Below are 57,272 nucleotides of genomic sequence, written 5' to 3'. Positions count from 1 at the left end.
CCGCAGCCCCGGCCCCGGCCCTCACCGAGGACGGCTCGAAGGGGCTCGCGGGCGCGGCGTCCGCGGGCTCCGCGGGCTCCATCGAAGACACGGATCAGGCCCCGGCCTCCCGCACGGGCAGCGCGCCGTCCGAGGCGCAGCTCACGCCGCCTCCGGACGCCGACAAGGCCCCGCTGCCGGGCGGCTACGTGGAGGTGCTCAACCCGGCCTTCCCCGGCATCGTGCCGCCCGCGCCGGTGGTGCACCGGGGGCGCCGCTACGGGCTGGAGGACCTGACCCCGTACTTCAGCGACGGGAAGGGGAAGGACGCGAAGGACGCGTTCGACAAGGGCCAGTACACCAAGGCGCGCACGCTGCTGGAAGGCGCCGGTGAGAGCCTGCCCGTGCGCTACCTGCGCGCGCTGTCGGCGGTGCGCGCCGGGGACGACAAGGCGGCGGCGACGGAGATGGCGGCGCTGGCCAACGACTACCCGGCGCTCAGGGACCGGTGCCTCACGCACGCGGGCGTGGCGCTGGAGTCCCAGGGGCGGCTGGAGGACGCGGCGGCCAGCTTCAAGCAGGTGCCGGAGGACTCGCGGATGTACGTGGACGCGCGCCTGGGGCTCGCGCGCGTGCTGCGCAAGAAGAAGGACTACGACGGCGCCATGGCGGCGCTGACGCCGCTCACCCTGCGCGCCATGACGGGCTGGGGCCGCAACGTGGGGGCGGAGGCGCTCATCGCCACGGCGGACCTCGCGGTGGAGAAGAAGGACCGCACCGCTGAACGCGCCGCGCTGTGGCGCCTGTGGGCCAGCCAGCCCCTGTCGCCCATCATCAAGCAGGTGGAGAAGCGCCTGAAGGGGCAGGCCACGCCGCTGGACGCGAAGGTGGGCCGGGCCGAGGCGCTCATCGAAGCGCACCGCAACAAGCAGGGCCTGGCCATCCTGGAGCCGCTGCTGCCGCAGATGAAGCTGCCAGACGCGCTCGCGTGCCGCGCGCACTTCGCCTACGGCAAGGGCCAGCGCAAGGAGCGCCAGCACACGCGCGCCATCCAGGTGCTCACCCCCGTGGTGGAGCAGTGCAAGGACCGCGACCTGCTGGCGCGCGCGCTGTACGTGCTGGGCTCGTCGCGCTCCATCGTGGACCAGGCGCGCGGCACGGAGACGTACGAGCGGCTGGCGCGCGAGTTCCCGGACCACTCGTTCGCGGACGACGCGCTCTTCTACGCGGCGGACCTGTACGTGAAGACGTCCCGCCCCAAGGACGCGATGGCGCGGCTGGACGAGCTGGCGCGGCTGTACCCGCGCGGCGACTTCCTGGGCGAGGCGCTCTTCAAGGCCTTCTGGGTGGCGCGAACGTCGCAGGCGGAGGACGGCGGGTTCTCCTTCCTGGACCGCATCGAGCAGCAGTTCGCCACCGCGGACGAGTCCTACGACGTGGAGCGCGCGCGGTACTGGCGGGCCCGCACGCTGGAGGAGCGCGGCAACATCCAGGGCGCCGTGGAGCTGATGGAGAAGCTCGCGGTGGAGCACCCGGCCACGTACTACGGGCTGATGGCGCGCTCGAAGCTGGGCGAGCTGGATCCGCAGCGGCTGGAGCGCGCCACGCAGCAGATCTTCGACGTGCCGGAGGCCGCCAGCCCCTGGCCGATGTTCGCGGGCCCCATGGGCGACGACTCCCACTTCCGCGCGGGCGTGGAGCTGTTGCGGCTGGGCTTCCCGGACTCGGTGTCCTCGGAGCTGATGCTGGTCAACCGCACCAATCAGCCACCGGAGTCGATGCGCCTCCTCGTCATGGTGCTGTCGCAGTCCGGCGACGCGCGCTCGGCGCACGCCATCGCGCGGCTCGCGCTGCGCAAGGACCTGAGCGGGCGCATCACGGCGCAGACGCGGCCGGTGTGGGAGGTGGCCTATCCCAACGCCTTCCGCGACCTCATCGAGAAGCACACCGTGCCCGCGGGCGTGGAGCCGGACCTGCTCCAGGCGCTCATGCGCGAGGAGAGCGCCCTGGACCCCAAGGCCCTGTCCTGGGCCGGCGCGCTGGGCCTCACGCAGCTGATGCCGTCCACGGCGAAGGGCGTGGCGCGCGAGCTGAAGGTGAAGAACTTCAAGGTGGACGCGCTGCTCCAGCCGGAGCTCAACATCCGCTTCGGCGCGCACTACCTGGGCGGCCTGATCAAACAGTTCAAGGGCCACACGCCCTATGCGGTGGGCAGCTACAACGCCGGCTCCGGCGCGGTGAACCGCTGGCGCGCGTCCAACCCGGCGCTGCCGCTGGACGCGTGGGTGGAGGAGATCCCCATCGCGGAGACGCGCGGCTACATCAAGCGCGTGCTGCGCTCCTACAACACCTACCAGCTCCTCTACGGCCGCGTGCCCAAGGTGCCGGTGATGCCCAGCGCATCGCGTTAGTGTGTAATCCTGGCTGAAACCTGAATTCACGTATTCTTCGTGGAGAGGGACGGGCGGGCCGTGGTTTCCTCGGCCGCCCATGAACCCATCCCCGAAGAGAGTTGGACCCCTGGTCGTCCTGGCGTTGCTCCTGGCGGGCCTGAGCTGGCCGGCACCGGTCCGGGCCCAGTCGCAGCCCTGGTCGCTGACGAACGCGCAGCGCCAGGCGTTCCTGCGCTACTACGCCCCGGTCATCTTCAAGCGCGCGAACGCGAACGACGGCCGGCACGGCTACGACTGGCTGACGAACTTCGACTTCGACCAGGACGGCGACTTCTCCAACAACAAGCTGCACTGGAAGCAGATCCCCCAGTTCGTGGACGCGTCGCGCACGGGGCCGAGCGCCTTTGATCGCTGGCGTGTCCGGCCGACGCTGTACACGTCGATGATTGAATACATGGACGGGGGGAAGAACCTCGTCCTCGTGTATCACCTGTATCACGCGCTGGATAAGAACGCGGCGGGTGACTACCAGCTCCACGACTGGGAGCGGGTGGAGATGCAGGTGAAGAACGTGGTGGGCAACCCGGGCAGCGGGGAGTCCGTGGCGTACGCGGTGGTGACGCAGCACAAGCGCAATGTGGTGCGCCAGCAGGGCAGCACCGACCTCAACTTCATGCAGACGCCCACGGGCAGCCACCTGCTCATCTGGCAGGCGGAGTGGTCCGACAAGCTGCTCGCGGCGCACGGGCAGGAGCTGCGCTTCGTCACGGAGCCGTACTCCTTCTTCGCGGGGCGGATGGCGTCGGGCGGGAAGGCGGAGGCGGACGTGAACAACGACGACGGCCGCAAGAAGCTGCACTACGTGTTCGTGCCGGAGGACTCGGCGGCGGCGGTGGCGGCGTTCAACGCGCAGCCGGTGCGGTACGCCAACGCGGATGCGCAGGCCAGCCGCTACGACAACGGGACGTCCGCCAACTGGCCCGCCGTGAAGCGCGTGACGTACGAGCTGCAGGACATCGCGGACATCGTGCCCACGCACTGGGAGTTCGGCGGCTATGCGACGCACTGGCTGCCGGACGCTCCCGAGTCCTTCTTCCTGGAGAGCCCCGTCCTGAACGAGGCGGGCCAGGCGGAGGTGAGCACCGGGATGCAGCGCTTCTTCTCGAAGACGCGGGACATCGAGAACGAGGACGACCGTGAGGGTTACCCGGCGAAGAAGTGGTTCTTCGGCACGTTCGAGCTCAACAGCAATGCGTCCGACACGGGCGGCGGCGGGTCCAATGCCTTCCATGACAACGCCTGGGCCAGCACGGTGGTGGACTCGCGCGGCCGGACGCGTGCGAGCGCCAGCGGCTACAGCACGTCGCCTAATGCCTGGTGGTGGCAGCACGACTACTTCGTACACAGCGGCGCGGTGGATTCCTCCGACGGTGTGGAGCAGGGCTTCTGGCTGCCGGGCGCCTGGTACCTGGGCAGCAATGGCGGCTTCGATGGACGCTGGGTGCAGCTGTTCGACGACCGCCCGGGCGTGGAGTCTGGGGTGCGCTGAGGCGGGGTCTGCTAGGGTCCGGGCGCCGTTCAACCCCCTCTCGTTTGCGTGAAGGAACAACACGCCATGAGCAGTCATGAAGTCCCCCCGGGCCCCCTCCCAGAGCTCAACCGCACCGCAGTGGAAATCGCACCCGAGACCTTCTGGGTAGGAAAGCGCGAACCCGGCGGCATCTTCTACGCCAACCCGTTCCTGCGGCGCTTCCGCGGCACGGACGTGCGCACGAAGAAGCCCTCCGAGTTCAACCTCCTCATCGACCCGGGTTCGAGCAGCGACTTCTCCACCATCCACACCAAGGTGGTGACACTCATTGGCGGCATGGACCGGCTGTCGGCGCTCTTCATCAACCACCAGGACCCGGACGTGGGCTCCTCGGCGGCCATCATCTCCGCGCGCTACTCCCCCCGCGCGAGCATCCTGTGCTCCGAGGACACGTGGCGGCTCATCGTCCACTTCAACCTGCCGCGCAACCGCTTCATCCCCACGGAGAAGTTCTCCAAGGGCCTGAGCGTGCCCACCGGACACAAGCTGTTGCCGGTGCCTTCGCCCTTCTGCCACTTCCGGGGCGCGGTGATGCTGTACGACCCGCAGACGCGGGTCCTCTTCACGGGTGACCTCTTCGGAGGCCTCACGGACTCCAAGGCGCAGGGGCTGTGGGCGGAGGAGTCCGACTGGACGGGCATCCGCGCGTTCCATCAGATCTACATGCCGGTGAACGCGGCGCTGGTGCGCGCGGTGGCGGCCATCCGCCAGCTGACGCCCGCGGTGGAGATCATCGCGCCGCAGCACGGCCGCGTCATCCGGGGCCGGCTCGTGCAGCAGTTCCTGGAGCGCATGGAGCGGCTGCAGGTGGGCCTGGACATCATCGACGAGGCTCAGGACCGCACGTTCCTCCAGGCGTGGAACTCCGTGGTGGACCGGGTGCTGACCCTGGCGCGCGGCTACCTGGGTGATTCCGTGGAGGCCAAGCTCACCGCGAGCGAGCAGCTGTCCGACACGGCCCGGTTCAATGGCAAGCGCCTGGAGGTCCACCGGCTGGGCAAGTGGACGCTGGAGCACGTGGTGGAGCTGCTCTGCCAGGGGGAGCCCCCGGAGATCTCCGGCCCCATCATGGTGGAGGCCACCATCGCCGCCTCCGAATACAACCTGCCCACGCCCCACCTGGACATCGAGGGCTCGGGCGGACCGGCCCCGGTCTCCCTGCTGGAGACCTGAGCCTGATGCGGCGGGACGACGACAAGACACTCCCCTCGGTGGAGGACATCTCCGGGGGCGTGACGTACCTGACGCCGCCCTCGGCGCCGAAGGGCACGTGGATCCAGGGCGCGGTGACCCCGCCGCTGTCGCCGAACCGGGGCCTCGTCCCCGGGTCGGTGGTGGCGGAGCGCTACCAGGTGGAGCGGTGGCTGGGCGTGGGCGGCACCTCCACGGTGTACCAGGCGCTGGACCTGAAGAAGCAGCAGCGCGTGGCGCTCAAGGTGCTGGCGGTGCCGCACGCGGACGAGGCCCTGGTGACGCGCTTCCGGCAGGAGGTGGAGCACGCGCGGGCGCTGGAGCACGTCAACATCCTGCATGTCTTTGACGTGGGCTGGGATGGCGAACGGCACTACCTCACCGTGGAGCTGCTGGAGGGCCGGGACTTGCGGCAGGTCCTGCTCGAAGGGCGCCCCACGCTCGCCAGTGCCCTGCGGTGGCTCACGCACGCCGCCGTGGCGCTGGAGCATGCGCATGCGCACGGGGTGCTGCACCGGGACGTGAAGCCCGGCAACCTCTTCATCACCCGCACCGGGGTGTTGAAGCTGATGGATTTCGGCCTCGCCAAGAGCACCCATGTGATGGGCGCCACCGCCCAGGGCACGACGCTGGGAACGCCGGAGTACATGGCGCCCGAGCAGGTGATGGGCACCCCCGTGTCTCCCGCCACGGACCTCTATGCCCTGGGCGTGGTGGCGTATGAGCTGTTCACCGGACAGCTGCCGTTCCGTCACGCGCAGCCCGTGCCGCTGATGTTCCTGCACGTCCAGGAGGCCCCCGTGGCGCCCAGGACGTTGCGGCCGGAGCTGCCGGAGTCCTTTGAACACCTCGTGCTCCAGCTGATGCGGAAGCGGCCCGAGGAGCGCTTCCCCAGCGCGACCGCACTGCGCGCTGACCTGGCGAAGCTGTGGCCCGCGGTGCTCAAGCGCCCGGGGTGAGGGGCAGGGCAACGCGCCTTGACAGCACCGTCGTCTCCCTGAAGAGAAGAAGGGGGGGCATATGACGGTCTCCGACAGCGAGAAGATTCCTACTGGCATCCCGGGACTCAATGACGTCCTCGGGGGCGGGCTGCCCAGGAAGGGCATCTATCTGGTGCAGGGCAACCCGGGGGTCGGCAAGACGACCCTCGGGCTCCAATTCCTGCTCGAAGGCCAGGCCCTTGGGGAGCAGGGGTTGTACGTCGCGCTCACCGAGACGCGGCGTGAGGTGGAGCTGATCGCACGCTCCCATGGCTGGTCGCTCGGTGACCTTCCGATCTGGGAGATCACCCCCGCCTTCAAGCGCATCCGTCGCGAGGACGAGCAGACCATGTTCCACCCGGCCGAGGTGGAGCTCGACGAGACGACGCGGCCCATCTTCGAGGAGATCGACCGGGTGAAGCCGGTCCGCGTGGTGATCGATTCGCTTTCGGAGATCCGCCTGCTTTCGCGCGAACCCTTGCGCTACCGCCGGCAGCTGCTGTTGCTGAAGCAGTTCTTCCTCGAGCGCGAGTGCACGGTCCTGCTCATCGACTCGCAAGGATTCGCGGGCCGCGACAGCGGCGGCATCCTCGAGACGCTGATTGGTGGGCTGATCGTGCTGGAGAAGACGACGCCTGCATACGGCACCACCCGGCGTCGGCTGATGGTGGACAAGCTTCTGGGGGGCTCGTTCCGCGAGGGCTACCACGACTACCAGATCAAGACCGGGGGGCTGGTGGTGTACCCGCGCCTGGTCGCGGCGGAGCACCCCAAGGTCTTCAGCCGCGAGCCGGTCTCCAGTGCCATCCCCGAACTCGACGACCTGCTCGGTGGCGGGCTCGAGCGCGGCACCAGCACGCTGATCCTGGGCGCGGCGGGGACGGGCAAGTCCTCCCTCGCCAGCCAGTACGCGGTGGCCGCCGCGAGGCGGGGAGAGAAGTCCGTCCTGTTCACGTTCGAGGAGTCGGTCGGGACGTGGAGGGCCCGCGCCAGCGCGCTCTGGTCGGACGCGGAGGCGCACCTCCGCTCGGGGACGATCCGGGTCGTCCACGTGGACCCCGCCGAGCTCTCGCCGGGAGAGCTCTCCTCGTGCATCCGCGAGGCGGTGGAGAAGCAGCAGGTGCAGATGATCGTCATCGACAGCCTGAACGGCTACCTGCAGTCGGTCCCCGAGGAGTCCTTCCTGATCCTCCATCTGCACGAGCTGCTGACCTACCTTGCGCAGAAGGGCGTGACGACGATCCTGAACATGGCCCAGTTCGGGCTGCTGGGGCCGACGATGGACGTACCGGTGGACGTCAGCTACCTCTCGGACTGCGTGCTGCTGCTTCGCTACTTCGAGACGGCAGGCGAGGTGCGGCAGTCGATCTCCGCGGTGAAGAAGCGCAGCGGCAGGCACGAGCGGACGATCCGCGAGTTCCAGCTCGGCACCCAGGGGATCCGCGTCGGCAGGCCGCTCAGGGAGTCCCATGGTGTGCTCACCGGCACGCCCAGCGACCGTGGCGGGGAGGGGCCCTTGCTTCCCCCACGTGAATGACCACCGAGATGAACAGGGCCCTGGAGCAGCGCGTGCTGGTGCTCGCTCCCATTGGAAGAGACGCGCTCGTCACGCGTGACGTCCTCGCGCGCGCGGGCATCGTCGCGGAGCCGTGCGCCAGCCTGGCGGAGGTCTGCGCCAAATTCGAGGAGGGCGCCGGAGCGCTCCTGCTCGCCGAGGAGGCCCTCACCGTCTCAGGACTGGCCCTGCTCTCCAGGGCGGTGGGGGCCCAGGCTCCGTGGTCCGATGTGCCCATCATCATCTCCACCGGAGCGGGCGAGACGACCGCGGCACGGGTCCGGGCGGTCAGCTCCCTGGAGCCGAGCGGCAACGTGACGATCCTCGAGCGCCCCGTCCGGGTCTTCACGATGATCACCGCCGTCCAGTCAGCGCTTCGGGGGCGGGCCCGGCAGCTCCAGATGCGGGATCTCCACTTCCAGGTGCAGCGGCAGATGGAGGCGCTCACGGCGGAGCGTGAGTTGCGAGCCCGGTTCGTCTCCCTGCTCGCCCACGACCTCCGGGGCCCGGTCTCCGCGGCGATGCTCGCGGCGCAAGTGCTGCTCCGCTTACCGGAGCGCCTGGACCCGCGTCGGGAGCTGGGCGTGCGCATCAAGCGGAACCTGGACCGCATCGAGCACATGGTCCGCGACATCCTCGACGCCAGCCGGGTGCAGGCGGGGCAGCCGCTGCCGCTGCGGTTGGAGGCCTGTGAGCTGAAGACGATCATCGCTGACGTGGTGGAGGAGCTGAACCTCCTCCACGCGGACCGCGTCCGGTTGGATGCGGTGGAGGAGGTCCACGGCATCTGGAGCGCGGATGAGCTCCGGCGGGCGGTCTGGAACCTGGCGACCAATGGGATCAAGTACGGAGCCCCGCACGCGCCGGTGACCATCGCGATCCGGCGCGTCGAGGGGCGAGCCCGGATCTCCGTCCACAACGAGGGGGCGCCGCTGTCGCCCGACGACCGGCGGCGGCTCTTCGAGCCGTTCGCTCGCGCCCGCAGCGCCGAGGCCTCGATCCAGGTGGGCTGGGGACTCGGGCTCACGCTGGTGCGGGGCTGTGTCGAGGCCCATGGCGGTCAGGTGTCGGTGGAGAGTGGTGTGGAGGAGGGGACGACGTTCACCATCGAGGTGCCGCTCGACGCGCGTCCCTTCCAGCCCAGGGCTTTCTCCCCGGAGGCCCTGGATCCGCCCTCGACGGTGGTGGCCGGCGCCCGGTGAATCGCGCCAGGAGGTGCACCTGGACGGCCCGGGCCGGGGTACGGTCCCGGCCTCTCGCAGGTGGAGGAACACCCCCTTGGCTGATTCCATGCTTGGAACGACGTTGTTCGCGGTCCCCGTCACGTCGCTCTACGGCGCACTCAATGCGTTCCTCACGCTGGGACTCGGCGTCAATGTCAGCCGGGTGCGCACGAAGCTCAACGTGTTCCGGGGCGACGGAGGAAACGCGGACCTCATCGCCGCCATCCGCGCGCACGGAAACAACGCCGAGCACGTTCCCCTGGCCCTCATCCTGTTGCTGGTGGCCGAGCTGTGCGGCGGAAACGTCGTGGCGCTGCATGTCTTCGGAGGCGCGCTCCTCGTGGGGCGCCTGGCGCATGCGTTTGGGATGCTCAAGAACAGCCCCGTGCAGGCGGCGGGTGCGCTGACGACGCTGCTCGTGCAGCTGGGGCTCGCCGGGTACATGCTCTGGCTGCGCCCCTGGGGCTGAGGAGCAATCTTCGCGGTCTGAGTCCATGAAAACCCAACGAAGCGCGGTGTTCGCCGCCGCAATCCTGGCGGCCCTCTTCCCTGGCTGAGCGAGCGTAGCGACGGACACCGAGTCCCACTGCATCCAGACCCACCCCGGCTTTCCCGAGGCGTGCGGACTCACCGCCGCCGAGGCCGGGGCCCTCATGGCGGCTGGCGTCGGCGCCACGGGCACGCACGGCAGTTCCGCGGAGTGGGACGACTCACACAACGCCAACCTTCCCGAATGGAAGCGGCTCTGCATCCGCAGCTACGGCGATTGCAAGGACCGAGGCTGGACGGGGTCCTGCCATGACTGCTTGCGCCGCTGCGAGGGACAGCACGACTGGCCCATCAACATCTGCGGCCCGCGAAAGGGGAAGCGCTGAAATGGATGAACGACCCGACTGGGAACCTGTTCGCGCCCTGGAGCGCCGCGTACTTCGGGGCGGCGCACGCCTCGAACTCACAGACGATGTGCGCGCACTCCTGCTGCGCACCGCCGAAGAGGTCGCCATCCGCGACGCGGATGCAGCCCTGAGCACCGAGGCGGGGGCGTTGGCACTGCTCCGCGAGGCGGTGCGCCGTATCTCGGACGGCTCCAATCGGCTCACGGAGGCGCTTCACTGGATGTACCGCCATCAGGACGCCGGAAACTATGACGGCGCACGCAAGCTGATGCGCGACTTGCTCACCGTCGAAGTGGTTCCGCTGTACCGGGAGATTGCACAGGACCAACTGGACGACATGGCTGACAAGCCGTGACGGCCAGGGCGCGGCAGCCAGCACTGGGCCGACCCGCGAGGTCAGCACCCGGTGAGATCAACACCCACGACGGCGGGCGTGGGGGCTATTTCCAGGCCCCGTCGGGGCATTACATGAGGCGCGCTCGGGCCGGGTAGACTCCCGGCCATGGGCGCTGCTTCGAATCCGCCGGAAGGGAAGAACGCGCTCCTGCGCGGCCTTCCCTCGATTGAGCAACTCCTGCGTCGGCCGTCGCTGGAGTCGCGGCTCGCGGACCTTCCCCATGCCCGTGCAGTCGCCGCCCTGCGGCTCGCCGTGGAACGCGTGCGCGCCCGGCTGCTCGCGGGGGATGCGCGACCGTTCGAGGACGCGGACGTGGAAGCCGCGCTCGCGTCGCTCGCGAAGCCCAATCTGCGGCCCGTCATCAACGCCACGGGCGTCGTGCTCCACACCAACCTCGGCCGCGCGCCGCTCGCCCCCGAAGCCGTGGAGCGCGTCGCCGCCGTGGCCCGGGGCTATTCCAATCTCGAATACGATTTGGACGAAGGCGAGCGCGGCAGCCGCTACGCGCCCCTCGTGGGCCTCCTGCGCACGCTCACCGGGGCGGAGGACGCGCTCGTGGTCAACAACTGCGCGGGCGCCGTGCTGCTCGTCCTGGCCGCGCTCGCCTCCGGCCGCGAGTGCGTCGTGTCTCGCGGCGAGCTCGTTGAAATCGGCGGCGGCTTCCGCGTGCCGGACGTCATGCGGCAGTCCGGCGCGAAGCTGGTGGAGGTGGGCACCACCAACCGCACCCGCCGCGCGGACTACGCCAACGCACTGGGCCCGGACACCGGCCTCATCGTGAAGGTGCACCGCTCCAACTTCGCGCTCGTCGGCTTCACCGAGGAGGCGCCCCTGTCGGAGCTGACGGAGCTGGGCCGTGCGCGCGGCGTGCCCGTGTTCCAGGACCTGGGCTCCGGCGCGCTCGTGCCGCTTATCGGCCCGGGACTCACCCCGGAGCCCACGGTGGGCCACGCGGTCACCGCTGGAGCGGATGTGGTAGCGTTCTCCGGTGACAAGCTCCTGGGAGGCCCCCAGGCAGGCGTCATCGTGGGCAGGAAGGACCTGCTCCAGCGCATCAAATCCCACCCGCTCACGCGGGCGCTGCGTGTCGACAAGATGACGGTCGCGGCGTTGGAAGCGACGCTCGAGCTGTACCGGGATGGCCGCCCGGAAGCCGTGCCCACGCAAAGCCTGCTCGTCCAGGAGCCAGCAGTCTTGAGCGCTCGGGCCGGTCGGTTGTTGGGTTTGTTGACGGCGCGCGGCGTCGAAGCGCGGGTCGTGTCCGTGGATGGACAGGTGGGAGGGGGGGCCATGCCATTGGCCCGGTTGCCTTCCTACGCTTGCAGCCTCACCGTAGAAGCGCCGGAAGTATTCCTGGAACACCTGCGCGGGGGCGAGGTGCCGGTTATTGGCAGGATCGCGGATGGCGAGGTGGTTCTCGACGTCCGGTGTCTCTCTGAGGAGGACCTGGGCCTGGTCGCGCAATCCGTGGCGGCCGCCCGTTCGGGAAGCCAGCCATGATCAACAGCGCCGTGCTCGTTCTCAACCGGTACTACCAACCGGTTCACGTGACGTCGGTAAAACGGGCGTTCTCACTGCTGTATCAGGGTGTCGCGAAGGCCATCGACGAGCAGTACCGGCTGTATGAGTTCGCGGATTGGGCGGCCCTGAGCGCCACGAAGGACAGCATCACCACCATCGACCGCACCATCCGTGTCCCCCGTGTGCTCGTGCTGGGCGCGTATGACCATCTGCCGCGCGCCAAGGTGCGCTTCTCGCGCCTCAACATCTACGCGCGCGACAACGACACCTGCCAGTACTGCTCCAAGCAGCTGCCGCGCAGCGAGCTCAACCTGGATCACGTCAACCCGCGCACCCAGGGAGGGAAGACGACCTGGGAGAACGTGGTGTGCTCCTGCGTGCCCTGCAACCTGAAGAAGGGCGGCCGTACGCCAGAGCAGGCGGGGATGCGGTTGCTCAAGAAGCCCGTGCGCCCGCGCTGGACGCCGCTGTTCCGGGGCGCCATCCGCAAGGTCACCTACCGGGAGTGGCTGCCGTTCCTGCACCTCGCGGACCTGTCGTACTGGAACGTCGAACTGCTCGACGAGTGACACCGACCGGCCCCCTGGTCGCCTGCCCCCCGGCCCTGCATGCGTCGGGGTGCGGGCGCGTTGGCACGCCGGGTGTGACGCGAGAACAGGTCGTGAAATGGCGGGGTGTCGACTCGGGCAGTAGGACGGGATTTGATGCGAGCCTCCGTGAAGCCCGCCCCCCTGTCTCCTCCACCTGGCTCCGCTCCTGCCTCCCTGGCCGGAGCGTCGGCGCGTCCGTTGAGCGCCGTGGACAATGACGCAAGCCCGGCGGGCCCCACGGGCCTCGCGCGCAAGTCGCGCTCGCGGCGGATCATCGCCGTGGGTGGCGGCAAGGGCGGCATCGGCAAGTCGATGGTGTCCGCGAACCTGGGCGTCGCGCTCGCGCAGGCCGGCCACAAGGTCCTGCTGGTGGACGCGGACCTGGGCGGCGCCAACCTGCACACGTGCCTGGGCGTCGGGCCTCCGGAGTCCACGCTGTCGGACTTCCTGCGGCGCGGGAAGGCGAACCTGGAAGAGGTGATGGTGGCCACCGGCGTGCCGGGGCTGTCCCTCATCGCGGGGGCGCAGGACTCGCTGGACGCGGCCAACCTCAAGTACGCGCAGAAGCAGAAGCTGTTGCGCACGCTGCTCGCGCAGACGGCGGACTACCTCATCCTGGACCTGGGCGCGGGCACCAGCTTCAACACGCTCGACTTCTTCCTGCTCGCGGACCATGGGCTGCTGGTGGTGCTGCCGGAGCCCACGTCGGTGGAGAACGCGTACCGCTTCGTCAAGGCGGCCTTCTTCCGCAAGCTGCAGCAGGTGGAGTCGCAGTACGGCATCCAGGACCTCGTCGAAGGCGCGCTGTCCACCCGCGAGGGCGGGCTGCGCACGCTGCATGACGTCGTGGCGCAGGTGCGGCGCAAGGCCCCGTCGGACGCGGAGCGGCTGGAGCGGGAGCTGGCGTCGTTCCGCGTGCGACTCGTGGTGAACCAGGCGCGCACGGACGCGGACGCGAAGGTGGGCGCCGCGATGGTGGCCGCCTGGAAGAAGTTCTTCGGCATCGACATGGATGATCTGGGCGCACTGCGCTACGACGACGAAGCGTGGCGCGCGGTGCGCAAGCGGCGACCGGTGCTCATCGAGCGGCCCGATTCGCCCGTCTCCCTGGGGCTCCAGCGCATTGCCGCGCGCCTGCTGTCGCTCGACGGTCTATCCTCCGAGTCCGCCATCCCATGAAGCCCTTCGCGCAGCAGACCTACTATGAGCTCCTGGAGGTGCCGCCCACGGCGTCCGACGAGGACATCCGCGCGGCCCATCAACGCCTGATGGAGCTGTACTCGCCGGACTCCATCGCGGTGTACGCGCTGGGCGACCCGGATCAGGTGGATTCGCTGCGCGAGCGCATGACGGAAGCGATGGAGATGCTCACGGACGCGGAGTTGCGCGTCGAGTACGACCGCTCCATCGGGCTGCCGACGGAGCGGCTCGCGAAGGCGACCTCCGCGGCGGTGGCCCAGGACAAGACGGACTCGGCCGCCCGGGTCGCGGAGGCCCTGGCGACCGCGGCGGCAGCGCTGGCGAAGGCCGCGGGCGCCGTGGACGCCGAACGGGTGGAGGCGGAGTCCCGGCAGAAGGCCTCGACGTCCGGGAGCGAGGAAGCGGCGCCGCACGCGAGCGCGACGCCCGGAAAGAGCGAGGAGCGGATGCGGGGCGAGGAGTCGAAGCGGCAGGAGCCCTCGGGCAAGGACGCGTCGGGCGCGCCCTCCGAGACGGTGATGGTGGGAGGCATGGCGGTGGTGGACGCCTTCCGCGCTTCGTTCAACCAGAGCCTGTCGTTCGTCTACGTCCCCACGGGTCCGCTGCGAGGGCAGGGCAGGGGGAACGCCGCGTCCGCGAGCTCCGCACCCCGCGAGACCGCCGCGCCGGTGGAGGGGCACCGTCCCGCCGTGGAGGCCGTGACGCCTCCGGTCGCGAACACCCCGAACGCCGCGGTCAACGCTGCGTCCGAAGCCACCGCGGTTCCTGCCACCTCGCCGGCCGCCGCCTCGCCAGCTGCCACTTCGCCGGCCGCCATCGACACCGCCACCGTCGTCGCGTCGCCTGACCGCGCCCCGGAGACGGACAGCGCGATGCCCGCGCCGGCTCGTGAGGAGGTCCCCGCGCTCATCGCGGACGCCACCACTTCAGCGCCCGCCACTACTTCAACGCTCGCCACCACCTCGACGCCCGCCACTGCGTCGACGCTGGCAACCGCCTCAACGCCTGCCACCGCCGCACCGGTCCGCGAGGACACCCCGGCCGTCGTGGCCGCGACGGACGCGGATGCCAGCACGGTGACGCCGCCGAGCGAGCCGAGCACCGGCACGCCGCCCGAAGCCGTGGCGGCCAGCGCGTCACCCACTCCAGGCGAGCCGACCGGTGACACCGCCTCCGCGGCGCCCGTCTCCGGCGCCACCGCCCAGGGCGAGTCGGATCCGAACCCCTCCCGTGCTCCGACGCCCGCCGAAGCCCCGCCGGAGCTCCCCTCCACGGCGCTGGCCCGGCCTCCGGCGACCGGCGCCTCGAAGGCCGCCGTGCGTCCCCTCACGTCGCGCCCCATCGACTCGCGTTCCGCGGCGAACGGCCGTCCTGGCTCCGGGTCGCGGAGCCCCGCCGGCCCGAAGCTCGGAGACGCGCAGGTGCTGGCGCAGGACTCGGCCATCGCGACCGCGGAGTCGGCCCTGGCGCAGGTGGCGGCCCGGGTGCGCGACGCCCGGCCCCGGGGCGTGGAAATCCCGGCGGACGCCGAGTTCAACGGCGAACTGCTGCGCCGTGTGCGCGAGGCCCGCAGCCTGTCCATCCAACAGCTCGCCGACCGCACCCGCATCTCCGTGCGTCACCTGGAGAACGTGGAGGCGGACCGCTACACCGCGCTGCCCCCGCCGGTGTACCTGCGCGGCATCCTGATGAACCTCGCCCGCGAGCTGGGGTTGGATCCGCTGCGCGTGTCCAAGAGCTACCTGGCGCTGTTCGCCGACAAACCCCCCAAGTCGGGCCGTTGACCTGGAGGGCGGCCTGTCGTCACTCCGCGCATCAGGAAAAGTTGACTCGCACGGGGTGGGTGCCTAAGTAATGGCACGATGACGGAAGAGGAAAAGGTCAAGGCAATGCGTCTGGCCCGCGCGATTGCCTCGGATATCTCGCTCTACAACGAGCAGAAGATCATCAAGGGCATCGAGCAGGACAACCTCTTCGAGGTCCTCAAGGAGGAGCTGGAGGAGGGGCGCGCGCTCTACAAGAGCCGGGTGAGCCAGGAGATCAGCACCCAGGCGAACTTCTTCGAGCGCGCCGTCAACGACATCGTCCTGCGCTCCAAGGCGCACGTGAAGTCGAAGATCTGGTAGTCACCCGGTCCGTGGCCTCACCTGACACGCGCGAGCACCGCGCCCTCCCTGAAGCCCGGGGGGAGCGCCTGGACCAATACCTCGCCCGCGCGTTCCCGGACCTCACCCGCTCCCGCCTCCAGGGCCTCATCGCCGACGGCCACGTGCTGTGCGATGGGAAGTCCGGCAAGGTCGCGCAGCGCCTGCGCGGGGGCGAGCTCCTCACCGTCCACATCCCCGCGCCCGTCGCCGCCATTCCCCAGGCGGAAGAGCTGCCCGTGTCCGTGCTGCACGAGGACCGTGACCTGGTCGTCGTGGACAAGGCCGCCGGCATGGTCGTGCACCCCGGCGCGGGCCACGCCTCCGGCACGCTCGTCAACGCGCTCCTCCACCGCGTGAAGGACCTGTCCGGCGTGGGCGGCGAGCTGCGCCCCGGCATCGTCCACCGGCTGGACAAGGACACCACCGGCTGCCTCGTCGTCGCCAAGCACGAGCAGTCCCTCGTGGCCCTCCAGAAGGCCTTCAAGACGCGCGAGGTCCAGAAGACGTACCTCGCGCTGGTGCACGGCAGTCCCCCCGCGGAAGGGCGCATCGAGACGCTCTACGGCCGCCACCCGGTGAACCGGCAGCGCTTCACCGGCAAGGTGAAGGAAGGCAAGCCCGCCATCACCCTGTTCCGCGTGCTCGAGTCCTTCGAGGGCGCGGCCCTGGTGGAGGTGGACCTGCTCACCGGCCGCACGCATCAGATCCGCGTCCACCTGTCCGAAGCCGGCTACCCGCTGCTCTGCGACGCGCTCTACGGCGCGGGCCGCAAGGCGAAGGGCGCGGTGGCGGAGGCCCAGGAGGTCCTGGGCCGGCAGGCGCTGCACGCGTGGCGCCTGGCCTTCGAACACCCGCGCACCCACAAGCTGCTGTCGCTGGAGGCGCCCGTGCCGGAGGACCTCACGGCGGCCCTGCGCCTGCTGCGGGAAGCGGCCATCCCGGCCGGACCTCCCGCGAAGGCCAAGGCCTCGGCCAAGGCTCCGGCCAAGACGGCTAGAGGCCGGAAACGCTGAGCTGCTGCTGGCGGCGGGAGAGCACCTTGATGGGCTGGATAGCCATCACCCGCATGAAGACGGCGAGCAGCTCCGGGTCGAACTTCTGGCGCATCTCCGTCCACATCAGCATCAGCGCGACCTCCGGGCCGTACGCGTCGCGGTACGGGCGGCGTGAGGTGAGCGCGTCGTAGGCGTCGCAGATGGCGATGATCTTCGCGTACACGCCCAGGTTCGTCTTGGGGATGATCATCTGGATGTTGCCGCGCGCGTCGCGCACCGCAGTGCCGTAGTCCGTCTTGTGCTCGAACGTCGTCACCACGCGCAGCAGCGTGGAGCGGCTGAAGCCCTTCTCCATCAGGATGTTGCGCACGCTGATGAGCGGTGCCCTGGCCACCGTGACCTTCTCGTCCGCGGTGAGCGCCCCGCGCTTGGTGGACAGCTCCTCCGGCAGCGTCGTCATGCCGGCGTCGTGGAAGAGCGCGATGTAGCCCAGGTCGCGCAGCTGCGGCTTCGTGAGGCCCAGCTCCGCGCCGAACACGATGCACATCAGCGCCACGTTCACCTGGTGGTAGACGAGGTAGTCCTCCTCGCGCTTCTGCGTCGTCATCCCCAGGAAGTGCGTGCGTTGGTCGTAGGAGATGTCCACGAAGTCCTGCACGAGCCGCAGCGCCCGCGACGAACCGATGGGCTTCCCCGCCCGCACGGACTCCAGGTACTTCTGCAGGAAGAACACCGCTCTGGCGTACACGGTCATCGCGTACTTCTTGCGGTCGACCTTCTGGTCGCCCGGCGTGTCCAGGTCGTTGTTCAGCTTCTCCTTGAGCTTGGAGAACTTCGCCACGCGCATGTTGAGCAGCTTGCGCCCGGACAGCCCGTCCTCCTCGGCCGCGGCGGACTGCTCCTTGCTGAAGATCCAGACGAAGTTCTTCAGCTCCTGCACCGTGACGGGCTTCGTCAGCGTGATGCCGCCCACGTCCTTGGCGCGCATCTCCGCCAGCAGGTAGCGCTGGTTCTCGATGGAGTTCAGGTCCACCTTCACCAGCATGCCGTTGAGGTAGTACGAGTCCTTGACGCCGGACAGCTCCAGCCGGCCTTCCTTGCCGATGATCTGGTTGATGATGTCCTGGAGCTGGTGCAGCGGCTTTTCAAAAACAGCGTTCTCCGGGTCGTACATCTTCACCGAGCGCACGAGCATGTAGAGGCCCGCGAGCATGGAGCGCGACAGGCCCTGGAGCTTCTCGTTGTGCTCGCGCCCGTACTCCCCCAGGTTCTCGTCCTGGTTGTGGGTGATCTTCAGGTTGTCGGCCATGGCGTCACGTCGTCTCTTCCGGAAGCGCCGAGTCCCCGAACAGGGCCTTGCGCGTCTGATACATCGCCTTGCGGGCCGCGGTGAGGACCTCCAGCGGCTGCGTCTTGTCCTCCACCACGGTCTGCAACACCTTGTAGGACTGGATGGAGCCCGCGCCGCCCAGGCCCACGATGGCCAGCAGCTTGTCCTCCATCACCCGGCGCTTGTTGAGCAGCGACGGCTTCACCGCCAATTGCTGCTGCATCATGGACAGCGCCGCGGGCAGGTTGGTGGCCCCGATGGCCGCGTACACCGCGGCCTTCTCGTCGGACGTCTTCTTGTCCCAGCCGGGGTCGCGCACCAGCTTCACCAGGTCCGGGAAGGCCTTGTCCCGGTCGAACTCCGGCAGCAGCTTCGCAGCCAGCATGCGCACCTGGGAGACGTTGTCGGTGAGGGACTCCTGGATGATGCGCCGCGCCTCCGCCGTGCGCCCGCGCCCGATGATGTTCATCACCTCCAGCTTCACCACCAGGTTGGGGCTCTTGAGCACCTGGGAGAACATCTTGATGCGCTCCGGGTGGTTGCTCTTCTCCAGGATGGCGACCATGTCGCGCACCGTCTGCGGCCGGTCCGACATCAGGCGCGCGACGAAGGGCTCCGGCAGATCTCGCGCGAAGCCGCCCAGCACGTCGCACAGGAGCACGCGGTTCTCCGGCAGCTCGATGGTCTCCAGCACGTTGAGCAGCGGCAACACCGAGTCCACGCCCAGCGCCTGCAGGTAGCGCGACACGTCCTGGGGCTGCTTGGCGCGCGTCGTCCGGAGCGACTCGCCCACGCGGCTCAGGCGCTGCTCCTCGCCCATCTTGTGGAGGAACGACGACAGCAGCCGCGCCAGGTCGTCGCTGCTCTCGCGCTGGGAGAGCGCGCGCAGCTTGAGGACGATCTGGTTCACCGTGCCGAAGTCGTCCTGGAGCAGCAGCATGTCCAGCAGCTGCAGGAAGATCTCCTCCAGCAGCGCCGCGTCGTCCACGCCGCCTTCCACCACCTGGAACACCGCGCCCACCAGCTTCGGGAACAGGCGCGCGTTCTCTTCTTCCGTGATCTCCCTCTGCAGCCGGGCCTTCAGGTCGTCCGTCGCGTGCCGGCCGCCCACGACGAGGCCGCGGATCTGCTCCACGCCGTCCAGCTTCGCGTCCAGGTCCTCCGCGGACACGCGCGCGAAGCGCAGGAAGTCATCCGAGTTCGTCTGGAGGCGGGAGTAGAGGTAGCCCACCACCTTGTCCACCTCCACCTGGACCTCATCCTCGGAGGCGCCCTCCATGGAGAAGCCCTCCACCACCACGTACTCCACCTGCTGCATGCCCGCGCGCCACAGCTGCGCGAGCACGTCCTCCGCGCCGCGCTCCGGCTCCGACAGGGCGATGAGGGTGAGCGTGACGAGCTCCTCCAGCGGCAGCCCCGGCCGGAAGATGAGCTGGCGGATGCCGTCGCGGAAGAACTTGTAGGGGAGCGCCGACTCCTCGGAGAAGAGCGGCTCGTTGTGGAGCATGAAGTTCTGCTGCTCCACCTTCAGCGACAGCGGGCCGAACTTCTCCGTGTACGCGGAGATGGACTCCTGCGCCTTGGCGAGGAACTCCGGGAAGCGCGCCTCGTTGTGGCGGTACATGCCAATCTGCTTGATGCCCTTGAGCAGGTGGAACGCGAACGTGCGCGCAAGCTCCACCTTCTCGCGGACTTCAGGGGATTGCTCCGGCTCCGCGCTGGTCTCCGGGACTTTCTGAGGCTGGGCCATGGGGGACGTCCATCCTACTCCCGTCCAGGGCCGGCTCCCAGTCCCGGAACCGCCCGGAAACCAGGGGGTTGAAGTGACAACGGGGCAACAGTGGGCGGAGTGGCGGGGAATCCCCGGTGTGCTACGCAAGGGGCCCCGTCCCGCCCGGAGTCCCTGCCGATGAAGCGACTGCTCGTGTCCGCCCTCGTCCTGGCGTCCCTCACGGGGTGCTTCCGCATGAGCGTGCGCAGTCCGGCGCCGCGCGACGGCGCACCCGAAGGCCAGATGGGCGCGAGCTTCGTGGGGGGCCTGACGACGTCCAACGTGGCCGCGGGCGAGTGCCGGCATGGCCTGTCGCGGGTGGACGTCTACTGGCCGTGGTGGAGCCCCATCGTCTACGTCTTCACCTTCGGCATCGTGGCCCCGCTGCGCGCCGAGTACGTCTGCGCGCAGGGGCCGGAGTCCGAGGGGAGCGAGGCCGACGTGCCTCCCTCGGTCCCCGGGCTGTAGCGCCCCTCCCCGGCATCGCGGGAGGGGCCTTCACGGCGGGGGCGTCAGTGCGACGGCGGCGGGGCCTCGGCGCCGCTCTTGCCCTTGAGGGCGGCGCGGAAGAGGACTCCGGTGAGGGCGGCGAAGAACACCAGGCCCCAGACGTTGGACCAGGTGGGGTGCGCCAGCTCGCTCTCGCCCACGGCGTTGAGGAAGGCGCCCACGGCGTTCTCGTGGCCGAAGACAGCGGGCAGGTTGATGGCGCGCGTCCAGGTGCCGTCGCTGGCGATTTCGAGGAAGGCGATGAGCACGCCCGCGATGGAGCCACCTGCGATGTAGCCCGAGGACATCAGCGTGCCGGGGGAGAACTCGGACTCCGCCGCGCTGCCGCCGCGCAGCGTGTCCACGAAGTGGCGCACCATGCCGCCCACGAAGATGGGCGTGGTGCTGCTGATGGGCAGGTACACGCCCACCGCGAAGGGCAGCGAGGACACGCCGCACAGCTCCAGCATCAGCGCGATGAAGACGCCCAGCAGCACCAGGTCCCACGGCAGCCGCTGCGTGAGGATGCCGTCGATGATGAGCGCGAAGAGCTGCGCCTTGGGCGCCGAGTAGCGGGTGAGCGTCTGGCCCTCGTACTCGCTGATGCGCCCGCCGATGCCCGGGTCCACCACGTACTGGATGCTGCCCCGGTCATCCACGAGGTAGCGGCCGGCGGGCACCGGCGTGTCCGCGCCGCGCACGAAGCCTTCCTTGTAGAGGCGGTCCGGCCCCGCGGTGACGGCGCCCGCGTCCGACAGCTTCAGCGACGGGCCGTTGGCCTGCGTCAGCGTCAGGGCCGCGAGCTCCGGGGCGGGCAGGGGGCGCCAGCTGCGCAGCTCCAGCGCGCCGTCCGCGGGCACCATGTCCAGGCGCTCCGCCCACAGCGAGCGCTTGAGCTGCGCGGGCGTCACCCCGCGCTGGGTGAGCGCGTCCTGGGACACCGCCCAGCGGTACGTGTGCTGGGTGCGCGTCTCGGTGCCCATCTCCGTCACCTGCACGCCCGGGTGCGGCTCCGGGATGACCGCGGTGGCGCCCTGGTTGAGCAGCACCAGCACGAGGCCGATGAACATGGCGCTCGTGATCACGCCGACGAAGAGGGCGATCTGCTGCTTCCTGGGCGTGCCGCCCACGAGGTAGGCCGTCTTCAAATCCTGCGCGGTGGTGCCGCCGTTGGACGCCGCGATGCCCACGATGGCCGCCGTGGTGAGCGCCATGAACCGGTCCGGCGACGACGTCCAGCCGAACAGCAGGTACACGAGGCAGGTGACGAGCAGCGTGGCCACCACCATGCCGGAGATGGGGTTGGAGGAGCTGCCAATCTCACCCGTGATGCGCGCGCTCACCGTCACGAAGAAGAAGCCGAAGATGACGATGAGGATGGCGGAGATGAAGTTCACGTGCAGCGGGGGCGCCAGCCAGATGGCCAGGATGAGCAGCGCGCTGCCCACCAGCACCACCGTGATGGGCAGGTCCTGGTCCGTGCGCAGCACCGTGGGCACGGGGCCTTGCGTGCGCGACGCGCGCAGCGTCTCCACGCTGCGCTTGAAGGCGCCCACGATGGTGGGCATGGAGCGGATGAGGCTGATGAGGCCGCCCGTCGCCACCGCGCCCGCGCCGATGTAGAGCACGTACGCGTTGCGGATCTGATCCGGCGACATGTCCCGGATGAGCATCCCGTTGTGCACGAGCAGCGGCGTCTCCAGGCCGCTGCCGAAGACGGACACCATCGGGATGAGGATGAGGTAGCTGAGCACGCCGCCCGCGAAGGTGATGGACGCGACGCGCGGCCCGATGATGTAGCCGACGCCCAGCAGCTCCGGGGACACCTCCGTGGAGAGCGTCGCCGACTTCAGCCCCTTGATGGGCATGCCGATGACCTCCTTGAAGAGCTTCATCCCGGAGTAGGCGAACTTGTAGACGCCGCCAATGATGAAACCCAGGATGACCGTGCGCGCGTTGGTGCCGCCCTGCTCGCCGACGATGAGGACGTCCGCGCTCGCGGTGCCCTCCGGGTAGGTGAGCTTGCCGTGCTCCTGGACGATGAGGCCCTGGCGCAGGGGGATCATCATCAGGACGCCCAGCACGCCGCCCAGCGCCGCGGTGAGGAACGCGTGCGTGAGGCTGATGTCGTAGCCCAGGATGAGCAGCGCGGGGAGCGCCGCCGCCACGCCGAACGCGAGCGACTCACCCGCGGAGCCCGTCGTCTGGACGATGGTGTTCTCCAGGATGCTGGAGCGGCCCAGCGCCCGGAAGATGGCGATGGAGAGCACCGCCACCGGGATGGACGCGGACACCGTGAGGCCGACCTTGATGGCCAGGTACACGGACGAGGCCGCGAACACGATGCCCAGCACCGACCCGAGCACGAGGCCGCGGATCGTCAGCTCCGCGGGCGACTGCCCCGGCGATACGTAGGGTTTGTGCGCGGCCACGCCATGCAGATGGGGCTCGGCGAGGGGGACGCGATCATCAACGACCGGCGGGGAACCGTGGGACAAGCAGGGACTCCTCAGGGGGAACCAGGCGCTCTTTCTAGCAGGGTCCCCGTCGGGGCGCGAAAACAGCCGTGTCCCTGAAAACGCACGCGCCCCGCACGCCTCGTGTGAGGCGGCGGGGCGTGGCCTTCCGGCGTGCCGGCCTGCGTCAGCCCTGGGCGGCGAGGGTCTCCGGATCCACTTCGGCCATCAGCGCGGCCAGCTCGCACTTGAGCTTGTCCTTGGCGCGGATCTCCAGCTGGCGCGCGCGCTCGCGCGAGAAGCCGAAGTGCTCGCCCAGCTCCTTGAGGGTCATGGGGCGCTCGTTCATCACGCGCTGCTCGATGATGAAGCGCTCGCGCGGATCCAGGCGCATGAGCGCGGTGCGGACGCGGTTGTTGATGAGGCCCGCCTCCTCCTTGTCCGCGAACTCGTCATCCTGGGGCGCCGCGGCGCTCACCACGAAGTCCACGTGGCTGTTGCCGCCGTCCTCGCCCATGGGCGCGTCCAGCGACAAATCCCTGCCGCCCATGCGCTGCTCCATCTCGCGCACCTCGCCGGGCTTCACGTGCAGCTTGCGGGCGATCTCATCCACGTTCACCACGGCCTCGCCGCTGCCCAGCTTCTCCAGCTCGCGGCGCGTGCGCGCCAGACTGAAGAACAGCTTGCGCTGCGCCTGCGTGGTTCCAAGCTTCACCAGCGACCAGCTCTTCAGGATGTAGTTCTGGATGTACGCGCGGATCCACCACACGGCGTAGGAGATGAGCCGGATGCCCTTGTCCGGGTCGAACTTCTGCACCGCCTTCATCAGGCCGATATTCCCCTCCTGGATGAGGTCCGACATCTTGATGCCGTAGGAGCGGTACTCGTAGGAGACCTTCACCACGAAGCGCAGGTTGCTCGTCACGAGGCGGTGGCCCGCGGCCAGGTCGCCCTTGATGAACCGGCGCGCCAGCTCCTGCTCCTCCTCCACCTTCAGCAGCGAGTACTGGTTGATCTCCGACAGGTACATCGCCAGGGAGCCGGAGTTGGAGGATTGCTCGGTCGAGGCCTGCATGAATGGATTCTCCGAATTGGGCCTCCTACGTTGGGGAGGCGGATGAAAGTGCTCTGGATTCAAGTCCTACAACTTGACGTGCTTTGCCCTGAGCAACCGCGATGCCAACCGCGGTCGGATGTATTCGCGTGTGTCTCCAAGGGGTTGGCGGACGCAGGTGGGAGGGGAGTGGAGGCGGTCTGTAATGGTTACCCGACCCCCGGAGGAAATCCGCGGGACTGAGAGGGTAGAAAGTGCACGTCGCGCGGTCCCGGATGCGCGGCGCCGGAGCGCTCGCGGCTGCAAGTTCACGGAAACGCTTAATGGCCGCGCCACGCGATGGTCGAGCCATTTCCAAGTCGCCCGAGTGGCCCTGGGGAGGGCGGGCGACCGGGAGCGGAAGGCCGCTTCCTTCCGGAGGGCAATTCCTTTCCGCTCAGGAGGCGCGGGCGGTAGGGCCCGCCTGCTCGGCTGCCTTCGGGACGCGGCGTGCGGCTTCGGCTTCCAGCGCGCGGCGCAGCGTGTTCAGCAGGTGCTCGGCCTCTCCCTCGCGCAGGGCCCGGCCTCCGAAGCGGGCTTCCAGGTAGCGCCGGGTGAGGGGCACCAGCGCGAGCGCCAGCGGGTGGCCGTCGCGTGCGAAGCGCGTGGTCAAATCCTCCAGCGACTCGCCCTCGAAGCGGGGCACGCGGGCGCGGGCCAGCTGCGCGTCCACCCGGTCCAGGAAGCGCGTGGCCTCCATGCGCGGGGCGCGCTTCTGACGGCGGGCGAGGAAGCGGCCCACGCGCCAGACGACGAAGGCCACGGCCGCGGCCGTGAGCCATGCGCGCATCGGAGGCAGGCGGGAGGAGCGGGTGCTGGCCTGGGCGGGCTGGCGCGGCGGGCGGACGAGCGCGTTCGCCAGCTCGAACTGATCACGGAAGGAGTAGTCGACCACGGAGTTGCGCCAGCGCGCCTCCACCGCTTCGTACAGGGCGAGCACCTTCTCCAGCAGCGCGGAGGCCTGGCTCGTGCGGTGCGACGGCGGCGTGGCGTCCACGGTGACGAAGCCGCGCCCCGGCACCAGCACGTGCGTCCACGCGTGGGCATCCCCCGCGCGCACGATGTAGGCGCCATCCAGCCGCGCACCGCCGAAGAAACCCGTGGCCAGCCGCGCGGAGAAGCCCTGCGTGCGCAGCAGCACCGTGAGCGCGGTGGCGAAGTGCTCGCAGTGCCCCGCCTTGCGCACGAAGAGGAAGTCCGCGAGCGGATCCTCGGAGTTGCCCGCGAGTTCCAGCGTGTAGGCGTAATCGCGTTGCAAGTAGGCGATGAGCTTGCGCGCCGCGGCCAGCGGCTCCTTCTCACCCTGGAGCACCCGCGCCGCGAGCTGGGCCACACGGGGATCCAGGTGTTCGGGCAGGGCGAGGAGCTGATCCTTCTCGGGCTGCCGGAGGGCCAGGCTGCCGACCGCCTTCGCGTCCGGGGGGAGGCTGTAGGCCTCGTAGGTGTACGAAGGCGCCGTGAGGGTGAAGCGCACCTCGCTTCCGCCCTGGAGCTGGACGGTGCTGTTGCGGGTCCCGGTGGGCGTGTGGGCCAGGGCGTTGCCCAGCCGCGAAGGCGACTCGAGCGCGATGAGCGTGCGGCCTCCGTAGGCGGGCAGCAGCTCCACGCGCTGGTGCAGGAGCGTGTCGCTGGCGGGGCGCAGGGTGATCTGCCGCTCGGTCTGCAGGGCCCCGATGACGTTCGTCCACTCCTGCCCGTCGAAGGTGTCGTAGGTGCGGCCCACCCAGTAGGCGTCCAGCGCGTCGCGGCCCGGGTCGGGCGTGAGCGTGGCGCGCAACACCACGCGCGGGTTGCTCTTGATGGTGCCCGCGCCGCCCAGCCGCACCGTGTTGGAGAAGCCCGCGCTGCTGGCCGCGCCCAACCCCGGCGCCGAGCGCGGGCCCACCATGGCCCAGTTGAGGCGGGGGAAGAGGACGAAGAAGGCCACCGCGCCGGCCACCGCGAACGCCACGCCACCCGACAGCGGCCCCAGCACCGCGCGCACCGGCACGGGCTCGCCGTCCGGCACCGCCGCCTCCACCACGCCCAGCGCCAGCGACAGGCTGGCCAGCACCCCGAAGGCGATGAGGCAGAGCGCGTAAGTCATGTCGCCGGACAGCGCCGCGCCGCCGGCCACCATCAACAGCCCCGTCAGGTGCGTCTGTCCATCCGCGGCGCCGTCCGGCGCGGACAGCATCCGCTGCGCGGCGATGAGGCCCGCGAAGGAGCACGCGGCCACCACCGCGTTCATCGCGCCAGAAGTCAGCTGGAGCCCCAGCAGGACGGCCGCGACCAGCAGCAGCAGCGCGGACAGGCGCGCATGCCGCGCGACGAGCCGCACGTTGCACAGCGCCAGCACCAGCGTCAGCAGGAACACCGCCAGCGCCCACACGGGGAGCTGCCCGGACACCGCCATCGCGCCGAAGGCAGCGCCCGCCGCCAGGTCGCGCAGCACCAGCCTCAGGCGCAGGGGCCGCGTCACGCCGCCTCCCGTTCCTGGCCGTCCTTCGCGCCGGGGTCCGCGTCCTCGAAGCCCACCCATGCGAGCGCCTGGAGGATCCGCCGCTCCTGGCCCGCTCCGGCCGCCGGACGCAGCGTGTGCTCCGGCAGCTTGAGGCCGACCTCGTGGCCCGCGTCGAGGAGCTGGTGCGCCTGGGCGGCGACCTCCTCGCACCGGCGCTCCAGCGCCTCGCCCGTGAGCCCCGCGTCCAGCGCGAGCTTCCACGTGCGGCGCTCCTCGCGCTCGCGCTCCACCTTGAGCAGGCGCCCCGCCGCGGCGCTCTTGCGCCAGTGGATGCGGCGCGCATCCTCGCCCGGCGCCAGCTCCCGGAGGCCCGCCACGTCGCCGGTGCCGTCCTGGTGGCGCGGGCTGCCCGTCTCGCCCATGGGGCCGGACTCCGCCGCTCCCGGCTCACGGCAGGCGTAGCCCCGGCGCGGGTACACGAGCAGCGTGCCCTCCAGGGAGAACACCCGCGTCTTGGCGAACAGGCCCAGGGGCCACGTCGTGGTGACGCGCACGCCAGACAGGCGCACGGGGCCCCGGTGCGGCGCGGCCAGGTCCGCCCGCACGACGACCTCCGTGCCCGGGGGCAGGTGGCCCAGGCTGCCAAGGCCCGCGAGCGGCGACAGGTCCTCCGCCAGCGTCAGCGCGAAGCCGTGGCCCGCCTTGCGCGACACCGCCCAGCGATAGGGGAAGGGCTCGCGCGCGAAGGCCGCGTCGGCGCCCACCCGGCGCACCGTCAGGTCGCGCAGGCACCGCTCCGACAGCACGCCGGACACCACCACCATGCTGAGCAGCAGGCCCAGCAGCAGGTACAGCAGGTTGTTGCCGGTGTTGAGCGCGCCCAGCCCCACCCCGAACGTCACCACCAGGTAGGTGCGCCCCATCTTCGTCACCGACAGCGTGCGCGGCGGGCGGAGCCAGGCGCGCAGCCGCGCCCGGAACGGCGGACGGGCAGGGGCCTTCACCGGGGCGCCGCCACCTTGCGGGACAGCTCCTCCACCAGGTGCGCCGCCTCGTCCCGCGCGGACACGCCCTGCACGGCGCTGCGCAGGAGCACCCGGTGCGCCCAGCAGGGCACCAGCATCGCGCGCACGTCGCCGGGGGTGACGAAGTCGCGGCCCTCCCACAGGGCCTGCGCCCGGGCCGCGGACCCCAGCGCCAGCACCGCGCGGGTGGAGGCGCCGCGCTCCAGGTCGCCGTGCTCGCGCGTGGCCCGCGCCAGCCGCACGATGTACTCCGCCACCGCCGCGTCCAGCTTCACCTCCGCCGCGAAGGCGCGCAGCGACGCCAGCTCCTCCGGCCCCGTCACCGCCTCCACCGAGGCCAGCGGGGACGCCGCGCCCCGCGTGGTGAGCAGGCGGGCCTCCACGTCCGGCGCCGGGTGGCCCAGCGACAGGCGCACGAGGAAGCGATCCAACTGCGAGTCCGGCAGGGGATAGGTGCCGGAGAAGTCCACCGGGTTCTGGGTGGCCACCACCGTGAAGGGCGAGGGCAGGGGGTGCGTCTCACCGTCCAGCGACACCTGGCCCTGGGCCATGCCCTCCAGCAGCGCGGACTGGGTGCGCGGCGGGGCCCGGTTGAGCTCGTCCGCCAGCACCAGCTGCCGGAAGAGGGGACCGGGGCGGAAGGAGAAGGTGGCCGTCTGGGAGTGGAACACCTGCGCGCCCAGGATGTCGGCCGGCAGCAGGTCCGCGGTGAACTGGATGCGGGAGAAGGACAGGGCGCACGCACGCGCCAGGGCCTCCGCCAGCGTCGTCTTGCCCACCCCTGGCATGTCCTCCAGGAGCAGGTGCCCGCCGGCCACCACGCAGGTGACGACGCGCTGCACCTCGGAGGGCTTGCCCTGCACGGCGCGGCCAAGCTGGGCGGCGAGCCGCTCCATCACCGCGCGTGCGGAAACAGGGGAGGGGACGGGACCAAGGACACGGGCGGGCTGGATCATCCAGGGCGGACTCTACCCCAGGCGACCGCGAGCCGGCATGCCCTCCAGGGCTGCGCATTCCCCCCTCCCGGATGCCCGCCTGCTTGCGCGGGGGCTTCCCGGAAGGCTGCGCGTCCCCAAGGCGCTCCTGCGCCGGACTTCAGACGGAGAGGATGTCCTCGGGCGTGTAGTAGGCCCGGTGCGTCGCCGGCGAGGACAGCACGCCGAAGTAGCGGAACATCCGCTCGTGGTGCGTGGCCAGCCCGCGCATCTGCACGGCGCCTTCCTTCAGGCCGTGGGTGAGGACGCCCACCGCGCTGTCCTTGAACTCACGCAGGTGCGCGAAGTCCAGGACGACCTCGCTCTGGCCCAGGGCCTGGAGCGACGAGCGCAGCTCCTGCGCGGTGCGACCGTCCAGCGTCCCTTCCAGGCGCAGGGTGACCCGACCTGCTGCCTCCTCCCGAAGAATCTGTAGCCCCGTCATGATCCGCGCTCCCGCTGAAGTGTGCACGTGTGTGCCGTCTAGATGGTGATGGCGGCCGAGGCACGGACCGGACCACTGGGGGTGGTCCGGGTTCCCAAGGTGACCCATGGGGGTGCGCAGCCGGAGTCGAACAGTGCACCCTCACGGGCTGCTCGGTCAGTGGCAGGCGTGCAACTTCCGCCCGAGTGTTCGCGAGCGGTCTAAGCGCGTGTCACACAGCGGTCAACCCTTGCGGCCGACCGTCGGCTGCTCAGCACGCAGGCTCACGGCGCGCTCCTGCTGGGCCTTCAGCTTGCGGAATTCCTTCACGACCTTGGCGGGATAGCCGGCCATGAACTTCACCCGGTTCTCCTTCTTGGCCAGGATGCGCTTGGCCAGCCCGGGACCCGCGTTGTAGGCGACGAGCGCGCCCTCCACGGAGCCGAAGCGGCTGATGAGGTCCGCCAGGTAGGCCGTGCCCAGGTTCACGTTGGTTTCGAAATCAAACAGGTTGGTGTGACGGCCCAGCTTGTAGCCGGCCTTGTCCGCCAGGTACTTGCCCGTGTCCGGCATCACCTGCATCAGGCCCATGGCGCCCACCCCGGACACCGCGTAGTTGTTGAACGAGGACTCGCAGCGGATCAGCGCCACCACCAGCAGCGGGTCGATGTTGTTGCGCTCCGCCTCGCGAACGATGGCGACGGCCAGCCGGCGCTGCTGCCGCTCCGGGAGCCCGGAGGCGCGCACGGCCTCGGCGATGCCCATCTGTTCGGCGCGGTTGAAGTCCGCCTCGTCCTCGTACATCTGGAGCTTCGCGAGCGCCTGCTTCAGCTGCGCGTCCTTCTCCGCCAGCTGCGCCCGGAGGGCCGCCACGTCCGGCGCTTCACCCTGCGCACCCACCGGCACCTGCACCGGGAAAGCCCCCGCGACCGTCCCCACCAGCACCACCGCCATCGCCACCGCCGCCGTCCAACCCCGCATCTCGCCCTCCCCTGGCGCCCGACTGCACGCGCCCGCTGACTCGCCCACACCCTGCGACTAAGCAGGCGGCGTGCCAGCGTACGTGGCGTGCGCATGCCTCCTTGGAGATCCTTAAGAGAGGGTCTGGAACGGCCCCGCCAACGCCCGCCGCGGTCTGAAAAAATGCCCGGGGAGGGAAGTTTGTTTCCCAACCTGAGGCTGCAGAAAGCTCCGCCTGTTGCCGCGAGGCGTCCGCGTTCCTAGCTTGCGCCGGGTTCAACGTTCGAGTCGTGGGCCCTGTGTGGCGGGAGGCGTGGCGTGTACTGGACCATGGGCATCATCTTGATGGTGTTGTGGGTGATGGGATTGATCACCGGTTCGACGGAGGGCAGCTGGGTGCACCTGCTGCTGGTGTTCTCCCTCGTCGCGTTCGTGTTGGGTGTCGCGTCGCTCGGGCGCCGACGGGGGCTGGCATGAACGTGCCGGCGTTGGACATGGCGTGGCTGGAGCTGCCGCGGGACAGGGCGGGCTTCGTGCGGCGCGAGTGTCCCCGCTGCCAGCGCAACTTCAAGACGCGCCCCAGCCGTCACGACGCGGGGATGCTGCAGCGGCTGCTCGCGGGCTACTTCCCCTTCGAGAACCTGCACGAGGCGTACACGCCGGAGGAGCTGCCCGCGTGGCACTGCCTGTACTGCGGGCACCGCGCGCTGCCGGATGCGTGGCTCACGCCGGAGCAGTCCGCGCACGTGGAGCACATGGCGCGCGCGTGGGCCAACCACGTGCGCTACGAACAGCTGGCGTACGTGCAGCGCACGCTGTCGCAGAACCCGCGGCCCACCTTCGTGTCGGTGGCGCCGGAGCCGCTGCCCCGGCCGCTGCCGCCGGATGAAGAGGTGCTGCGCACGCTCCCCCTGGTCTGCTGCGGGGAAGAGGTGCAGGCGTCGTGGGACTGGCAGTCCACCCTCATCTGTCCGCGCTGCGGCGCGCACCACGGCGGCGGGCTGGGCGGCCGCCAGCAGGTGCAGCTGGAGTTCGTGCGCGAGTAGGCCGGAAGTGGACGGCCGGGCTTCGCGGAGGGCAGGCTCGCTTCCGCGATGAAGCTGGCTGCCGCCACCCCGGTCGTCTTCGCGGCCGGGGTGCTGCTGGCCGCGGGCGTCGCCCACGCCCATGAAGTGGAGATCGCGCGCGGGGCCGTGAATGGCTTCGGCGACTGGGTGGGCCTGGGGCTGCGGCACATCCTCGAGGGGGCGGATCACCTCCTCTTCCTGCTCGCGGTGCTGCTGGTGGGTGGCTCGTTCCGGCGCATGCTCGTGCTGGTGACGTCCTTCACGCTGGCGCACTCGTTGACGCTGGGGCTGACGGCGCTCGGGTGGGTGACGCTGGAGGCGCGGGGCACGCGGTGGGCCGAGGCCGCGATCGCCGCCTCCATCCTCTACATGGCGCTGGAGAACCTGCTCTTGCGCCAGCACCGGCACCGCGCGGGGCTCACCTTCCTGTTCGGCCTGGTGCACGGGCTGGGGTTCGCGGGCGCGCTGCGCGGCCACGGCCTGGGGGACGCGGTGGTGCCGGGACTCGTGGGCTTCAACCTGGGCGTGGAACTGGGACAGGCGGTGGTGATGGCCTTCCTCGTCCCGGTGCTGCGCATCGTTCAGCGGCGGCCCCTTCTGCACCAGAGGGTGATGAGGGTGTCGTCCATCGGCCTCGCGGGAATGGGGCTCTACTGGATGGTTGCTCGCGCGGTCGGTTGAATAACCCCACGTGCGTTCCTAGCTTGGGCAGATGAGGGTGGGGGAGGGACGCTGATGGGCGCGAGGCATACCCGGTTGGCCGCTGCACTGGCCGCCGCGTGGGAGGCGGAAGTGGTGTCGGCCCGTCGCATGACGGGGCTGGCGGAGCGCATGAATGACGCGCGCGTGCGAGCGCGGCTGATGGTGCTGGCCGCCTTCTGCCGGGCCCATGCGTCCCGACTGCTGGCCCGGTTGGCGGCGCTGGGGCGCGGGCCCCTGCCGGTGCCACCCGAGGAGATCGACCTGGATCCGGACACGGTGCTGGAGCTGCGCCGCGAGGGCGCCTTCGCCCGCGCGTCCGCCGCCCGCTACGAGACCACCGCGGAGATGGCCCGCCAGCACGCGGACCTGTCGTCCGCCTGGGTGTGCGAGCTCAACCGGACCGAGGAGCAGGACCGCGCCCGGGAGCTGCTCGCCCTGGCGGAAGGCGCCCTGGCGGCGGTGCACCGGGAATCCCAGGCGGGGGCGGCCACGGCCGACTCCTGATCCTCCCGAGTCTGGGGGGCCGGCGACCGGGGCCGGGCACGCGGGATGTGCTCGGTCGGTGACAGTCCTGGCGTCTTGGGCGTATGAATCCGCCCATGGCGAAGGAGAGCTACAACGACCTCATCTTCCAACTCGGCGACCTCGCCCGGGACGTCCTCCCGGGCAAGCCGAACTGCCCCCGCTCCATGGAACGCGTCTACCGCGCCGAAGAGGTGCTGGAGGCGCGCCGGGACGAACTGGCGGCGCTGGAAGCGGAGATGAACGACGAAGACGTGGCCTACCAGGACTCCCTCGCGCAGCACGAGGACGAGTGCGCGGCCCAGAAGGAGATCACCGGCCGCTTCAAGCGCGCGGTGGACGCGGTGGAGGGCAAGGTGAAGGGCCTGCGCAAGACGCTGGCCACCCGCCGCGCCGACCTGCGCTACGCCATCGCGGGCCTGAAGAAGCTGGAGGTGAAGCTGGCGGACCTGGAGATGACCACCCAGGACCCCGTCAAGCTGGACGCCGCCCGGCAGAACCTCAAGAAGAACCGCATCGCGCAGATGCGCCTGGCCCGCGAGGTGGAGGACTGGGAGGCGCAGCTGGCCGCCTCGCTCACCCCCACGCCCGGCCAGCCCGGCGCGGCCGGCATCCTGGCGCACAAGCGGCTGATCGAGCTGGAGGACGCCGCCGAGGAGCAGAAGCGCGTCCACGACGCCCGCATGGCGGAACTCGACCAGGCCATCGCCGCCAAGGAGGAGGAGACCAAGGGTGCGGAAGATTATCTGGATCAAGCGCTGTTCCTCCTCGGCGAAGAGGTGTATGCCGAGCGAATCGCGGAGGCGCAGCTCGCTTCCTTCTACCCTCGGCTGGATCGCGCGCAGTGAGGGGAACACCCGCCCGTAATGCTTGACGTAGGGTGGGTGTTTGCTATCTTGCGCCGCTTCCTGGCGGCCGCGGGCACGCGTGTAGGCCAGTTCATTGAATTCATTGGGCTTTCGGCGCCACGGGCGCTCGCTGTGAGGACGACGTGAAGGGTCTGATTGGCAAGAAGATCGGCATGACCCAGGTGTTCAACGACGAGGGCAACCTCGTTCCGGTGACGGTCATCGACGTCAACACCTGTCTGGTTGTCGGCAAGCGCACCCCGGAGAAGGATCAGTACTCCGCGGTGACCGTGGGCTTCGGCGAGATCCGCGAGAAGCTCCTGAACAAGCCGCAGCTCGGCTTCTTCAAGAAGGCCAGCGCCACCCCGCGCCGGCACCTGCGTGAGTTCCGCGTCACGGCCGAGGAGGCCGCGGCGTTCAACGTGGGCGAGGCCGTCAAGGCGGACATGTTCACCAAGGGCGAGCTCGTGGACGTCACGGGCGTCACCAAGGGCCGCGGCTTCTCCGGCGTCATGCGCCGCTGGAGCTTCAAGGGTTCGCAGACGAAGACGCACGGTACGCACGAGTATCAGCGTCACCCGGGCGCCATCGGTCAGCGTAAGACGCCCGGCCGTACCTACCCGAACAAGAAGATGCCCGGCCACTACGGCGTCGAGCGCAACACCACCCAGAACCTGACGGTGGTGGACGTGGACGTGGAGAAGGGCCTCGTGCTCGTCAAGGGCGCGGTCGCCGGCCACAACGACAGCATCGTGATCGTTCGCCCCAGCATCAAGGTGGCGATGCGCGCCGCGCACAAGGCCGCGCGCTAGTCGCACCGCAGCAGACGTCGGGGCGCGCAGCACGCGCGCCCCATTCGACGCCCCGCTTCCGGCACCTTCGGGTTCCGGGCGGGGCGTTCGTCGTTTCCGGCGTGGGGTGTCGCGGCTCGGAGTCTCCGGGCCCGCGGGGGCCGCGCTGAAACGTTGAGTGCTGGTCGCCCTGGGGACAAAGGGCGAAAACTTTACCGACTCGCGTTGGGTTCCGCTTGCGGTGAAGGGGCGCCGTGCTCACATGGCTGTCCCACGCCGGGGCCTCGCCGTCGCTGCAGACGGAACGCGGGCCGCCGGTCTACCCAACGGCCCACCCCCGGGCCGGGCAGGAGATATGAACGCACGCACGCTTCGCGTCTTCGCAGCGCTGTGCATCTCGCTGACGGCGCTCGGCGCCGCCGCACAGGAAGACGGCGTCCTGGAGTCAGCGGTCGTCCGCAACCGGCTGTACAAGCCCGCGGGCCATCCCGAGCTGTCCCTGTCCGTGGGCCTGCCGGTGCAGACGCACCTGACGGCGCACTACTTCTTCGACGTCGGCCTCGCCTACAACCTGTTCGACACGTTCGCGCTGGAGGCGCGGGCGGGCTACGCGGCCAGCCGCCACACGGGCCTGGCGCGCTCCATCTCCGAGTCCTTCCTGGACCGCGAGGACAAGCGCGTCACGGACGAGCTGGAGGACCTCTGGCAGATGAACCTGCACGGCGTCATCGGCGCGCGGTGGGCGCCCATCTACGGGAAGATCAGCCTCGTCGCGGACATCCCGGTGCACTTCCAGACCTACCTCTGGGCGGGCGGCGGCTTCGGCAACCTGAAGCGCGAGTCGGTCATCCAGTGCACCCAGGTGGTGGACCGCGCCGCGGGCGTCTGTGACAACCGCACGGCGGTGGACGACCGGGGCTCGGCCACGGAGAACTACTGGGTGAAGGAGTCGCGCGTGGCGCCGGTGGTGTCCGCCGCGCTGGGCTTCCGCTTCTTCATCCAGGAGAAGCACGGCGTGCGGCTGGAGCTGCGCGACTGGATCTTCAAGGACAGCTACCGCGTGAACCTGCTGCGCGACGAATGGGAGGCCGGCAATCCCACCGGCGAGCCCGCCGGCAGCCCGGGCCTCACGCACCTGGTGCAGTTCGACCTCGGCTACACCTACTCGTTCTGACCCCTTCCTATGCGACCCTTCCGTTCCATCGCGCTCCTCGTCGCAGCGGTGCCCGCCCTCGCCCTCGCGCAGGGCGCCGCCCCGGCGCAGCCTCCATCGGCTCCGGCGGGCTCCTCGGGTCCGGACACGACCGCGCCCGCTTCCCCTTCACCCGCTGAACCTCCCGAGCGCTCGCGCACCCAGCGCGACGCGCCCGCGGTGCCCCAGACGGCGCCCGAGTCCCCGGCCGTGGCCCCCGCGAGGCCCCCCGAGGACGACGACGCGGAGGGCACGCCCGCGCAGGCCCCCGAGGCTCCGGCTTCCACCGGGCCCACGTCGGGCACCGCGCCCGCGAGCGCCCCGGGCGACGCGCCGGTGCTGGACTCCGGCGAGGCCCCGCGCACCACGGACGCGCAGCAGCAGCGGCTGGTGAACGGCGCGCCGCTCTACAACCCGAACGTCAACGTCCACATCGTCCAGAAGAAGCGCTTCGCGGACGAGGGCAAGCACGAGCTGGTGCTGTACCCCGGCGTCGTCCAGGTGAACGGCAAGTTCACCAACCACGTGGGCACCGCGCTGCACTACGTCTACCACCTGCAGGAGAACTTCGCGCTCCAGGTGGGCGGCCAGTACAACTGGTACTCCGACGAGAGCGACTTCAACCTGGAGCTCATCGACAAGGTGCGCGAGCAGGCCCAGGCCGCGTCGTCGCTGCTGCTCCAGTGGGGCGCGCACGCGGGCGTGGAGGTGACGCCGCTCTACGGCAAGTTCGCCTTCTTCAACAACTCGCTGGCGCAGTTCAGCCTGGTGCTGTCAGGCGGCGCCGGCGTGGGCAAGACGCGCCACCTCATCCGCCCGGAAGTGGCCAACGAGGTGGAGGGCCAGACGTACCAGGTGCCCGCGCGCTTCGGCGACACCGGCAACAAGTTCCTGGGCGAGGTGGGCGGTGGCTTCCGCGTGCAGTTCGGCGAGTCCTACGCCATCCGCCTGGAGGTCCGCGACCTCATCTACACCGCGCGCGTGGACAAGGTGGACGGCTGCAACCTGGCGGACTTCGAGTCGCTGGAGGCCGCCCGCGCCGCGAACCAGCCCTTCGAGGGGCTCAACCTGAGCGGCAGTTGCAAGGTGGCGAAGTTCGACGGCGTCGATCCGGAGACGAAGAAGAACTACCGCGAGGACATCATCCTCGGCCGGGACCTGGTGGCCGAGCCCTCGTCGGACGTCCTCAACAACGTCAGCTTCTACGCTGGCTTCTCGGTGCTCTTCTAATCATGTCCCGACTGCTCCGACTCCTCGTCGTCCTCGCGGGCCTCGGGCCCGTGCTCACGGCCGCGCCGGCCTTCGCCCAGCAGGACGTGGGCGCCTACAACCGCGCGCTGTCCGCCTTCAACGCCGGCCAGTTCGACACCGCCGCCCCCCTCTTCGCGCAGCTCGCCGAAGGGGAGGACCCGGACCTGAAGGGCAAGGCCGAGTACTACCTGGCGCAGACCTTCGCGAAGAAGGAGCTGCCCGTCGCGGCCTTCATCTCCTACGCCGCCATCGTCAACGCCGGCCCCAAGCACCCCTCGTACCTCAAGGCCATCGAGGGGCTGGTGGACATGCAGCAGCGGCTGGATGAGCAGAACCTCATCCCCAGCATCCTGAACCAGGCCTACTCCGACGAGGTGCGCGACCAGTGGGTCACGCTGCCCAAGGAGGTGCTCGCGCGGATCAACTACCTGGTCGGCACCGCCGCCCAGCGCCGCATGCGCTACGAGGAGGCCCGCGCGCTGCTGGAGGCCGTGCCCGCGGACAGCCGCGTCTACGCCAAGGCCCGCTACCTGCTGGGCACGGTGCTCGCGGATCCGCGCTTCCCGGGCCGCCCGGGCGAAGGGGAGACGCTGGACAAGGAGGCCATCAGCGCCTTCCAGACGGTGCTCGCCACGAAGGAGCCGCAGGTGGAGCTGCCGGAGACGCGCGAGCTGGCGCTGCTGGCCCTGGGCCGCGTGCACTACCGCCGGGGCGAGTACGCCGACGCGGTGAAGGCCTACGAGGGCGTGCCCCGCTACGCGCGCTTCTGGGATCAGGCCCTGTTCGAGAACGGCTTCGCCCGCTTCCAGAACGAGGACTTCGGCGGCGCGCTGGGCAGCCTCCAGGCCCTGCACGCCCCGCAGTTCGAGGGCGCCTTCCAGCCGGAGTCGTGGATCCTCAAGTCCACCGTCTATTACTACTCGTGCCTCTACGACGAGGTGAAGACGACGCTCGCGGCGTTCGACGAGCGCTACGGCCCCATGGCGAAGCAGCTGGAGCCCTTCACCGGCGAGGACCTGCCGCTCGTGCAGGCCTTCAACCTGGTGGCCGCGGAGAACCGCCGCCTGCCGCGCCCGGTGTACCTGTGGATCCGCAACAACGAGCGCGTCCGGGAAGTGCTGCGGACCCTCTCCCGCGTGGACGCGGAGAAGCGCGCCATCACCGAGGGGCCCTGGCGCGGCACGCCGCTGGCGGCGCAGACGGTGGCCTCGCTGGAGGACGTGCGCGGCACGCTGCTCCAGGTGGGCGGCACGCTGGCGAAGAACCGCCTCAAGGAGGCCGCGGACAACCTCCGCACCTTCTCCGACCAGGCGGAGATCATCCGCGTCCAGACGGCGCTCGACGAGAAGGACCTCTTCTCCGCGGGCGTGGACCAGAAGACGCTGCTCACGCGCCAGACGCTCTACCGGCCCAAGATGCCGGGCGAGGCGTGGAACTACTGGCGGTTCCAGGGCGAGTTCTGGATCGACGAGATCGGCTACTACCAGTACACGCTCAAGCGGGGCTGCCCCGCACGCGCGGAGAAGTAGGCGCGACGTAGGCCGGGGGCGTACCCGGCTGCCCAGCAAGCACGGTGTTCCGAGGCCCCTTGTCCGTGACAGTGCGTCACGGGGGAGGGGCCTCTTCACGTTGTTGAGTCCTGGAAGTTCGCTCGGGGTGATCGCGTACGCGAGGGCACAAGGCACGTTCCGGGCCACTTCTCATTCTGGGGACCCGCGTCTACTTTCCGTCGTCCCTCCCGGTTGGGCAGAAGTTTGCCCACTTTGGCGAGGCGCGGTTCTCCAGGAGCTCGCATGAAGGTGGTTCTTCGGTTCGGTGCACTGGCGGTGGGCGTTGCGCTCGCGGCTGGTGGGGTGGGGGAGGCGGCGGAGCCGACGGCACCGCCGCGCAAGGTGGCGACGAAGAAGTCCTCTTCGGCGGCGAAGGCCGCGGGCAAGAAGGGCGACGCCGCTCTCAAGAAGGAGGACGCCAAGAAGCAGGAGGAGGCGAAGAAGGCGGAGCTGCCTCCCGGCGTGGCGCCCCAGGACATGCGCAAGGGCCCGGCGCGGGTGAAGCCTGCCTCGGCGAAGTTCGCGGACGTGCCGCGCATCGCGGACTCCAAGAAGGACGCGCTCGCGGACAAGAAGCGCGACGAGGCCATTGAAGGCTTCAAGCGCCTCATCCCCAAGCTGCAGGAGACGTCCACCCAGAAGGCGGAGATGCAGTACCGCCTGTCGGAGCTCTACTGGGAGAAGTCCAAGTACCTCTACCAACTGGAGATGGAGAAGTTCCTCGCGGCGGAGAAGGCCTACGACGCGGCCCAGGCGCGCGGTGAGAAGGCCACCGCGCCGGAGCAGGATCACCGCGACTCGGAGCGCTACCGCGCCGAGACGATGCGCATCTACGAGGACATCCTCCGCGAGTACCCGGAGTACCCGGCCCGCGACGAGGTGCTCTTCTCGCTGGGCTACAACCTCTACGAGCTGAACCGCCGCGAGGACGCGGTGGCGCGCTACGAGGAGCTGATCCGCGACTTCCCCAAGTCGCAGTTCGTCCCGGACGCGTACATCCAGCTGGGCAACCACTACTTCGAGAACAACAAGCTCGCGCCCGCGAAGGTGAACTACGAGAAGGCGCGCGACTCCGGCGTCCCGAAGATCTACGCCTACGCGACCTACAAGCTGTCCTGGTGTGACTTCAACGCGGGCGACCTGGACGCGGGCCTCAAGAAGCTCCACGAGGTGGTGGACTACGCGGGCCAGCGCGGCGAGGAGCTGGGCGACCTGCGCACGGAGGCGCTCAATGACTTGACCGTCTTCTACGTGCAGCTGGATCAGCCCAAGGAGGCGCTCGCCTACTTCAAGGAGAAGGCTCCGCCGAAGCGCCAGGGCCGGCTGCTCGCGAAGACGGCCGCGGGCCTGGTGGACGCGGGCCACTTCGACAGCGCCATCCTGGTGTACCGCACCCTCATCGACGACTCGCCCATGGGCGTGAACGCGCCCGAGTACCAGCAGGCGGTGGTGCGCGCGTACGAGGGCCTGCGTCAGCGCCAGCAGGTCCGCAAGGAGATGAAGCGGATGGTGGACCTCTACCGCCCGGGCGGCGAGTGGTGGACCACCAACTCCGGCAACGCGGGCGTGCTGCGCAACGCCTTCAGCGTCACCGAAGAGGCGATGCGCGTGATGGTCACGGAGTACCACCAGGAGGCGCAGAAGACGCGCCAGGTGGAGACCTACCGGCTCGCGCGCGACATCTACAAGCAGTACGTGGAGGCGTTCGCGTCCAGCGACAACCCGGAGTTCGTCGCGGACTCGGCCTTCAACATCCGCTTCTTCTACGCCGAAATCCTCTGGGCCCTGGAGGAGTGGCAGGCCGCCGCCGCCGAGTACGACGCCGTCGTGGCCTTCAAGATCCCGGACCGCGACTCCGCGCGCGAGGTCTCCAACGAGGCCTACCGCAAGAGCGCCTCGTACAACGCGGTGCTCGCGTACGACAAGCTCGTCAAGATTGAGCGCGGCCAGCTGGCCAAGAGCGACCTGAAGGACGGCCAGAAGGTCGACGAGAAGAAGGACAAGGGCGACGTCGCCAAGCAGAAGCTCGTCAAGCGCGACGCCAAGGAGCAGGCGGAGCAGCCGCTCACGAAGTTCGAGGAGCGCCTGATCGCCGCATGCGACACGTACAACGGCCTGTACCCGGGCAACCAGGATGAGATCGACCTGCGCTACCAGGCCGCCGTCATCCTCTACGACCGCGCGCACTTCGTGGACGCGGCCCGCCGCTTCGGGGAGATCATCGAGAAGTTCCCGGAGGAGCGCCGCTCGCGCGACGCCGCGGACCTGACCATGTACGTGCTGGAGAGCCGCGAGGAGTGGCTCGAGCTCAACACGCTGTCGCGCAAGTTCCTGGGCAACCCGAAGCTGTCCAAGCCCGGCTCGGACTTCGCCACGCGCGTGGCCCGCGTGGTGGAGGGCAGCCAGTACAAGTACGTGGACGAGGTCGTCTACAAGAAGGAGAAGAACCCGGCGAAGGCCGCGGAGGCGTTCCTGTCCTTCGTGACGGAGTTCCCCAGGTCGGAGAACGCGGACCGCGCGCTCACCTACGCGATGATCATCGCGCAGGAGGCGGGCGAGGTCGACAAGGGCATCACCGCCGGCGAGCGCGTCCTCAAGGAGTACCCGACCAGCGCCTTCGAGCTGAAGGCCCGCTACACGCTGTCCGGCCTCTACGAGAAGGTGGCCGAGTTCAAGAAGGCCGCCGCCATGTCGGAGTCCTTCGTCGCCGAGTACGACGCAGCGATGAAGGCCCGCGAGGCGAAGAAGGAGAAGGACACGAAGGCCAAGGGCAGCGCGGTGGCGAAGAAGGACGACGCCCCGGGCGCGGCCGAGGACGCGGGCTCCAAGCGCGAGCAGCAGGCCGCCGAGCGCAAGGCGCTGGTGGACGAGGCGGGCGCGTGGGTGGCGGATGCCCTCTTCAACGCGGGCGTCTGGTACGACGGCCTGGGCGAGTCCCAGAAGGCCGTCACCGCGTGGAACAGCTACCTGACGCGCTTCAAGGACCGCAAGGACGTGCCCCAGGTGGCGTTCTCCATCGGGCTCGTCTGGGAGAAGGAGAAGAAGTGGGGCGACGCGGCCCGCGCCTTCAGCAGCTTCGTGGACACGTATGGCCGGGACTCGCGCACCGCCGCGGGCCAGCCGTACCTGGCCCGGTACCATGAGCTGCTCGCGTACCAGAAGCTGAAGGACGTGCGCGGCCAGGAGAAGGCGCAGGACGAGCTGGTGCGCGGCTGGAACAAGCTGGCGGAAGGCGTGCGCAAGGACACGGTGGTGCTCAACGCCTACGGCCACGCGCGCTTCCTGGCGCTGGAGCCCACGTGGAAGCGCTTCACGGACATCAAGTTCACGCGCGTCTCCACCATCCGCCGCGACCTGACGGCGAAGCAGCGCGAGATGCAGCGCGTGGAGAAGGAGTACGCGGCGGTGCTCGCCACGGGCTCCGGCGAGTGGGGCATCGCGGCGCTGACGCGCATCGGCCTGGCGTACGCGGACTTCGCGCGCAACATCATGGACTCGCCGGATCCGTCCGGCCTGGATGATGATCAGCTCAGCATGTACCGCGGCGAGCTGGAGACGCTGGCGCTGCCCCTGGAGGACAAGTCCAGCGAGGCGCTGGAGAAGGGGCTCCAGAAGGCCTACGAGCTGGGCATCTACAGCGAGTGGACGCTGGCCGCGCAGGACCAGTTGAACCGCTTCCGTCCGGGCGCCTACGCCCAGGTGCGGCCGGTGACGTACCGGGGCAGCAGTGATTCGCGCATCGCCGCTGGTGTGCTGAAGGACCTCAACGGCCCCATCAGCGCCTCCGCGGAACCGAAGCCCGCCGAGCCCGCCGCGCAGCCGGAAGGCACGAAGCCGGCCCCGTCGCGGGAAGGCGCGGAGGGTCCGAAGTCCGAACCCACCGCCCTGCTCGAGGGGGTGCAGCCGTGAAGACGACGAACAGCATCGACATCAGCAGCCAGCTCAAGGGGATGGGGACGACGCAGATGAACGGGTTTCGCACCAAGCGCATGCTCCTGGCCGGGGCCTTCGCCTTCGCCTTCACCACGGCGTGCGCCACGGGCCCCCGGCCCACGCCCGTCGCGATGAACGCGGTGGAGAAGCCCGCGGCCACGGTGCCCACCACTCCCGCGCCCGTCGTGGCGGAGAAGGGGGACGCCAACAACCTGTTCGCGGAGGCGCTGAAGGCCTACGAGGCCGGCGACCTGGACACCGCGCGCAAGGGCTTCGAGCAGGTGGTCGCGAAGGAGCCCCAGGCGCTCAACGCCCAGTTCAACCTGGGGGTCATCGCGGAGAAGCAGGGCCGCCCGGCGGACGCTCGCGCCGCCTACGAGAAGGTCCTCTTCCTCAACCCCGCCCACACGCCGTCGGTGATGAACCTGGGCCTGATGCACCGGCATGACGGCCAGCTGGACGAGGCCATCGCGCTCTACACGAAGGCGCTCCAGACGCCGGGCCACGAACACGACGAGCCCGTGCTCAACGGGCTGGCCGCGACGTACCGGCTGGCGGGCAAGCTGGACGAGGCGGAGGCCACGGGGCGGCGCGTGCTCGCGCGCAGCAAGGACAACCCGGAGGCGTACAAGACGCTGGCGCTGGTGGCGTACGACCGGGGCCAGTACCGCCTGGCGGAGCTGCTGATCATCAACGCGCGCAAGGTGGCGGAGAAGGACCCCGCCATCCCCAACACGCTGGGGATGATCTACCTCAAGATGGACGACCGCCCGCGCGCGCTCGCCCAGTTCCAGAAGGCCGTGTCGCTGGACGACAACTTCGCCGCCGGCCACCTCAACCTGGGCGCGCTGGCGCTCGCCTACCGCGACTACGCGGGCGCCGAGCGCTCCTTCACCAAGGCCCTGTCGCTGGACCCCGAAGGCGTGGACGGCCAGCTGTACCTGGCCTACGCGCTGGACGGCCAGAAGGGCCTGGATCCGAAGAAGGGCCTGGCCGCGGGCGAGGCGTTCGAGAAGGTGCTCGCGCGTCACTCGGAGCAACCGGAGGCCGTGTGCGGCGCGGGCTGGGCGTATGCGTCCGACCGCGTGGGCTTCGAGAAGGCCATTGCCTTCCTTGATCGCTGCAAGGAGCTGGGTGCCACGTCCGCGCAGGACAAGCAGCTCATCACCGCCAAGGTGCAGGGCCTGCAGAACATGCTCAAGAACCCGCCAGCGCCGGCACCCGCCGCCGCCACGGCGGAGGCGGAGGGCGAGCCCAAGAAGGAGGGCGCCGCCGCCACCGGGGGGGCGGGCTCGTCCGTGATGAACCAGCTGCCCCAGGACACGTCCGCGCCCGAGCAGGCGCCGTCGGGAGCCACGGGTGAGGCGCCCGCGTCCGAGGCGACCGAGGCTGCTCCGGCGGCTACCGAGCCCACCCGGGCGCCCTGAAGAAACAACAGTCGCCCCGGCTGGAGGATTGAGAAGTTTCTTCCCTCCTCCAGCCCCCCAGGTGCAACCGGCCGGGCGACTCCCTTAGAATCCAGGGACTTGGAGTTGGTGCGAGCCCTGCAATGGAGAGCGGAACATGAAGCGACTGCTGGCATCGGTGGTGACGGTGGGGCTCCTGGGCGCGGGCCCGGCCCTGGCGCAGGACAGCGGCAGGGACTCGGTGAAGGTCATCCAGGAGGAGGACCGCACGGTGTACCGCAAGAAGACGGTGATTGATTTCACGGATGTGGCGGTCGAGGGCGAGCTGACCAAGCCGGAAGGTTCGTACGTCCTCAACCGCAAGAAGACGGACTTCCAAAGCCTCATCAAGGTCCGGGAGAACTTCGACCCGGAGTTGCAGAAGTCGGCGGACAATCTTTAGACGGCTCAGGTGGCGTTGAACGTTTTCGGGACGGGAAGGGAAGAAGGAAGAACTTCATGGCGGCGGCGAGAAAAAACGGTTTGACGCTTCGGATCACCACCCCCGATGGCTCCATCCAGGAGACCGTGTCGGAGGCGGAAAGTGTCATCGTGGGGTCGGGCGCCCAAGCGGCGGTGAAGATTCAGGACCCGCGGGTCTCCAATCTCCATGTGATGCTGAAGGTGGACAACGATGGCTCCGTGACGGCCATCGACCTGGGCAGCGAAGGCGGCACCCAGGTCTCAGGGCAGCGGCTCGTCATTCCCACGGCGCTCAAGCCGGGTGACGTGTTGACGGTGGGGACCTCGCGGGTGGAGGTGCTCTTCGGTGACACGCCCCGGCCGGTGGCTCCGGCGGGCGCGGCGGTGGCGAAGCCCGGGGTGTTCCAGCAACTGCCCCCGCAGCGTCCGGCGATGCACCCGGCGCAGCAGGCTCCGGTGGGCCCCCAGGCCCAGGTCCAGGTCCAGGTCCAGGCCCGGCGCGACGTCGCGCCGCCCCGGCCTCCGGTGCAGGCGGCGGCACCCTCCAACGTCGTGGGCACGGTGAGCACGCCGCGTTCCGCGCCGACGGGCGGGATGGGCGCGCAGCTGGCCACGGCGCACACGGCGGCACCCACGCCCGTGTTCGAGGCCCCTCCGGCGATGGTGCGCAAGGCCACCCCGCAGGCGGTGGTGGCGGCGAAGAAGCCGCAGCCCCTGCCGCACCTGCAGGAGCCCCTGCCCCTGGACGCGCAGCCCACGCCCGAGGCGAAGGTGCTCCAGGTGTCGCTGCTCTGGGGCGACCAGATGCTGGAGGTCCAGCACTTCAAGGACGGCGCCCCGGTCACCATCGGCGAGGGCAAGAAGAACGCCTTCCACGTGTTCGTGCCGCAGGTCGGCGCACGCCACGTGCTGGCGGTGAGCAAGGGCGACAAGCTGGAGCTGCGCGCTCCGGCGGGCTCCGGCGTGTTCGTCACCAACAAGGGTGACGTGCGCACCAAGGACGCGCTGCGCGCCGCGGGACAGCTCAACCAGGCCGCCCCGGAGCAGGAGCAGCTGTTCAACCTGGGCCTGCACGACCGCGCGGAGGTGTCGCTGGGCACCGTGTCGTTCGTGATGCGCTACGTGAAGCCGTCGCCGGTCATCCTGGCCACCTCGCTGGCCGACCGCGACTTCAGCTATTTCAAGATCGCCGCCATCTGCATCCTGGCGTCGGCCGCGTTCGTCACCGCGCTGCTGCTCACGCCGCACACGGAGACGAAGTCCGCGGACGACGTCTTCGAGTCCCAGCAGCGCGTGGCGAAGTTCCTCATCGCCCCGGAGAAGAAGGTGGAGGCGAAGAAGCTCCAGCTCTCCGGCGTGGAAGAGGGCGCCAAGGCGAAGGACGAAGAGGGCAAGTTCGGCAAGGAGGAGGCGAAGCTCGCGGAGGCCGCGCCTTCGAAGCCGGGCACGCCGGTGGTGGACAAGAGCAAGAAGGAGAAGGACCGCCAGGTGGTGGGCAAGGTGGGCCTGCTCGGTGCGCTCAAGGGCATGAAGGGTGGCGCGTCGGACGTGTTCGGTCCGGGCGGCATCGGCACCGGCATCAACAACTCGCTGGGCGGCCTCAAGGGCGGCGCGGCCATGGGTGACGCGCAGGGCGTGGGCGGCCTGGGTTCACGCGGCACCGGCAACGGCGGCGGCGGCACGGCGCTGGGCATCGGTGGCCTGGGCACGCAGGGCAATGGACGCGGCGTGGGCGGCTCGGGCGGCATCGACCTGGGCGGCCGTGGCAAGTCCGTCACCAAGGTCATCCCCGGCAAGACGACGGTGGTGGGCGGCCTGGACAAGGACGTCATCGCCAAGGTCATCCGGCGGCACCAGAACGAGATCAAGTACTGCTACGAGTCGGAGCTGAACAAGAACCCGTCGCTGGCGGGGAAGGTCGCGGTGGCCTTCACCATCGACCCGGCGGGCGCGGTGGCGGACGCCAACGTGTCGGAGACGACGCTGGGCAGCACTCCCGCGGAGAACTGCATGATCTCCCGCATCCGGCGCTGGAAGTTCCCGGAGCCCAAGGGCGGCGGTGTGGTGTCCGTGACGTATCCCTGGCTGTTCTCGCCCTCTGGCGCGGACGGTGGCGGTGAGGGGTAGCGGCAGGGCCCCGACGTCGGTCGGTTCGTAGGCTGGAAGACCCAATGGCGTGGACAAAACGGTCCACGCCATTTTCGTTTTTCCCCGCTGCCGTTTCGTGCCGGGCATCACTAGTGTCCGTGCGCCGCTCCGGGAGTGCGAGTGGAGCGAGAGGACTACCGTGACGGGAGGAGTCGTGAGGAAGTCGCTGCTGTTGGCCGCGCTCGCGCTGGGGACGCCGGCCCTGGGGGCTACGCCGCCGGAGGGCGTGCCCTTCGAGCCGCGCCGGGGGTTCTTCACCGAGACGGACCTCGGGGTGTTCTTCACCGTGGGCGGTGAGAACAACTACTCCAACGCGCAGTCGTACGTGCAGCTGGGCATCGGCTACGACCTGACGGAGCAGCTGTCGCTGGGGGCGCACTTCGCGCTGGGGTCCTCCGCGCAGAACTGCTTCGCGGGCTACCTGCCGGACTCCAACGTCTGCGCGCTGTCGGACAACTTCACCGTGGCCTTTGGCGACCTGACGGCCGCGTACCACGTGAGGCTGGCCCACCGCTTCTACCTGACGCCCAAGGTGGCGGCGGGCTACACGCGGTTGGACCCCACGCCGGTGGACCCCGACGCGGGAGACCCGGGCCGCTCCGTCAACGCGTTCAACGCGGGCCTGGGCGTGGGCGTGGAGTACGCCACCTCCTTCGACCACTTCTCCGTCGGCGCGGACCTGCTCGGGCGCTACATCATCGGGCCGAACATCATGTCGTTCGCGGTGTTCCCCCGGGTGAAGTACACGTTCTGAGGCGGCCCCCCGGAGCTCGGGGACTCAAGTGCGCCGGGCCTCGGGAACGGGGCCGGGAGCGCGCCGGGCGTACTCCGCGGGCGGACAGCCCACCACGCGCCGGAAGTCGCGGATGAAGTGCGCCTGGTCGAAGTAGCCCAGCTCCAGCGCCAGCGTCGCCAGGTCCGGAGGCGTGGCTTCCCGCAGCCGCTCGGCGGCCTCGTGCAGCCGGTAGCGCTGGATGACCCACTTGGGGCTCACGCCCACGTAGCGGCGGAACAGCCGCTGCAACGTGCGCAGGTGCGGGCCCCCGGGCGTCACCAGGTCCTCCACCTTCGTCACCGCGCGGTCCTCCAGGATGCGCGTCACCAGCGCCTGCACCCGGGCGACGTTCGCGTCCGGCGCGGGCAGGCGTGAGCGCAGGAAGGTCTCCGCCAGGGCCGCGCGCTCCCGGTCCGCGTCGCGGGTGACGTCGGTGGCGAGGATGGCCTCCTGCAGCGCGAGCGCCTCCGGGCCCAGCAGCGCCGCCGCGTCCACCGTGCGCTGCGTGAGCGTGGACACCGGCGTCCCCACGAAGGGGAAGAAGCCGCCGGGCCGGAACTTGATGGCGAACACGCCGCCCAGGCCCTCCAGGAGCACGGAGAAGCGGCCGTGGGGCACGCCGTGGATGCGGGAGGTGCCGTGCTCGAAGCCCCAGTGGATGCTCGGGTGGCTGAGGTTCTGCTGGAGGTAGGGGGGCCTGCCGCGCAGGTCCCACCGCACGGCCCAGAAGTGTTCGACCCAGGGGCGCAGGTCCTCGGAGGGCAGGAGGCGCGCATGGTCGAAGTGCCGTGCGTCCGGCCGGGGGTACAGCAGGCCGCGGGGGCTGCCCGCGTTCGACTCCGCCATGGTCCACACCTCCGAACGAAGAAGCGGCGAACAAAGAAGAGGCCGCCACCCGGATGCAGGTGACGGCCTCTCAAGACTTCCCGGAAGGGAAGAGCGCCTTACGAGTCGCTGCGCTCTTCGCGCTTGCGCTCACGCTCGGCGCGGTAGCGGTCGCCGTTGGCCAGCGCCTTCTTGCGCATGCGCACGGACTTGGGCGTCACCTCGACGAGCTCGTCGTCGGCGATCCACTCCAGGGCCTTCTCCAGCCCCATCTCGCGCGGCGGGACGAGGATGACGTTCTCGTCGCGGCCGGCGGCGCGGATGTTGGTGAGCTTCTTCTCGCGGCAGCAGTTGACGTTCAGCTCGGACGGGTGGGAGTGCTCGCCGATGATCATTCCCTCGTACACCGTGACGCCTTCGCTCACGAAGAGCTGGCCACGCTCCTGGATGCTGAACAGGGCGTAGGGCACGGTGTCGCCCAGGCGGTCGGAGACGATGGCGCCGTTGGCGCGCTTCGGGATGTAGCCGAACCACGGCTCGAAGCCGTCGAACTGGCTGCTCATGATGCCCTCACCGCGCGTGATGGTGAGGAACTCCGAGCGGAACCCGATGAGGCCGCGCGCGGGGATGCGGAACTGGAGCCGGGTGCGGCCCGAGCCCAGCTGCTGCATGTCGTTCATGCGGCCCTTGCGGGGCCCCAGGCGCTCCGTCACCACGCCCACGCTGTTCTCCGGCACGTCGCAGAAGAGCAGCTCCATGGGCTCGTGGAGCACGCCGTCCACCGTCTTGGTGATGGGCTCCGGGTTGGAGGCCGTGAGCTCATAGCCTTCACGGCGCATGTTCTCGATGATGACCGCCAGCGCGAGTTCGCCACGGCCCACCACGCGGAACGCGTCCGGCGTCGCGGTGTCCTCCACGCGCACAGCCACGTTGCGGTAGGCCTCGCGGTACAGGCGCTCACGCAGGTTGCGCGAGGTGACGAACTTGCCTTCCTTGCCGGCGAGCGGCCCGTCGTTGACCTTGAAGATCATCATCATCGTGGGCTCGTCCACGGTGATGCGCGGCAGGGCCACCGGCTTCTCGGGGTCGGCGATGGTGTCGCCGATGGAGATGTCCTCGATGCCCGCGATGGAGACGATCTCACCCGGGCCCGCGTCCGGAATCTCCACGCGCTTCAGGCCGGAGAAGCCGTACAGCTTCACGATCTTGCCCGGCTGCACCTTGCCGCCGTCGCGGACGACGGCGACGGGCATGTTGGCCGTGATGCGGCCCGCCTGCACGCGACCGACGGCCAGACGGCCGACGTAGTCGTCGTAGTCCAGGTTCGCGACCAGCAGCTGGAGCGTGGTCTGCTCCTCCGCCGGCGCGGGCGGGGGCGGGATGTGCTTGATGATGGCGTCGTACAGGGGCTCCAGCGTCTTGCCGGGGACTTCCAGCGACGTGGAGGCCTGGCCCTGGCGGGCGACCGTGTAGAGGACCGGCATCTCCAGCTGCTTATCGTCCGCGCCCAGGTCGATGTAGAGCGAGTAGACGAGGTCCAGCACTTCCTTGGCCCGGGCGTCCTGACGGTCGATCTTGTTGATGACCAGCACCGTCTTCAGGCCCATGGCGAGCGCCTTGGTGAGCACGAAGCGCGTCTGGGGCAGGGGCCCTTCGGCCGCGTCCACCAGCAGGATGACGCCATCGACCAGGCGCAGACCGCGCTCCACCTCGCCACCGAAGTCGGCGTGGCCCGGGGTGTCGATGATGTTGATCTGCATCCCCTTGTAGGAGACGGCGGTGTTCTTCGCGAGGATCGTGATGCCCTTCTCGCGCTCGAGATCGTTCGAGTCCATCACTCGATCGGTCATGTGCTCGTTGGAGCGGAAGGTACCGGCCTGCCGGAGCAGGTGGTCGACCAGGGTGGTCTTCCCGTGGTCGACGTGGGCGACAATGGCGACGTTGCGGATGTTTTCGCGAGAGATCATGCGGACCGACTGACAGAAAGAGGTGCGAAGAGACACGCCCAGAACGGGCTTTCTCAATCCCACCGGAACCCGGAAGGCGGGGGCTTATATGCCGGGGGCTTCCCGCCTGCAATGAACGCGGGTGTCCAGCAGCCAGACAGGGAGGCCCATCCCCGTCCCCGCGCTTATCCTACCTGGGGCCTGAATTCCCGGTTTCCACGCCCAACCGGTCGTAGAGGAAGCGCTCCACGCGCAGCTCCACCAGCCCTGGAACCTCCAGCGGGGCGGTGTGGGTTCCCTCGGAGATCATCAGGAGCTCCGAGGCGGGGATGCGCTCGGCCATCTTCCGGGAGAGCCAGCCGGGGGTGAAGCGGTCCTTCTCCCCGGCGACGACCAGGGTGGGCACGTCCACGTGCTCCAGGTGATCCCACGCGGTGTGGTTGGCGAGCGAATCCAGCGTGCGCACGAACACGACGGGGTCCATCTGGGCCAGGTGGGTGAAGTAGGGCGCCAGGTCGTTGCGGGCGATGAGGTCCGGGTTCATCTCCAGGCGGATGGCCAGCTGCACCACCAGCTCCGTGGTGAGCGCCCCGTGCACCAGCCGCGCGGTGTGCCGGGGGAAGCGCTCCACGGCGCGGCGCAGGGTGGGGAAGAGGCGCTTGAGCAGGGTGGAGTCGTGGAAGGTGTCCAGCGGCATGCCGTAGCTGCCGCACACCAGCACCAGCCCCTGCACGCGCCGGGCGTAGCGGCGGTGGAACTCCAGCGCCACCTGCACGCCCATGGAGTGGCCGAAGAGGACGGCCTGCTCCAGGCCCGCGGCGTCCATCACCCGGGCCAGGTCGTCGCAGGTGTACGACATGCCGATGCGGGTGCGGTCCGTGGGCACGCTGCTCCTGCCGTGGCCCCGGTAGTGCCAGCGCAGCACCCGGTGGCGCCGGCCGAGGTAGGGCAGGAGGTACTTCCACGCGAAGCCGTCACAGCCCAGGCCGTCGCACAGCACCATGCCCGGGGTGCCCTCCCCCCGCACCTGGTAGTAGAGGTCCGCGCCGTCGGGGACCCGGAGCGAGTCCTGGCGGAACGACAGGGCCTGGCCGGTCGCGCCGCTCACGCCTCCACCTCCTCGTCCACGCCGTCCGCCAGCGCCTCGGGCAGCCCCTTGTCCAGCCCGTAGCGGGTGATTTTCAGGATGAGGTTGGAGCGGCTGATGCCCAGCTCGCGCGACAGCCGGCTCTTGTTGTTGCGCGTGCGCACGAGCCCCTGGTGGATCATCTCCTTCTCCAGCGACTCCACCGCCTCGTGCAGTTTTCCGTGCGCGCGCGGGGCGATGAAGGGCCCGCCGCCGGGGACGACGGTGTCGCGGATGCGGCTGGAGAGCAGCTCCGCGGGGATGACCTCCAGCTCGCCGCCCAGCACGAGCAGCCGCTCGATTTCGTTCTCCAGCTCGCGGATGTTCCCCGGCCACGCGTACGCGCCCAGGATGCCCAGGGCCTCCGGGGCGAGCCCCCGGGCGCGCTGGCCCTCGCGGTGGTGCTTGCGCAGGAAGTGGTCGATGAGCACGGGCAGGTCGTCCTTGCGCTCGCGCAGGGGCGGCAGCTGGAGGCGGATGACGTTGATGCGGTAGAAGAGGTCCTCGCGGAACTCGCCGCGCTTGACCATGTCGCCCAGGTCCTTGTGGGTGGCGGCGATGACGCGCACGTCCACCTCGCGCGACTGCGTGCCGCCCACGGGCAGGAAGGTGCCCTCCTGGAGCACGCGCAGCAGCTTGACCTGGAGGGCGGGGGACATATCGCCCACCTCGTCCAGGAAGAAGGTGCCGGTGTCGGCGACCTCGAAGAGGCCCTTCTTGTCCTTGAGCGCGCCGGTGAAGGCGCCGCGCGTGTGGCCGAAGAGGGCGCTCTCCAGCAGGTTGTCGTTGAAGGCGGAGCAGTTCTGCACGACGAACGGCTTGTCCTTGCGCGGGCCGTTGTGGTGGATGGCGCGCGCCACCAGCTCCTTGCCCGTGCCGGACTCGCCGTTGATGAGGACGGTGGAGTCGGAGTTGGCCACCTTCTCCATCAGGCGGAACACCTCGTTCATCGCGCCCGAGCGGCCGATGATCTTCTCGAAGCGGTAGCGGTTGGACAGCTCGGAGGCCATGGACTGGATGGTCTCCTCCTTGCGCGTGAGCTCCACCTCCTGGTTGGCGATCTCCGTCACCGCGAACTCCAGCAGGTCCGACAGCTTGCTCAGCTCCGAGCCGTCCAGCACCGGCATCCGCTCCGGGGCTCCCTCCAGGTCCAGGTGAGCGCCGGGGAGGATGTCGCGCATCTTGGCCTGCAGCACGTGGCCGTCCTCGGGCGTGAGGGGCTGGCGGGCGAAGCCCTCCACGAAGAGGAAGCCCTCGTACTCGTTGCGGATGTAGAGCGGCGCCCCCACGATGCTCAGGCGCAGGTGGCAGTCGTGGAAGAGCGCGCGGCGCACCTTCTTGGCCGCCTTGAACTTCTCATGGAGCACCCGCACCGACTGGGCGCACCGCCGCATCCCCTCCCGCGAGCCGAGCGAGTGGCGGCAGAAGTCGTTCGGTGGCGGGATGAAATCCCCCCGCTGCCAGTCGTGCACCACCCCGTTGCGATCCGCGAACGACAGCTCCACCTGCCACCACTTGCGGATGACATCCCTCAACATGACAATGGTGTGCAGATTCTGATGCTTCTCGAAGTCCATCCCCGCGGGCCTCCCCCTGTTCCAGATCAGGACAACGGATCTACGGGGTTGTCTGAAATCAATCCAGCAGCCTCTGTCCGATGAAGGCGCTGTTCGCGTACCCTGAGCCCCTGTGAGCGCACCCCCACATACACACGGCAGGGCAGGGCACGACCACTCGCACGACCATGACCACGACCACGCGCATCAGGGTCATGGGCACGGCCACGGGCATTCCCATGGGCCCCGGAAGGGCGGGCTGGCGGAGGAGCGGCGCAAGGACCGGCGCCGGCTGCTGTTCGCGCTGGGGCTGACGGCCACCATCATGGTGGCGGAGGCGGTGGGCGGCTTCCTGACGAACTCGCTCGCGCTGCTCTCCGACGCCGGCCACATGCTGACGGACGTGTCGGCGATGATCCTCAGCCTGCTGGCGCTGTGGTTCGCCGGCCGGCCCGCGGACCTGAAGAAGACCTACGGCTACTACCGGATGGAGATTCTCAGCGCGCTCCTCAACGGGGTGCTGCTGCTGGTCATCACCGTCTTCATCCTGCTGGAGGCCTGGCAGCGGCTGCGCACGCCGGCGCCGGTGCAGCTGGGGACGATGGCCATCGTCGCGGGCATCGGCCTCGTGGCGAACCTGGCGGCGCTGGGCTTCCTGCACCAGACGCACTCCATGAACGTGCGCGGCGCGTTCCTGCACGTGCTGGGCGACACGCTGTCGTCGGTGGGCGTGCTGGTGGGCGCGGGCATCATGTGGTGGACGGGCTGGTACGTGGTGGACCCCATCATCTCGGTGCTCATCTCCATCGTCATCGTCGTGGGGGCGCTGCGGCTGGTGAAGGACGCGGTGGACGTGCTCTTGGAGGCGGTGCCCGCGCACGTGGACCTGGAGCAGGTGCGCGAGCTCATGGGCCGCGTCCAGGGGGTGCAGGCGGTGCACGACCTGCACGTGTGGACCATCTCCAGCGGGATGTACGCGCTGTCGGCGCACCTGGTGGTGGCGGACCCGATGGTCTGCAACAACGACGACATCCTGTCCGCGGTGAAGCACGAGCTGTTCGACCGGTTCGGCATCGACCACACGACCATCCAGATTGAAAGCCAGGCCTACGCCCACCTGGGCGAGGTGCACTGACTGGAGCGGAGCTCAACCCTCGCGCCTGGGACGGTGTCCTCAAGATGTATGGCGCGGGCGCCCCCTGGCTGGAAGACTCCGCGCATGCCGCTTGAATCCCTCCGTGTCGAACCCACGCGCCTTGAGTGGAGGCGAGACGCGTATCTCATCAGCACCGATCCATCCCTTCTGGACCTGGAGGTCATCCACGGCTTCCTCACGCGGTCCACCTGGTCCACGGGCATCCCGCGCGAGACGGTGCAGCGCGCGCTCGCCAATTCCTTCCCCTTCGGCCTCTACCAGGGGGACAGGCAGATTGGGATGGCGCGCGTCACCACCGATTTCGCTACGTTCGCGTACCTGTGCGACGTCTTCGTCCTGGAGGAGTTCCGGGGGCGGGGACTGTCCCGGTGGTTGATGGAGGCGGTGCACGCGCATCCGGACCTCCAGGGCTTCCGACGCTGGCTGCTGGCCACCAGCACGGCGGCCGCTCTCTATCGCAAGGTGGGCTGGTCTCCCGTTGCCCGCCCCGAGATCTTCATGGAGATCTCCGTGCAGGACATCTACACGCGGCAGAAACCCACCGGAACAGGGTGACGCCGAAGACCTCCCTCCTGGACACGAAGGCACGGCTTCGCCTTGCGAAAGGGGCGCGGGGCGGGGATTCTCGCCGGCTCCTATGAGCGTGCTGGACAAGGTGTTGACGCTGCGGCCGGGCAACGTGGTGGCGCGGGTGGGCCCGGGCTCCCGGGTGCCCCTGTTGGATCCACGCGAACTGCTGCGCGCGCTGGAGTCCGTGCCGGCCGCGCTGCCGTGCCTCCCCGTGCTGGCCAAGGGCTCGCTGCCGGGGCTCCTGCGCGCGGCGAGGGCGGAGGACTCGGTGCTGGGGCTCGCGTGTCCGCACCCGCTGGCGGACCGGGGGGCGGCGGAGCGCTTCGTGCAGGCGGTGCACGCGGCGGCCGTGGAGGCCGAGCACACCCGGCCCCTGTTCCTCCAGGCGGGCCCCGTGCGGGTCGGCTCCACGGACGCGGACGTGCTGGATGGGCTCAAGGACGGCCTCTTCCGCGTGGTGGACGCGGGCTTCGCGCTGGTGTCGCTGGAGCTGTCGCGCCTCACGTCCTACGAGGCGGTGGAGGCCGTCACGGCGCTGGTGGCCCCGCTGACGGAGCGTGAGCTGTCGCTGGAGGTGTCCGCGCCCCAGTTCGCATCCGGAGGGCTGCTGGACGCGTGCGGCACGCTGCTGGAGGGGCTGTCCAGCTACGTGGCGGCGGGCGTGCGCAAGGTGGACTGCGGGGGGCCGTTCGGTCCCCTGGCCCTGCGCGCCTGGCCGCCGGAGGAGCGGGCCCAGGTGGTGGCGAAGGCCCTGGCGGCGGGCATGCCGGCGGGCGAGCTGCTGTCGATGCTGGAGGAGGGCTTGCCGCCGCTGACGCCGGACGCGCGCGAGACGCTGGAGGCGCTGTCCTTCGCGGAGGCCACGGAGGTGATCGCCGCGCTGGGCGCCCGGCGCACGTCGTCCGGCGCGATGGCGTTCCTTGCGAAGCCGGCCGGGGACCTGGGCTAGAAGGGCGCCCATGCGCATCGTTGCAGGCAGCGCGAAGGGCCGGGCCCTGCAGGGTCCCAAGCCGTCGTCCGGACACATCCGCCCCACGGCGGACCGGGTCCGCGAAACCATCTTCAACATGCTGGGCCAGTTCCTGGACGGGCAGGCGGTGCTGGACCTGTACGCGGGCACCGGGGCGCTGGGGCTGGAGGCCCTGTCGCGCGGCGCGGGGCGCGTGGTGCTGGTGGACCAGGACCGCGAGGCGCAGGCGCTCTGCCGGTTGAACACCGACGCTCTGGGCTTCGCGGCCCAGGTGTCCATCCTGGCGCAGCCGGTGGCGCGGGCGGTGGAGACGCTGGGCAAGAAGGGGGAGCGCTTCGAGCTCGTCTTCGCGGATCCGCCCTACGCGGCGCGCGTCGTGGAGACGGTGCTGGAGGCGGTGGCGGCCTCGGGCGTGGTGGCCCCTGGCGGCACGGTGGTGGTGGAGCACGACAAGCGCGAGGAGGCCCCGGAGGCCCACGCGGGGCTGACCCGGGATGACCAGCGCCGGTTCGGGGACACCCTGGTCAGCTTCTACCGGGCCCCGTGACGTGCGCTTGACCGGCTGCGTGGGGCCACCGAGACTCCCCGTCACCCATGCCGGTCGCCATCTATCCTGGTTCGTTTGATCCGCTCACCAACGGGCACCTGAGCCTCATCCAGCGCAGCCTGAAGATGTTCGACCGGGTCATCGTCGCCATCGCGGTGAACCCGAAGAAGACGCCCCTCTTCAGCCAGGAGGAGCGCATCGAGCTCATCCGCGACGCGTGCCAGGACAGCCGCGTGGAGGTGGATGCGTTCCACGGGCTGCTGGTGGACTACGTGCACCACCGCAAGGTGAGCGTCGTCATCCGCGGCCTGCGGGCGGTGTCGGACTTCGAATACGAGTTCCAGCTGGCGAACATGAACCGCAAGCTGGCGCCGGACATCGACACCGTCTTCATGATGACGGGCGAGGACTACTTCTACATCTCCTCGCAGCTCGTCCGGGAGGTCGCCTCCTTCGGGGGGAACGTGGAGGGGCTCGTCCCCCCGAACGTGTACGCGGGGCTGAAGAAGAAGTTCGGCACGAAGCCGTAGGCCACCGGACAACGCAGCGCGCCGGAAGGGCCTTGTCCGTCCCGGGACTTCCGGCTAGGCATTGACGGCATGAAACTCGCCCGCCGGCTGCAAGCCATCAAGCCTTCCGCCACCCTGGCCCTCAACGCGCGTGCCAAGGCGCTCGCCGCCAAGGGAGAGGACGTCGTGGTGCTGGCCGCGGGCGAGCCGGACTTCGACACGCCGGAGTTCGTGAAGCAGGCGGCCATCGACGCGCTCCGCTCGGGCTTCACCAAGTACACCGCCACCGCGGGCATGCCGGAGCTGCGCGAGGCCGTCTGCCGCAAGCTGGAGAAGGACAACGCGCTGAAGTTCACCCCGGATCAGGTGGTGGTGACGGCCGGCGGCAAGCAGTCGCTCTACAACGCCTTCCAGGCGCTGCTGGATGACGGCGACGAGGTCATCATCTTCTCGCCGTACTGGGTGAGCTACCCGGACATGGTGCACCTGGCGGGCGGAAAGCCGGTCATCGTCCCCACGCGCGAGGAGGACGGCTACGCGCCGGATCCGGAGGCCATCCGCAAGGCGCTCACCCCGCGCACGCGCGCCATCGTCCTCAACAGCCCCGCGAACCCCACGGGCGCGGTGTACTCGCGCGCCACGCTGGAGGGCATCGCGGCGGCGGTGCGCGACCACGACTGCCTCCTCATCAGCGACGACATGTACGAGAAGCTCCTCTACACGGGGGAGTTCCTCAACATCGGCAACGTGGCGCCGGACCTGGTGCCCCGGCTGCTCGTGTCCAACGGCCTGTCCAAGTCCCACGCGATGACGGGCTGGCGGCTGGGCTACGCGGCGGGGCCCAAGGCGCTCATCTCCGGCATGCAGCTGGTGCAGGACCAGTCCACGTCCAACGCGTCCTCCATCACCCAGAAGGCGGCGCTGGCGGCGCTCAACGGCCCGACCGACACCATCACCGCGATGGTGAACGAGTACCGCGAGCGCAGGGACCTGTTCGTCGCGGGGCTCAACGCGATTGAAGGCATCCGCTGCCGGCTGCCCGAGGGCGCCTTCTATGCGATGGCGGACGTGCGGGCCCTCTTGGGCCGCTCCTACAAGGGTACGGTGCTCACGACGAGCCTCCAGCTCTCCGAGGCCCTGCTCAACGACTTCCTGGTGGCGGCGGTGCCCGGCGATCCGTTCGGCGCGCCCGGCTACATCCGGATGAGCTTCGTCACCTCGCGCGAGGTGCTGCAGAAGGGCCTGAAGCGCCTGCGGGAGTTCGTGGCGGCGCTTCAGTCCGTGTAGGCGAAGGCCTGCCAGTTCAGGTTCGCGTTGCCCCGGAAGAGGAAGATGGCGGCGTGGCCGGAGAGGTTGCCCACGGCGGCCCAGGTGTCCTTGAGCGCGCGCGGGTCCAGGCCCAGGCGTGCGGGCGGCTTGCCGTACTTCTTCTCCATCTCCGCCAGGGGCAGCACTTCGATGTCGTAGAGCGTGACGAGGTCCGTGCGGCGGGTGCGCAGCTGCTTCACCCACGTCTGCACCAGCTCCTCGGGCGTGTTGTAGCGCTTGTCCTCCAGCTGGAACGGGTACGTCAGCTCCGACGCGGCGGCCCGCACGTCGCCGGTCAGCAGGCTCTGGAAGAGGAAGCGCGCCTCGTGCTGGATGCGGGTGCGGTTGAGCGCCTCGGGCGTCAGCTCCTCCTCGGTGAGGGCCTGGGCGCCGCGGGCCGCGTTGATCTGGGCGGCCGCGCCGGACGGGACGGGGGCGGTGGGCGCCGGCACGGGAGCAGGCGCCGTGGGCGTCCTCGGGGCCCTGCGC

At 69.8% G+C, this 57,272-nt stretch carries 48 protein-coding genes and 1 pseudogene; 35 read left to right on the top strand and 14 right to left on the bottom strand.

Annotated features, from left to right (window positions below; all coding sequences use genetic code 11):
* From D7V97_RS04190 to D7V97_RS04120, 14 genes are all read left to right on the top strand, one after another.
* On the top strand, positions 1 to 2,390 hold a 2,390-nt coding region (locus D7V97_RS04190), incomplete at its 5' end, for a transglycosylase SLT domain-containing protein (RefSeq protein WP_120609283.1).
* A gap of 79 nt (positions 2,391 to 2,469) precedes the next feature.
* Positions 2,470 to 3,921, top strand: a complete 1,452-nt coding sequence (locus D7V97_RS04185; protein WP_120609282.1) for a hypothetical protein — start codon at positions 2,470 to 2,472, stop codon at positions 3,919 to 3,921.
* A 66-nt stretch (positions 3,922 to 3,987) separates the two neighbouring features.
* Positions 3,988 to 5,136 (top strand): hypothetical protein, encoded by a 1,149-nt coding sequence (locus D7V97_RS04180; protein WP_120609281.1) that lies wholly within the window; start codon positions 3,988 to 3,990, stop codon positions 5,134 to 5,136.
* Between the two features lie 5 nt (positions 5,137 to 5,141).
* Complete coding sequence (locus D7V97_RS04175) at positions 5,142 to 6,113, top strand: serine/threonine-protein kinase (RefSeq protein ID WP_120609280.1); 972 nt, start codon at positions 5,142 to 5,144, stop codon at positions 6,111 to 6,113.
* A 61-nt stretch (positions 6,114 to 6,174) separates the two neighbouring features.
* The gene (locus D7V97_RS04170) at positions 6,175 to 7,671 is read left to right on the top strand and encodes an ATPase domain-containing protein (RefSeq protein WP_120609279.1); all 1,497 of its coding nucleotides are present in this window, start codon (positions 6,175 to 6,177) and stop codon (positions 7,669 to 7,671) included.
* An 8-nt stretch (positions 7,672 to 7,679) separates the two neighbouring features.
* The gene (locus D7V97_RS04165) at positions 7,680 to 8,891 is read left to right on the top strand and encodes a HAMP domain-containing sensor histidine kinase (protein WP_158623264.1); all 1,212 of its coding nucleotides are present in this window, start codon (positions 7,680 to 7,682) and stop codon (positions 8,889 to 8,891) included.
* Between the two features lie 76 nt (positions 8,892 to 8,967).
* A complete protein-coding gene (locus tag D7V97_RS44500) occupies positions 8,968 to 9,381 on the top strand; it encodes an MAPEG family protein (RefSeq protein WP_158623263.1) in 414 nt (137 codons plus the stop codon).
* 407 nt (positions 9,382 to 9,788) lie between these two features.
* A complete protein-coding gene (locus D7V97_RS04150; protein ID WP_120609275.1) occupies positions 9,789 to 10,163 on the top strand; it encodes a DUSAM domain-containing protein in 375 nt (124 codons plus the stop codon).
* A gap of 147 nt (positions 10,164 to 10,310) precedes the next feature.
* Positions 10,311 to 11,705 carry an L-seryl-tRNA(Sec) selenium transferase gene (gene selA / locus D7V97_RS04145; RefSeq protein ID WP_120609274.1) on the top strand — a complete coding sequence of 465 codons (1,395 nt, stop codon included), beginning with the start codon at positions 10,311 to 10,313 and terminating at the stop codon, positions 11,703 to 11,705.
* Positions 11,702 to 12,295 carry an HNH endonuclease gene (locus D7V97_RS04140; RefSeq protein WP_120609273.1) on the top strand — a complete coding sequence of 198 codons (594 nt, stop codon included), beginning with the start codon at positions 11,702 to 11,704 and terminating at the stop codon, positions 12,293 to 12,295. The genes selA and D7V97_RS04140 overlap by 4 nt, the downstream gene beginning before the upstream one ends.
* Positions 12,296 to 12,430: 135 nt before the next feature.
* Positions 12,431 to 13,495 carry a P-loop NTPase gene (locus tag D7V97_RS04135; protein WP_233582501.1) on the top strand — a complete coding sequence of 355 codons (1,065 nt, stop codon included), beginning with the start codon at positions 12,431 to 12,433 and terminating at the stop codon, positions 13,493 to 13,495.
* On the top strand, positions 13,492 to 15,300 hold the full coding sequence (locus D7V97_RS04130) for a helix-turn-helix domain-containing protein (RefSeq protein ID WP_120609272.1): 1,809 nt from the start codon (positions 13,492 to 13,494) through the stop codon (positions 15,298 to 15,300). The genes D7V97_RS04135 and D7V97_RS04130 overlap by 4 nt, the downstream gene beginning before the upstream one ends.
* A gap of 78 nt (positions 15,301 to 15,378) precedes the next feature.
* Positions 15,379 to 15,642 (top strand): hypothetical protein, encoded by a 264-nt coding sequence (locus D7V97_RS04125; protein ID WP_120532975.1) that lies wholly within the window; start codon positions 15,379 to 15,381, stop codon positions 15,640 to 15,642.
* Positions 15,643 to 15,653: 11 nt separating this feature from the next.
* Positions 15,654 to 16,676: an RluA family pseudouridine synthase gene (locus D7V97_RS04120; RefSeq protein ID WP_120609271.1), complete on the top strand. Its 1,023-nt coding sequence runs from the start codon at positions 15,654 to 15,656 to the stop codon at positions 16,674 to 16,676.
* On the opposite strand, the gene D7V97_RS04115 is transcribed toward D7V97_RS04120, so the two are convergent.
* A complete protein-coding gene (locus D7V97_RS04115) occupies positions 16,657 to 17,967 on the bottom strand; it encodes an HD-GYP domain-containing protein (protein ID WP_120609270.1) in 1,311 nt (436 codons plus the stop codon). The two genes, D7V97_RS04120 and D7V97_RS04115, sit on opposite strands and share 20 nt — an antisense overlap.
* A 4-nt stretch (positions 17,968 to 17,971) precedes the next feature.
* The gene (locus D7V97_RS04110; RefSeq protein WP_120609269.1) at positions 17,972 to 19,738 is read right to left on the bottom strand and encodes a HEAT repeat domain-containing protein; all 1,767 of its coding nucleotides are present in this window, start codon (positions 19,736 to 19,738) and stop codon (positions 17,972 to 17,974) included.
* A 159-nt stretch (positions 19,739 to 19,897) separates the two neighbouring features.
* Between D7V97_RS04110 and D7V97_RS04105 the strand changes: the two genes are divergently transcribed.
* Entirely contained in the window at positions 19,898 to 20,227 is a 330-nt protein-coding gene (locus tag D7V97_RS04105) for a hypothetical protein (RefSeq protein ID WP_120609268.1), read from the top strand.
* A gap of 44 nt (positions 20,228 to 20,271) precedes the next feature.
* Here the strand turns inward: D7V97_RS04105 and D7V97_RS04100 are convergent, their stop codons facing one another.
* The 7 genes from D7V97_RS04100 to D7V97_RS04070 form a co-directional block, all read right to left on the bottom strand.
* Positions 20,272 to 22,746 (bottom strand): OPT family oligopeptide transporter, encoded by a 2,475-nt coding sequence (locus tag D7V97_RS04100; RefSeq protein ID WP_120609267.1) that lies wholly within the window; start codon positions 22,744 to 22,746, stop codon positions 20,272 to 20,274.
* A gap of 145 nt (positions 22,747 to 22,891) precedes the next feature.
* Entirely contained in the window at positions 22,892 to 23,779 is an 888-nt protein-coding gene (locus tag D7V97_RS04095; RefSeq protein WP_120609266.1) for an RNA polymerase factor sigma-32, read from the bottom strand.
* Between the two features lie 415 nt (positions 23,780 to 24,194).
* Positions 24,195 to 26,258, bottom strand: coding sequence for a DUF3488 and DUF4129 domain-containing transglutaminase family protein (locus D7V97_RS04090; protein ID WP_199728700.1), 2,064 nt, complete (start codon positions 26,256 to 26,258; stop codon positions 24,195 to 24,197).
* Positions 26,255 to 27,163 (bottom strand): DUF58 domain-containing protein, encoded by a 909-nt coding sequence (locus D7V97_RS04085; protein ID WP_120609285.1) that lies wholly within the window; start codon positions 27,161 to 27,163, stop codon positions 26,255 to 26,257. Before D7V97_RS04085 ends, D7V97_RS04090 begins: the two co-directional genes overlap by 4 nt.
* 77 nt (positions 27,164 to 27,240) lie before the next feature.
* Positions 27,241 to 28,221, bottom strand: coding sequence for a MoxR family ATPase (locus D7V97_RS04080; RefSeq protein ID WP_120609264.1), 981 nt, complete (start codon positions 28,219 to 28,221; stop codon positions 27,241 to 27,243).
* 139 nt (positions 28,222 to 28,360) lie between these two features.
* Positions 28,361 to 28,684 (bottom strand): STAS domain-containing protein, encoded by a 324-nt coding sequence (locus tag D7V97_RS04075; protein WP_120609263.1) that lies wholly within the window; start codon positions 28,682 to 28,684, stop codon positions 28,361 to 28,363.
* 222 nt (positions 28,685 to 28,906) lie between these two features.
* Positions 28,907 to 29,644 carry a lytic transglycosylase domain-containing protein gene (locus tag D7V97_RS04070; protein WP_120609262.1) on the bottom strand — a complete coding sequence of 246 codons (738 nt, stop codon included), beginning with the start codon at positions 29,642 to 29,644 and terminating at the stop codon, positions 28,907 to 28,909.
* A 297-nt stretch (positions 29,645 to 29,941) separates the two neighbouring features.
* Between D7V97_RS04070 and D7V97_RS04065 the strand changes: the two genes are divergently transcribed.
* The 14 genes from D7V97_RS04065 (at position 29,942) to cglE (ending at position 46,249) form a co-directional block, all read left to right on the top strand.
* Positions 29,942 to 30,100, top strand: a complete 159-nt coding sequence (locus D7V97_RS04065) for a lmo0937 family membrane protein (protein WP_120609261.1) — start codon at positions 29,942 to 29,944, stop codon at positions 30,098 to 30,100.
* Complete coding sequence (locus tag D7V97_RS04060; protein WP_120609260.1) at positions 30,097 to 30,669, top strand: hypothetical protein; 573 nt, start codon at positions 30,097 to 30,099, stop codon at positions 30,667 to 30,669. The genes D7V97_RS04065 and D7V97_RS04060 overlap by 4 nt, the downstream gene beginning before the upstream one ends.
* A 48-nt stretch (positions 30,670 to 30,717) precedes the next feature.
* On the top strand, positions 30,718 to 31,371 hold the full coding sequence (locus D7V97_RS45275; protein ID WP_199728699.1) for a HupE/UreJ family protein: 654 nt from the start codon (positions 30,718 to 30,720) through the stop codon (positions 31,369 to 31,371).
* 54 nt (positions 31,372 to 31,425) lie between these two features.
* Positions 31,426 to 31,896, top strand: a complete 471-nt coding sequence (locus D7V97_RS45270; RefSeq protein WP_199728698.1) for a hypothetical protein — start codon at positions 31,426 to 31,428, stop codon at positions 31,894 to 31,896.
* 95 nt (positions 31,897 to 31,991) lie between these two features.
* Positions 31,992 to 32,762 carry a hypothetical protein gene (locus D7V97_RS04050; RefSeq protein ID WP_120609259.1) on the top strand — a complete coding sequence of 257 codons (771 nt, stop codon included), beginning with the start codon at positions 31,992 to 31,994 and terminating at the stop codon, positions 32,760 to 32,762.
* A gap of 143 nt (positions 32,763 to 32,905) precedes the next feature.
* The gene (gene rplC / locus D7V97_RS04045) at positions 32,906 to 33,574 is read left to right on the top strand and encodes a 50S ribosomal protein L3 (protein ID WP_120609258.1); all 669 of its coding nucleotides are present in this window, start codon (positions 32,906 to 32,908) and stop codon (positions 33,572 to 33,574) included.
* Between the two features lie 334 nt (positions 33,575 to 33,908).
* Positions 33,909 to 34,727, top strand: a complete 819-nt coding sequence (locus D7V97_RS04040) for an outer membrane beta-barrel domain-containing protein (protein ID WP_120609257.1) — start codon at positions 33,909 to 33,911, stop codon at positions 34,725 to 34,727.
* Positions 34,728 to 34,736: 9 nt separating this feature from the next.
* A complete protein-coding gene (locus tag D7V97_RS04035; protein WP_120609256.1) occupies positions 34,737 to 35,975 on the top strand; it encodes an outer membrane beta-barrel domain-containing protein in 1,239 nt (412 codons plus the stop codon).
* Positions 35,976 to 35,977: 2 nt separating this feature from the next.
* Entirely contained in the window at positions 35,978 to 37,525 is a 1,548-nt protein-coding gene (locus tag D7V97_RS04030) for a lipopolysaccharide assembly protein LapB (RefSeq protein WP_120609255.1), read from the top strand.
* A 264-nt stretch (positions 37,526 to 37,789) separates the two neighbouring features.
* On the top strand, positions 37,790 to 41,455 hold the full coding sequence (locus D7V97_RS04025) for a tetratricopeptide repeat protein (protein ID WP_120609254.1): 3,666 nt from the start codon (positions 37,790 to 37,792) through the stop codon (positions 41,453 to 41,455).
* Complete coding sequence (locus D7V97_RS04020; protein WP_120609253.1) at positions 41,452 to 42,906, top strand: lipopolysaccharide assembly protein LapB; 1,455 nt, start codon at positions 41,452 to 41,454, stop codon at positions 42,904 to 42,906. The genes D7V97_RS04025 and D7V97_RS04020 overlap by 4 nt, the downstream gene beginning before the upstream one ends.
* 136 nt (positions 42,907 to 43,042) lie before the next feature.
* A complete protein-coding gene (locus D7V97_RS04015; RefSeq protein WP_120609252.1) occupies positions 43,043 to 43,327 on the top strand; it encodes a hypothetical protein in 285 nt (94 codons plus the stop codon).
* Between the two features lie 56 nt (positions 43,328 to 43,383).
* Complete coding sequence (locus D7V97_RS04010) at positions 43,384 to 45,474, top strand: TonB family protein (protein ID WP_120609251.1); 2,091 nt, start codon at positions 43,384 to 43,386, stop codon at positions 45,472 to 45,474.
* Positions 45,475 to 45,649: 175 nt separating this feature from the next.
* Positions 45,650 to 46,249, top strand: coding sequence for an adventurous gliding motility protein CglE (gene cglE, locus D7V97_RS04005; RefSeq protein WP_120609250.1), 600 nt, complete (start codon positions 45,650 to 45,652; stop codon positions 46,247 to 46,249).
* 24 nt (positions 46,250 to 46,273) lie between these two features.
* On the opposite strand, the gene D7V97_RS04000 is transcribed toward cglE, so the two are convergent.
* From D7V97_RS04000 to D7V97_RS03985, 4 genes are all read right to left on the bottom strand, one after another.
* A complete protein-coding gene (locus tag D7V97_RS04000) occupies positions 46,274 to 47,116 on the bottom strand; it encodes a helix-turn-helix domain-containing protein (protein ID WP_120609249.1) in 843 nt (280 codons plus the stop codon).
* A gap of 98 nt (positions 47,117 to 47,214) precedes the next feature.
* Positions 47,215 to 49,062, bottom strand: a complete 1,848-nt coding sequence (typA, locus tag D7V97_RS03995; RefSeq protein WP_120609248.1) for a translational GTPase TypA — start codon at positions 49,060 to 49,062, stop codon at positions 47,215 to 47,217.
* A gap of 169 nt (positions 49,063 to 49,231) precedes the next feature.
* A complete protein-coding gene (locus D7V97_RS03990) occupies positions 49,232 to 50,149 on the bottom strand; it encodes an alpha/beta fold hydrolase (RefSeq protein ID WP_120609247.1) in 918 nt (305 codons plus the stop codon).
* Positions 50,146 to 51,744, bottom strand: coding sequence for a sigma 54-interacting transcriptional regulator (locus D7V97_RS03985; RefSeq protein WP_120609246.1), 1,599 nt, complete (start codon positions 51,742 to 51,744; stop codon positions 50,146 to 50,148). The genes D7V97_RS03990 and D7V97_RS03985 overlap by 4 nt, the downstream gene beginning before the upstream one ends.
* A gap of 112 nt (positions 51,745 to 51,856) precedes the next feature.
* Here D7V97_RS03985 and D7V97_RS03980 point away from each other — a divergent pair, with 112 nt between their 5' ends.
* The 6 genes from D7V97_RS03980 (at position 51,857) to D7V97_RS03955 (ending at position 56,762) form a co-directional block, all read left to right on the top strand.
* Positions 51,857 to 52,858 (top strand): cation diffusion facilitator family transporter, encoded by a 1,002-nt coding sequence (locus tag D7V97_RS03980; protein ID WP_120609245.1) that lies wholly within the window; start codon positions 51,857 to 51,859, stop codon positions 52,856 to 52,858.
* Positions 52,859 to 52,942: 84 nt separating this feature from the next.
* Entirely contained in the window at positions 52,943 to 53,434 is a 492-nt protein-coding gene (locus D7V97_RS03975) for a GNAT family N-acetyltransferase (protein ID WP_120609244.1), read from the top strand.
* A gap of 82 nt (positions 53,435 to 53,516) precedes the next feature.
* Positions 53,517 to 54,398 carry a hypothetical protein gene (locus D7V97_RS03970; RefSeq protein WP_120609243.1) on the top strand — a complete coding sequence of 294 codons (882 nt, stop codon included), beginning with the start codon at positions 53,517 to 53,519 and terminating at the stop codon, positions 54,396 to 54,398.
* Between the two features lie 10 nt (positions 54,399 to 54,408).
* Entirely contained in the window at positions 54,409 to 54,966 is a 558-nt protein-coding gene (rsmD, locus tag D7V97_RS03965) for a 16S rRNA (guanine(966)-N(2))-methyltransferase RsmD (protein ID WP_120609242.1), read from the top strand.
* Between the two features lie 47 nt (positions 54,967 to 55,013).
* The gene (gene coaD, locus D7V97_RS03960; RefSeq protein ID WP_120609241.1) at positions 55,014 to 55,496 is read left to right on the top strand and encodes a pantetheine-phosphate adenylyltransferase; all 483 of its coding nucleotides are present in this window, start codon (positions 55,014 to 55,016) and stop codon (positions 55,494 to 55,496) included.
* 69 nt (positions 55,497 to 55,565) lie between these two features.
* A complete protein-coding gene (locus D7V97_RS03955; RefSeq protein WP_120609240.1) occupies positions 55,566 to 56,762 on the top strand; it encodes a pyridoxal phosphate-dependent aminotransferase in 1,197 nt (398 codons plus the stop codon).
* Here the strand turns inward: D7V97_RS03955 and D7V97_RS03950 are convergent.
* Positions 56,750 to 57,272 (bottom strand): annotated as a pseudogene (locus D7V97_RS03950) (hypothetical protein); the annotation flags it as partial. The gene D7V97_RS03955 and the pseudogene D7V97_RS03950 overlap by 13 nt on opposite strands.

Source organism: Corallococcus sp. CA053C, assembly GCF_003611675.1.
In the GTDB taxonomy this organism is placed as follows: Bacteria; Myxococcota; Myxococcia; order Myxococcales; family Myxococcaceae; genus Corallococcus.
This window is presented reverse-complemented; position numbering and strand designations above follow the sequence as displayed.

Coding starts and splice junctions, on each gene's coding strand:
- D7V97_RS04095 (WP_120609266.1), bottom strand. CDS start 23,779: ATGCAGGCCTCGACCGAGCAATCCTCCAACTCCGGCTCCCTGGCGATG.
- rsmD (WP_120609242.1), top strand. CDS start 54,409: ATGCGCATCGTTGCAGGCAGCGCGAAGGGCCGGGCCCTGCAGGGTCCC.
- D7V97_RS04125 (WP_120532975.1), top strand. CDS start 15,379: ATGACGGAAGAGGAAAAGGTCAAGGCAATGCGTCTGGCCCGCGCGATT.
- D7V97_RS04085 (WP_120609285.1), bottom strand. CDS start 27,163: ATGGGGCGCACCTACCTGGTGGTGACGTTCGGGGTGGGGCTGGGCGCG.
- D7V97_RS04015 (WP_120609252.1), top strand. CDS start 43,043: ATGAAGCGACTGCTGGCATCGGTGGTGACGGTGGGGCTCCTGGGCGCG.
- D7V97_RS04080 (WP_120609264.1), bottom strand. CDS start 28,221: ATGATCCAGCCCGCCCGTGTCCTTGGTCCCGTCCCCTCCCCTGTTTCC.
- selA (WP_120609274.1), top strand. CDS start 10,311: ATGGGCGCTGCTTCGAATCCGCCGGAAGGGAAGAACGCGCTCCTGCGC.
- D7V97_RS03975 (WP_120609244.1), top strand. CDS start 52,943: ATGCCGCTTGAATCCCTCCGTGTCGAACCCACGCGCCTTGAGTGGAGG.
- D7V97_RS04175 (WP_120609280.1), top strand. CDS start 5,142: ATGCGGCGGGACGACGACAAGACACTCCCCTCGGTGGAGGACATCTCC.
- D7V97_RS04000 (WP_120609249.1), bottom strand. CDS start 47,116: ATGGCGGAGTCGAACGCGGGCAGCCCCCGCGGCCTGCTGTACCCCCGG.
- D7V97_RS04135 (WP_233582501.1), top strand. CDS start 12,431: ATGCGAGCCTCCGTGAAGCCCGCCCCCCTGTCTCCTCCACCTGGCTCC.
- D7V97_RS04050 (WP_120609259.1), top strand. CDS start 31,992: ATGGCGAAGGAGAGCTACAACGACCTCATCTTCCAACTCGGCGACCTC.
- D7V97_RS04130 (WP_120609272.1), top strand. CDS start 13,492: ATGAAGCCCTTCGCGCAGCAGACCTACTATGAGCTCCTGGAGGTGCCG.
- D7V97_RS03955 (WP_120609240.1), top strand. CDS start 55,566: ATGAAACTCGCCCGCCGGCTGCAAGCCATCAAGCCTTCCGCCACCCTG.
- D7V97_RS04060 (WP_120609260.1), top strand. CDS start 30,097: ATGAACGTGCCGGCGTTGGACATGGCGTGGCTGGAGCTGCCGCGGGAC.
- D7V97_RS04110 (WP_120609269.1), bottom strand. CDS start 19,738: ATGGCCCAGCCTCAGAAAGTCCCGGAGACCAGCGCGGAGCCGGAGCAA.
- D7V97_RS04075 (WP_120609263.1), bottom strand. CDS start 28,684: ATGACGGGGCTACAGATTCTTCGGGAGGAGGCAGCAGGTCGGGTCACC.
- D7V97_RS04040 (WP_120609257.1), top strand. CDS start 33,909: ATGAACGCACGCACGCTTCGCGTCTTCGCAGCGCTGTGCATCTCGCTG.
- D7V97_RS04070 (WP_120609262.1), bottom strand. CDS start 29,644: ATGCGGGGTTGGACGGCGGCGGTGGCGATGGCGGTGGTGCTGGTGGGG.
- typA (WP_120609248.1), bottom strand. CDS start 49,062: ATGATCTCTCGCGAAAACATCCGCAACGTCGCCATTGTCGCCCACGTC.
- D7V97_RS04170 (WP_120609279.1), top strand. CDS start 6,175: ATGACGGTCTCCGACAGCGAGAAGATTCCTACTGGCATCCCGGGACTC.
- D7V97_RS04185 (WP_120609282.1), top strand. CDS start 2,470: ATGAACCCATCCCCGAAGAGAGTTGGACCCCTGGTCGTCCTGGCGTTG.
- D7V97_RS04140 (WP_120609273.1), top strand. CDS start 11,702: ATGATCAACAGCGCCGTGCTCGTTCTCAACCGGTACTACCAACCGGTT.
- coaD (WP_120609241.1), top strand. CDS start 55,014: ATGCCGGTCGCCATCTATCCTGGTTCGTTTGATCCGCTCACCAACGGG.
- D7V97_RS04180 (WP_120609281.1), top strand. CDS start 3,988: ATGAGCAGTCATGAAGTCCCCCCGGGCCCCCTCCCAGAGCTCAACCGC.
- D7V97_RS45270 (WP_199728698.1), top strand. CDS start 31,426: ATGGGCGCGAGGCATACCCGGTTGGCCGCTGCACTGGCCGCCGCGTGG.
- D7V97_RS04105 (WP_120609268.1), top strand. CDS start 19,898: ATGAAGCGACTGCTCGTGTCCGCCCTCGTCCTGGCGTCCCTCACGGGG.
- D7V97_RS03970 (WP_120609243.1), top strand. CDS start 53,517: ATGAGCGTGCTGGACAAGGTGTTGACGCTGCGGCCGGGCAACGTGGTG.
- D7V97_RS04150 (WP_120609275.1), top strand. CDS start 9,789: ATGGATGAACGACCCGACTGGGAACCTGTTCGCGCCCTGGAGCGCCGC.
- D7V97_RS04025 (WP_120609254.1), top strand. CDS start 37,790: ATGAAGGTGGTTCTTCGGTTCGGTGCACTGGCGGTGGGCGTTGCGCTC.
- D7V97_RS04115 (WP_120609270.1), bottom strand. CDS start 17,967: ATGGCCGACAACCTGAAGATCACCCACAACCAGGACGAGAACCTGGGG.
- D7V97_RS03985 (WP_120609246.1), bottom strand. CDS start 51,744: ATGGACTTCGAGAAGCATCAGAATCTGCACACCATTGTCATGTTGAGG.
- D7V97_RS04030 (WP_120609255.1), top strand. CDS start 35,978: ATGTCCCGACTGCTCCGACTCCTCGTCGTCCTCGCGGGCCTCGGGCCC.
- D7V97_RS04035 (WP_120609256.1), top strand. CDS start 34,737: ATGCGACCCTTCCGTTCCATCGCGCTCCTCGTCGCAGCGGTGCCCGCC.
- D7V97_RS45275 (WP_199728699.1), top strand. CDS start 30,718: ATGAAGCTGGCTGCCGCCACCCCGGTCGTCTTCGCGGCCGGGGTGCTG.
- D7V97_RS04010 (WP_120609251.1), top strand. CDS start 43,384: ATGGCGGCGGCGAGAAAAAACGGTTTGACGCTTCGGATCACCACCCCC.
- D7V97_RS04165 (WP_158623264.1), top strand. CDS start 7,680: ATGAACAGGGCCCTGGAGCAGCGCGTGCTGGTGCTCGCTCCCATTGGA.